General features: G+C 71.2%; 42 protein-coding genes (1 of these 42 only partly in view). 31 read left to right on the top strand and 11 right to left on the bottom strand.

The window, feature by feature from the left end; all coding sequences use genetic code 11:
- Window positions 1–514 precede the first annotated feature (514 nt).
- The gene (locus ACFYZL_RS05770; protein WP_384749162.1) at window positions 515–1,549 is read right to left on the bottom strand and encodes a LacI family DNA-binding transcriptional regulator; all 1,035 of its coding nucleotides are present in this window, start codon (window positions 1,547–1,549) and stop codon (window positions 515–517) included.
- Window positions 1,550–1,780: 231 nt separating this feature from the next.
- On the opposite strand from ACFYZL_RS05770, the gene ACFYZL_RS05765 reads away from it, so the two are divergent.
- The 8 genes from ACFYZL_RS05765 to ACFYZL_RS05730 all read left to right on the top strand — a co-directional run bounded on the left by ACFYZL_RS05765 (window position 1,781) and on the right by ACFYZL_RS05730 (window position 12,704).
- Window positions 1,781–3,076 (top strand): ABC transporter substrate-binding protein, encoded by a 1,296-nt coding sequence (locus ACFYZL_RS05765; RefSeq protein ID WP_384749165.1) that lies wholly within the window; start codon window positions 1,781–1,783, stop codon window positions 3,074–3,076.
- 273 nt (window positions 3,077–3,349) lie between these two features.
- The gene (locus ACFYZL_RS05760; RefSeq protein ID WP_388676380.1) at window positions 3,350–4,168 is read left to right on the top strand and encodes a carbohydrate ABC transporter permease; all 819 of its coding nucleotides are present in this window, start codon (window positions 3,350–3,352) and stop codon (window positions 4,166–4,168) included.
- Complete coding sequence (locus ACFYZL_RS05755) at window positions 4,165–5,082, top strand: carbohydrate ABC transporter permease (RefSeq protein ID WP_384749171.1); 918 nt, start codon at window positions 4,165–4,167, stop codon at window positions 5,080–5,082. The genes ACFYZL_RS05760 and ACFYZL_RS05755 overlap by 4 nt, the downstream gene beginning before the upstream one ends.
- 50 nt (window positions 5,083–5,132) lie before the next feature.
- Window positions 5,133–6,932, top strand: a complete 1,800-nt coding sequence (locus tag ACFYZL_RS05750; protein WP_388676926.1) for a beta-galactosidase family protein — start codon at window positions 5,133–5,135, stop codon at window positions 6,930–6,932.
- 77 nt (window positions 6,933–7,009) lie between these two features.
- A complete protein-coding gene (locus tag ACFYZL_RS05745; protein ID WP_388676376.1) occupies window positions 7,010–7,981 on the top strand; it encodes an SIS domain-containing protein in 972 nt (323 codons plus the stop codon).
- Window positions 7,974–8,951, top strand: coding sequence for an ROK family protein (locus tag ACFYZL_RS05740; RefSeq protein WP_388676373.1), 978 nt, complete (start codon window positions 7,974–7,976; stop codon window positions 8,949–8,951). Before ACFYZL_RS05745 ends, ACFYZL_RS05740 begins: the two co-directional genes overlap by 8 nt.
- A 250-nt stretch (window positions 8,952–9,201) precedes the next feature.
- Window positions 9,202–10,038 carry a ketose-bisphosphate aldolase gene (locus ACFYZL_RS05735; RefSeq protein ID WP_384749179.1) on the top strand — a complete coding sequence of 279 codons (837 nt, stop codon included), beginning with the start codon at window positions 9,202–9,204 and terminating at the stop codon, window positions 10,036–10,038.
- Window positions 10,039–10,202: 164 nt separating this feature from the next.
- Window positions 10,203–12,704, top strand: coding sequence for an RICIN domain-containing protein (locus tag ACFYZL_RS05730; protein WP_388676370.1), 2,502 nt, complete (start codon window positions 10,203–10,205; stop codon window positions 12,702–12,704).
- 122 nt (window positions 12,705–12,826) lie between these two features.
- On the opposite strand, the gene ACFYZL_RS05725 is transcribed toward ACFYZL_RS05730, so the two are convergent.
- Window positions 12,827–13,759, bottom strand: a complete 933-nt coding sequence (locus ACFYZL_RS05725; RefSeq protein WP_388676367.1) for an SMI1/KNR4 family protein — start codon at window positions 13,757–13,759, stop codon at window positions 12,827–12,829.
- Window positions 13,760–14,194: 435 nt separating this feature from the next.
- A complete protein-coding gene (locus ACFYZL_RS05720) occupies window positions 14,195–14,734 on the bottom strand; it encodes an NUDIX domain-containing protein (RefSeq protein ID WP_388676364.1) in 540 nt (179 codons plus the stop codon).
- A 227-nt stretch (window positions 14,735–14,961) separates the two neighbouring features.
- Between ACFYZL_RS05720 and ACFYZL_RS05715 the strand changes: the two genes are divergently transcribed.
- Complete coding sequence (locus tag ACFYZL_RS05715) at window positions 14,962–15,447, top strand: DUF2809 domain-containing protein (RefSeq protein WP_388676361.1); 486 nt, start codon at window positions 14,962–14,964, stop codon at window positions 15,445–15,447.
- A gap of 463 nt (window positions 15,448–15,910) precedes the next feature.
- Here the strand turns inward: ACFYZL_RS05715 and ACFYZL_RS05710 are convergent, their stop codons facing one another.
- Both ACFYZL_RS05710 and ACFYZL_RS05705 read right to left on the bottom strand, forming a co-directional pair.
- Entirely contained in the window at window positions 15,911–19,507 is a 3,597-nt protein-coding gene (locus ACFYZL_RS05710) for a WD40 repeat domain-containing serine/threonine protein kinase (RefSeq protein WP_388676358.1), read from the bottom strand.
- A gap of 326 nt (window positions 19,508–19,833) precedes the next feature.
- Window positions 19,834–21,570, bottom strand: a complete 1,737-nt coding sequence (locus ACFYZL_RS05705; RefSeq protein WP_384749197.1) for an amidase — start codon at window positions 21,568–21,570, stop codon at window positions 19,834–19,836.
- A 176-nt stretch (window positions 21,571–21,746) separates the two neighbouring features.
- Between ACFYZL_RS05705 and ACFYZL_RS05700 the strand changes: the two genes are divergently transcribed.
- From ACFYZL_RS05700 to ACFYZL_RS05675, 6 genes are all read left to right on the top strand, one after another.
- Window positions 21,747–22,400 (top strand): TetR/AcrR family transcriptional regulator, encoded by a 654-nt coding sequence (locus tag ACFYZL_RS05700; RefSeq protein ID WP_388676355.1) that lies wholly within the window; start codon window positions 21,747–21,749, stop codon window positions 22,398–22,400.
- 254 nt (window positions 22,401–22,654) lie between these two features.
- Window positions 22,655–23,740, top strand: a complete 1,086-nt coding sequence (locus ACFYZL_RS05695) for an S-(hydroxymethyl)mycothiol dehydrogenase (RefSeq protein ID WP_388676352.1) — start codon at window positions 22,655–22,657, stop codon at window positions 23,738–23,740.
- Window positions 23,740–24,372: an MBL fold metallo-hydrolase gene (locus ACFYZL_RS05690; RefSeq protein ID WP_384749205.1), complete on the top strand. Its 633-nt coding sequence runs from the start codon at window positions 23,740–23,742 to the stop codon at window positions 24,370–24,372. Before ACFYZL_RS05695 ends, ACFYZL_RS05690 begins: the two co-directional genes overlap by 1 nt.
- Window positions 24,373–24,647: 275 nt before the next feature.
- Window positions 24,648–25,010, top strand: coding sequence for a bifunctional 3-phenylpropionate/cinnamic acid dioxygenase ferredoxin subunit (locus ACFYZL_RS05685; RefSeq protein WP_388676348.1), 363 nt, complete (start codon window positions 24,648–24,650; stop codon window positions 25,008–25,010).
- On the top strand, window positions 25,007–26,209 hold the full coding sequence (locus ACFYZL_RS05680) for an NAD(P)/FAD-dependent oxidoreductase (RefSeq protein WP_388676345.1): 1,203 nt from the start codon (window positions 25,007–25,009) through the stop codon (window positions 26,207–26,209). Before ACFYZL_RS05685 ends, ACFYZL_RS05680 begins: the two co-directional genes overlap by 4 nt.
- 129 nt (window positions 26,210–26,338) lie before the next feature.
- The gene (locus ACFYZL_RS05675; protein WP_384749214.1) at window positions 26,339–27,472 is read left to right on the top strand and encodes an aromatic ring-hydroxylating dioxygenase subunit alpha; all 1,134 of its coding nucleotides are present in this window, start codon (window positions 26,339–26,341) and stop codon (window positions 27,470–27,472) included.
- A 79-nt stretch (window positions 27,473–27,551) separates the two neighbouring features.
- Here ACFYZL_RS05675 and ACFYZL_RS05670 read toward each other — a convergent pair whose 3' ends face one another.
- Entirely contained in the window at window positions 27,552–28,349 is a 798-nt protein-coding gene (locus ACFYZL_RS05670) for an IclR family transcriptional regulator (RefSeq protein WP_384757533.1), read from the bottom strand.
- 153 nt (window positions 28,350–28,502) lie between these two features.
- Between ACFYZL_RS05670 and betA the strand changes: the two genes are divergently transcribed.
- The 12 genes from betA to ACFYZL_RS05610 all read left to right on the top strand — a co-directional run bounded on the left by betA (window position 28,503) and on the right by ACFYZL_RS05610 (window position 45,751).
- Window positions 28,503–30,173: a choline dehydrogenase gene (gene betA, locus ACFYZL_RS05665; protein ID WP_384757536.1), complete on the top strand. Its 1,671-nt coding sequence runs from the start codon at window positions 28,503–28,505 to the stop codon at window positions 30,171–30,173.
- Between the two features lie 3 nt (window positions 30,174–30,176).
- Window positions 30,177–31,010 carry a 5,10-methylenetetrahydrofolate reductase gene (locus ACFYZL_RS05660; RefSeq protein ID WP_384757539.1) on the top strand — a complete coding sequence of 278 codons (834 nt, stop codon included), beginning with the start codon at window positions 30,177–30,179 and terminating at the stop codon, window positions 31,008–31,010.
- A gap of 150 nt (window positions 31,011–31,160) precedes the next feature.
- On the top strand, window positions 31,161–32,630 hold the full coding sequence (locus ACFYZL_RS05655; protein WP_384757542.1) for an aldehyde dehydrogenase family protein: 1,470 nt from the start codon (window positions 31,161–31,163) through the stop codon (window positions 32,628–32,630).
- Window positions 32,631–32,650: 20 nt separating this feature from the next.
- Entirely contained in the window at window positions 32,651–33,742 is a 1,092-nt protein-coding gene (locus tag ACFYZL_RS05650) for a glycine betaine/L-proline ABC transporter ATP-binding protein (RefSeq protein ID WP_388676339.1), read from the top strand.
- Window positions 33,742–35,715, top strand: a complete 1,974-nt coding sequence (locus ACFYZL_RS05645) for an ABC transporter permease (RefSeq protein ID WP_388676336.1) — start codon at window positions 33,742–33,744, stop codon at window positions 35,713–35,715. Before ACFYZL_RS05650 ends, ACFYZL_RS05645 begins: the two co-directional genes overlap by 1 nt.
- Window positions 35,716–35,729: 14 nt before the next feature.
- Window positions 35,730–36,707, top strand: a complete 978-nt coding sequence (locus ACFYZL_RS05640) for an ABC transporter substrate-binding protein (protein WP_388676333.1) — start codon at window positions 35,730–35,732, stop codon at window positions 36,705–36,707.
- A gap of 209 nt (window positions 36,708–36,916) precedes the next feature.
- Window positions 36,917–39,358, top strand: coding sequence for an FAD-dependent oxidoreductase (locus ACFYZL_RS05635; protein ID WP_388676330.1), 2,442 nt, complete (start codon window positions 36,917–36,919; stop codon window positions 39,356–39,358).
- Window positions 39,359–39,387: 29 nt separating this feature from the next.
- Window positions 39,388–40,620 carry a sarcosine oxidase subunit beta family protein gene (locus ACFYZL_RS05630; RefSeq protein ID WP_384742499.1) on the top strand — a complete coding sequence of 411 codons (1,233 nt, stop codon included), beginning with the start codon at window positions 39,388–39,390 and terminating at the stop codon, window positions 40,618–40,620.
- A gap of 11 nt (window positions 40,621–40,631) precedes the next feature.
- A complete protein-coding gene (locus ACFYZL_RS05625) occupies window positions 40,632–43,853 on the top strand; it encodes a sarcosine oxidase subunit delta family protein (RefSeq protein ID WP_388676327.1) in 3,222 nt (1,073 codons plus the stop codon).
- On the top strand, window positions 43,846–44,448 hold the full coding sequence (locus ACFYZL_RS05620) for a sarcosine oxidase subunit gamma (RefSeq protein ID WP_384742504.1): 603 nt from the start codon (window positions 43,846–43,848) through the stop codon (window positions 44,446–44,448). The genes ACFYZL_RS05625 and ACFYZL_RS05620 overlap by 8 nt, the downstream gene beginning before the upstream one ends.
- A 95-nt stretch (window positions 44,449–44,543) precedes the next feature.
- Window positions 44,544–44,837 carry a hypothetical protein gene (locus ACFYZL_RS05615; protein WP_388676323.1) on the top strand — a complete coding sequence of 98 codons (294 nt, stop codon included), beginning with the start codon at window positions 44,544–44,546 and terminating at the stop codon, window positions 44,835–44,837.
- 458 nt (window positions 44,838–45,295) lie between these two features.
- Window positions 45,296–45,751, top strand: coding sequence for a hypothetical protein (locus tag ACFYZL_RS05610; protein WP_384742510.1), 456 nt, complete (start codon window positions 45,296–45,298; stop codon window positions 45,749–45,751).
- Between the two features lie 25 nt (window positions 45,752–45,776).
- Here the strand turns inward: ACFYZL_RS05610 and ACFYZL_RS05605 are convergent, their stop codons facing one another.
- The gene (locus tag ACFYZL_RS05605) at window positions 45,777–46,721 is read right to left on the bottom strand and encodes a LysR family transcriptional regulator (RefSeq protein ID WP_384742513.1); all 945 of its coding nucleotides are present in this window, start codon (window positions 46,719–46,721) and stop codon (window positions 45,777–45,779) included.
- A gap of 114 nt (window positions 46,722–46,835) precedes the next feature.
- Here ACFYZL_RS05605 and ACFYZL_RS05600 point away from each other — a divergent pair, with 114 nt between their 5' ends.
- From ACFYZL_RS05600 to ACFYZL_RS05585, 4 genes are all read left to right on the top strand, one after another.
- A complete protein-coding gene (locus ACFYZL_RS05600; RefSeq protein ID WP_384742516.1) occupies window positions 46,836–47,648 on the top strand; it encodes an inositol monophosphatase family protein in 813 nt (270 codons plus the stop codon).
- Between the two features lie 57 nt (window positions 47,649–47,705).
- The gene (locus ACFYZL_RS05595; protein WP_384742518.1) at window positions 47,706–48,350 is read left to right on the top strand and encodes an NADPH-dependent F420 reductase; all 645 of its coding nucleotides are present in this window, start codon (window positions 47,706–47,708) and stop codon (window positions 48,348–48,350) included.
- Window positions 48,351–48,525: 175 nt separating this feature from the next.
- Window positions 48,526–49,209 carry a hemerythrin domain-containing protein gene (locus ACFYZL_RS05590; RefSeq protein ID WP_384742521.1) on the top strand — a complete coding sequence of 228 codons (684 nt, stop codon included), beginning with the start codon at window positions 48,526–48,528 and terminating at the stop codon, window positions 49,207–49,209.
- Window positions 49,210–49,282: 73 nt separating this feature from the next.
- Window positions 49,283–50,230 (top strand): TIGR03619 family F420-dependent LLM class oxidoreductase, encoded by a 948-nt coding sequence (locus ACFYZL_RS05585; RefSeq protein WP_384742523.1) that lies wholly within the window; start codon window positions 49,283–49,285, stop codon window positions 50,228–50,230.
- Window positions 50,231–50,276: 46 nt separating this feature from the next.
- Here ACFYZL_RS05585 and ACFYZL_RS05580 read toward each other — a convergent pair whose 3' ends face one another.
- The 4 genes from ACFYZL_RS05580 to ACFYZL_RS05565 all read right to left on the bottom strand — a co-directional run.
- The gene (locus ACFYZL_RS05580; RefSeq protein ID WP_388676313.1) at window positions 50,277–53,687 is read right to left on the bottom strand and encodes a BTAD domain-containing putative transcriptional regulator; all 3,411 of its coding nucleotides are present in this window, start codon (window positions 53,685–53,687) and stop codon (window positions 50,277–50,279) included.
- Window positions 53,688–53,788: 101 nt separating this feature from the next.
- Complete coding sequence (locus ACFYZL_RS05575; RefSeq protein WP_388676310.1) at window positions 53,789–54,847, bottom strand: pyridoxamine 5'-phosphate oxidase family protein; 1,059 nt, start codon at window positions 54,845–54,847, stop codon at window positions 53,789–53,791.
- Window positions 54,848–55,014: 167 nt separating this feature from the next.
- The gene (locus ACFYZL_RS05570; RefSeq protein ID WP_388676306.1) at window positions 55,015–56,922 is read right to left on the bottom strand and encodes an alkyl/aryl-sulfatase; all 1,908 of its coding nucleotides are present in this window, start codon (window positions 56,920–56,922) and stop codon (window positions 55,015–55,017) included.
- 324 nt (window positions 56,923–57,246) lie between these two features.
- A protein-coding gene (locus tag ACFYZL_RS05565) for an APC family permease (RefSeq protein ID WP_388676303.1) crosses the window boundary here: on the bottom strand, window positions 57,247–57,671 show its 3' portion. The gene runs 1,186 nt beyond the window's last position; 425 of the gene's 1,611 nt are visible here — the last part of the coding sequence; its start codon lies off the right edge, out of view; it ends in the stop codon at window positions 57,247–57,249.

Below are 57,671 nucleotides of genomic sequence, written 5' to 3'. Positions count from 1 at the left end.
GAGGCCGGCCTCGACGCCGCCGTCGCTCTGCTGGGCCGGAGCCGTGGGCGCAGCGACGGGGGGCGACCGCCGAGGCGCTGGAGCGGTTGCGTGCCGCCTGCTCGCGGGGGCCGGTCCTGGTCGGGCCGGTGGACATGGGCCCGCTGCTGTACCAGCCCGGCACCCCGAACGCCGACGGCGGTGACCGCTACGTCGTGGTGCTCGCCGCCGACCACGCCGTCCGAACGACGCGGCGACCTGTCTGGCAATGCCGGGACTGTCGCGCGCAGCCTCCACCGCACAGGGCCAGGCCGGGATCCTGGGCGGCCTGCAGTATCCGCTGATGCACGGCGACGACCAGGCCGCAGCGGCGCGGCTGCGGCAACTCGCACCCACCCATGCGCAGTTGCACACGGCCGTGAGTACGGCCGTCGTGTTCTCCCTCGAAGATCGCGCACCGTGCGACGCGTGCGTCGGGCCGAGTGTGCCGGCGGCGCCGGCTGAGTGCCGGGCAGACCCCCGCCGGCGCCAGGGCTCAGCGAACGGGTGCGGTCGTCGTGCTGGAACGTACGACGAGGCGCGGTTCGACCGAGCGCGGCTCGGGGACGGCGCCGGGGGCGTCGATCTGGCGGAGCAGGTGGGTCACCGCGAGGGCGCCCATGTGCTGGAACGGCTGGGCGATGGTGGTGAGGGAGGGCGAGCAGTACTCGGCGAGCTCGATGTCGTCGAATCCGACGACCGAGATGTCGTCCGGTACGCGCCGGCCCACCTCGTGCAGGGCCCTGATCACCCCGAAGGCCATCTCGTCGCTCGCGACGAAGACGGCGGTGACGTCAGGGATCCGTGCGAGCACCAGGCCGTTGCGGTAGCCCGAGGCGGGTGACCAGTCCCCGTCCAGGGGTGGCGGGACGGCGCGGCCCGCGCTTTCGAGGGCGGATCGCCAGCCGTCGCGGCGGTGGGCTGATTCCAGCCACTCCGCGGGGCCGGCGATGTGCCAGACCGTCTCGTGTCCGAGGTCCAGCAGGTGCCGGGTGGCGATGCGGGCGGCCTGGACCTGGTCGATGGCGAGGACCTCGGTGGCCTCGGTGCGCGAGCCGTCGATGGTGACGGTGGGCGTGGAGCGGGTCAGCTGTTCGATCCTGCTGCTGGTGTGGATGAGGGGCACCGAGAGGATGATCCCTTCGACGCCCTGGTCGGCGAGCCGGGAGAGCGCGTTCTCGATGGCGAAGGTGTCCAGCGAGGCGGTGGTGGCGGCGCTGACGGCGTACCCGGCCTCGTGGGCGGCCTTCTCGATGCCGGAGGTGACGGCGGCCCTGGAGTAGAAGCTCGTCTGGAGGGTCACGACGCCGATGGTCCGGCTCCGGCCCGACGAGAGCATCCGGGCGGCGTTGTTGCGGCGGTAGCCGAGCTGGTCGACCGCGGCCAGGACCTTCGCGCGCGTCTTCTCCTGCACGTTGGGGTGCCCGGCGAGCGCACGCGAGACGGTCTGCGCGGACACGCCGGCGACCCGGGCGACGTCCACCATGCCCGGGGCGCGCGCTCCGCCGTTGGCGTCACCGCTCTTCACCATGGGATCCCTCTCTCTTGTCCTACCTGGCCAATGGTATCGCTCACATGGCCGTTCACGTGCAGTTTCCCGGGTCAGTGCATCGGTTAACACCGGCTATTGGCATCGATAACATTCTCTGCCATAGTTTCGGCCATCAGCACACCGGACGGACGGCACCGCCGGTATGCACCACCGGACAGGCGGCCCCCGTGCAGGAGTCTCCGTTGCCTGCCACGGCGCTCAGGAGGAGCTGTGAAGCGTAATTTCATCCGTCTTGCGGGAGTGGCGGGTGCCCTCACCCTCGCCCTCGCGGCCACCGGCTGTTCGGGATCGGGCTCCGGCACCGCATCGGCCTCCGGAAAGGCATCGATAACATTCTGGGGATGGGCCCCGGGCTACGAGGAGGCCGTCAACGCCTTCAACGCCGGCCACCCGGACATCAAGGTCACGTACCAGACGGTGCAGCCCGGGGCGAAGGGCGGCTACCAGAAGATGCTGAACGCCGTGAAGGCGGGCAACGCGCCCTGTCTGGCCCAGGTGGGGTACGAGACGTTGCCCAGCTTCGCCGCCCAGGGCGCCCTCCAGGACGTGTCGAAGCACGCCGGCTCCGCCCAGCAGGAGTACCAGAGCGCCGCCTGGAACTCGGTGAGTCTCGGCAAGGCCGTCTACGGAGCTCCGGTGGACACCGGCCCCATGGCCCTCTTCTACAACAAGAAGCTGTTCGACTCGCTCGGTCTGAAGCCCCCGGCCACCTGGGCCGAGTACCGCGTCGTGGGGGAGAAGATCCACGCCTCCGACCCCAAGCGGTTCATCTCCTCGCCCTACCTCGACTACGACTACGCCGGCCTCGCCTGGCAGGCGGGGGCCGACTGGTTCGGCGTCGACAAGGACGCCTGGAAGGTCAGCATGGCCTCCGCCGAGAACAAGAAGGTCGCGGACTACTGGCAGGGCCTCGCGAACGACGGCCTGATCAGCAGCGCCCCCATGTACGACCAGGCGTGGTACACGGGCCTCGGCAACGGAGACATCGCCACGGTCGTCGGAGCGGTGTGGCAGGCGGGAGTCATCAAGGGCGGCGCCAAGGACGCGGACGGGCAGTGGGCCGTCGCCCCCATGCCGCAGTGGCAGGAGGGCGACAAGAAGGTCGGCAACGCCGGCGGATCGGCCACGGCCGTGCTCAAGGGCTGCGAGAACAGCGCGGCCGCGTGGGAGTTCGCCCACTGGCTGGGAACCGACAAGCAGGCGTTCGGCACGCTGGTCGAGAAGGCTTCCCTCTATCCTGCCGCGAACGATCTGCTCCACCTGCCGCAGCTGAAGGCCGACCCCTACTTCGGCGGGCAGCAGATCTACGAGGTCTTCGCCGCCGCCACGCCCGACGTCGACCCCGAGTGGACCTGGGGCCCGCTGATGACCTCCACGGTCGCGGATCTCAATGACGGTCTCGGCAAGGCTTGGACCGGAAAGGGCACCATCGCGCAGGCGCTGGGCCACACCCAGGACTCCACCGTGGCCGAAATGCGCAAGCAGGGCCTGGCGGTCGCCCCGTAGCACTGCCGCCCGGGCGGGGGCGGCAGGTCCCTCCCGGCCCCGCCCCGTCATCAGCAAGTGCAAGCAGTCGCCCCGCCGTTGACTCGCCGGTCGGCGGGGCGAACCACAGTGAGGACCCCGTTCGTGACCCAAGCCCGCCCTTCGGCACGCGCAATCGGACGGCGCCCGGCGGCCGCCGTTCCGCCCCGGCCCGCACGCGGAGCCCTCTCCGGGCGCCCGAGACGTCTGGGCCCGTGGCTCTTCTGCGCTCCGTTCTTCGCGCTGTTCCTGGCCATGTACATCGCACCGATCCTGTACGCGGCCCACGACAGCCTCTTCACCGTCCGCCGGTCGGGGCTGGGTCTGACCGCCCCGACGGAGGTCTTCGCCCCTCTGGACAACTACGTGCGCGCCGTTCACGACGGCTCGTTCACTGCCTCGCTCGGCCGCGTGGCCCTGTTCGGCGTCGTACAGGTGCCGCTGATGCTGGCAGTGGCACTCGTGCTGGCCCTGCTCATCGACTCCAAGTCGGCGCGGGGACGGGGCTTCTTCCGCCTGACGAGCTTCATCCCCTACGCGGTTCCGGGCGTCAGTGCCGCGCTCGTGTGGTCGTTCATGTACTCCTCGACGTCCAGCCCGCTGGGCCGGCTGCTCGAACCGCTCTCCGTCACCATCCCGTTCTTCGACGACGACGTGGTGCTGTGGTCGGTGGCCAACATCGTCACCTGGAGCTGGGCCGGCTACAACATGATCATCATCTACGCGGCCCTGCAGTCCATCCCCGCCGAGGTCCTCGAAGCCGCCCGCATGGACGGAGCCTCCGCCCTGCGGATCGCCTGGAGCATCAAGATCCCCGCGGTACGGGGCGCGCTGGTTCTCACCACGGTGTTCTCGATCATCGGATCGGCCCAGCTGTTCAACGAGCCGACCGTCCTACAGCCGGTCTCCGGCGGTTCGATCTCCTCCGCCTTCACGCCTCTGATGTCGGCTCAGAGCGCGGTCGCGGCGGGCAACTACCCGTACGCGGCGGCCCAGTCGGTCCTGCTGGCGGTCGCCGTGGGCGTGGTGTCGCTCATCTTCTTCAAGCTGACCCGCCGAGGAGACCAGGCATGACCACGGTGATCCCCACCCCCGCTCCCACCCCCGTTCCCGCCCCCGAGCCCTCGCTCGCGCCCACCCGGATCGGTCCCCGCCGCGGGACGCGCCCCGCCGGCCGCGTCACCGTACTCGCCCTGCTGGGCCTGTCCGCGTTCTACTTCCTCTTCCCGCTCTGGTGGCTGCTGGTGTCGGCGACCAAACCCTTCGGGGAGCAGTTCAGCGGCAGCGGCCTGTGGTTCGACGGCTTCGGTCTGTTCGACAACATCGCCCGGCTCGGCAGCCAGGACGACGGCATCTTCTGGCGCTGGATGCTCAACAGCGTTCTGTACTGCGGCAGCGGCGCGCTCGTCGGCACCGCCCTGTCCGCCCTGACCGGCTACGCCCTGGCCAAGTACGACTTCCCCGGCCGCGGGATGCTGTTCTCCCTGGTCCTGGCGGCCGTCCTCGTGCCCAAGGTGCTGTTCACGCTGCCGCTGTACCTGATGTTCTCGGGCGTTCACCTGATCGACAACCCTCTGGCGGTCCTGCTGCCGAGTGTCGTCAGCCCCTTCGGTGTCTACCTCGCGCGCGTCTTCGCCGAGCAGAGCGTGCCCGACGAGGTCCTCGAAGCCGGCCGCCTCGACGGCGCGGGGGAGTTCCGCATCTTCCGCACGATCGGGGTACGGATGATGCTCCCCGCCCTCGTCACGATCTTCCTGTTCCAGTTCGTCGAGATCTGGAACAACTACCTGCTGCCCGCCATGGTCCTGGGAGACGCCCGGCTGCAGCCGGTCACCGTCGGTCTGGTCGCCTGGAACGCCGGCCACGTCGCCGTACCCCCGCCCCTCGTCGTCATCGGATCCCTGGTCTCCATAGCACCGCTTCTGATCGCCTTCCTCGCGCTCCAGCGGTTCTGGCGCGCGGGCATGACCGCCGGAGCCGTCAAGTGACCCCTCCCGCCCTCACCACCGAGTCCCCCGGCTCCGCCCGCCCCGCCCCCGTGGCCGATGCGCTGGTCAAGCCGCCCGTGCTGAGCTGGGCCGACGGCAGCTTCCTGCGCCACGGGCGGCCCCACCGGGTCCTGTCCGGCTCCCTGCACTACTTCCGCGTCCACCCGGAGCAGTGGGCCGACCGCCTCCGGCGCGTCGCCGCACTCGGCCTGAACACCGTGGACACCTACGTGCCGTGGAACTTCCACGAGCGCACACGCGGTGACATCCGCTTCGACGGCTGGCGTGACCTGCCGCGGTTCCTCCGGCTCGCCGAGGAGACCGGCCTGGACGTCATCGTCCGCCCCGGCCCGTACATCTGCGCCGAATGGGACAACGGCGGCCTGCCCGCCTGGCTGACCGGACAGCCCGGCATGCGCCCCAGGAGCAGCCATCGCGAGTACCTCGACGAGGTCGGACGCTGGTTCGACGTACTGATCCCGCTCATCGCCGACCATCAGGCGGCGTACGACGGCCCGGTCGTGGCCGTGCAGATCGAGAACGAGTACGGCAGCTTCGGCGACGACCACGCCTACATGCGCTGGCTGCGCGACGCCCTGGCGGCACGCGGCGTCTCCGAGCTGTTGTTCACCGCGGACGGGCCCACACCGCTGATGCTCGACGGCGGCACCCTTCCCGGCGAACTGGCTGCCGCCACGTTCGGCTCACGCCCCGACCAGGCCGCCGGGCTGCTGCGCTCACGCCGCCCCGGCGAGCCCTTCCTCTGTGCCGAGTTCTGGAACGGCTGGTTCGACCACTGGGGCGAGAAGCACCACGTCCGGTCTTCTTCGAGCGCCGCCGACGACGTCGAGGGCATCCTGGCCCAAGGCGGTTCGCTGAGCCTGTACATGGCACACGGCGGCACCAACTTCGGGCTGTGGGCCGGCGCCAATCACGACGGCGAGGCCCTCCAGCCGACGGTCACCAGCTATGACTCCGACGCCCCCGTCGCCGAGCACGGCGCGCTCACCCCCAAGTTCCACGCGCTGCGCGACAAGCTCACCCCCCACAGCACACGGCCCGTCCCCGATCCGCCGGACGACCCGCCCCTCCTGGAGCCCGCCACCCTTCCGGTCCACCGCGGATCCGCGCTGCTGCCCGCGCTGAGGTCGGTGTCGACGCCCGTGCACGCCGCCAACCCACTGACCTTCGAGGAGCTCGGACAAGCCTCCGGCCTCGTGCTCTACACCGCACACCCGGTCATCCCGCCCGGCACCCACGAGGTGACGGTCACCGGTCTGCACGATCGCGCACAGGTGTTCGTCGACGGCACCCTCGTCACCGTCCTGGACCGGCCGACGGCGTCCTTCGACGTCACCGGCAAGGGCGCGGAGATCCGACTCGACCTGCTGGTGGAGAACCAGGGACGCATCAACTACGGCCCGCTCCTCGGACAGGGCAAGGGCATCCTGGGCGGGGTCCGCGTGGAGCGGCGGCTCGTCCACGGATGGTCCATGTACCCCCTGCCGCTGGACGAATGGACCGCCGAGGACCTCGACCGCGCCGGTGCGGCCACCGAGACCGCCGACGGCCGCGGCATCGCCACCGCACGTCTGCACGTCGAGGAGCCCGCCGACACCTTCCTGAGCCTGCCCGGCTTCGGCAAGGGCTTCGTCTGGGTCAACGACACCCTGCTCGGCCGCTACTGGGAGGTGGGCCCGCAGGGGACCCTGTACCTTCCCCGTCCGCTGCTGCGCGCGGGGGACAACATCCTGACGATCCTCGAACTCGACCGCTTCGGCCACCGCGTCGACCTCGTGGACGCGCCCGGTCTCGGGCCCTGCGAGGAGTACGTCGAGACCTTCGACTGATCCGCCGACGCCCCTCCACATGCCACCTCGCGCGGTCGATTCGGCGACCGCGCAACACCCCGAAGGAATCCAGCCCGATGTCCACTTCCCCGGACTCCGCGCACACCTCCCACACCTCCCACACCTCTCGCGAGATCGCCTCCCAACCGGACTGCTGGCGCAGGGCGGCCGCCTCGGTCACCGCCCACCGGGACGTCCTGCCCCAGCCCGGTGAGCGCGTGGCCGTCATCGGCTGCGGAACGTCCTGGTTCATGGCCCTGGCCTACGCCGAACTGCGCGAGCAGGCCGGTCAAGGCGAGACGGACGCCTTCGCCGCCTCCCTGTTCCCCGTGGGCCGCCGCTACGACCGCATCGTGGCACTGACCCGCTCGGGCACCACCACCGAGGTCCTGGACCTCCTGGCCAAGCTGCGGGGGCAGGCGCCGGTCACCGCCGTCACCGCCGACGCGGGCACCCCGGTGTCCGATGTCGCCGACGGCGTCGTCGAACTCGCCTACGCCGACGAGCAGTCGGTCGTGCAGACCAGGTTCGCCACGACGGCCCTCGCCCTTCTGCGGGCCCACTCGGAGAGCCAGGGCCCGCTGCCCCGGGCCGTGCGCACGATCGCGCAGGCCGCCGCGGACGCCGAGCGGGCCGTTGCCGCACCGCTGCCCGAGGAGATGTGCGCGGCGGAGCAGATCACCTTCCTGGGCGACGGCTGGGCCTACGGCCTCGCGCTGGAGGCGGGCCTGAAGATGCGGGAGGCTGCCGGCGCCTGGACGGAGGCCTACCCGTCGATGGAGTACCGCCACGGCCCCATCAGCATCGCCGGCCCCGGTCGGGGCACCTGGGTCTTCGGCCCCGCACCGTACGGCCTCGCCGCAGAGGTCGCCCGTACCGGTGTCGCCTACCTCGCCGAATCCGGCGGCGCGGTGGGAGATCTGGACCCATTGGCCGACCTCGTACGGGCCCAGCGCCTGGCCGTCCACGCGGCCGGCGCGCGGGGCCTCGACCCGGACAGGCCCCGAGCCCTGAGCCGCTCCGTGGTGCTGGCCGGCGAGCATGCCTGACCGTGCCGGCACCCGCACCTGCGTGATCGCTCTGGACGTCGGTGGCACGTCGATGAAGGGCGGGCTCCTCGACCGCACCATGCGGCCGCTGACGACCCGGCGCGGCGCGACCCCGCGACACCGGGGCCCCGAGGCCACGGTGGACGCGATCACTCGACTCCTCCACGACCTGGCGTCCGAGGCGGTCCGCTTCGGCGTGGAACCCGTCGCGGCCGGCGTAGTGGTCCCGGGCATCGTCGACGAGCCCGCACAGCGCGCCGTGCACTCGGTCAATCTCGGCTGGCGCGACCTGCCCCTGGCCGCGTTGCTCACGGACGCGACGGGACTCCCGGTCCGGATCGGCCACGACGTCCGCGCCGGCGGCATGGCGGAGAGCAGGCTCGGCGCGGCCCGTGGCTTCGACGACGCCCTGTTCGTGGCCATCGGTACGGGTATCTCCGCCGCCCTCCTGGTCGAAGGCCGTCCGTTCCGTGCCGGCGGATACGCCGGAGAACTCGGACACCTGACGGTCGCCGCCGGGACCGAGCAGTGCGCGTGCGGCAGGAGGGGCTGTCTGGAGGCAGTGGCCTCGGCCCGTGCGATCGCGGCCGCCTACAGCGCCCGGTCGGGGCACGAGGTCGAGGGGGCCGCGGAGGTCGCGGCGCTCGTGGCCCGTGCCGACCCGGTGGCGTGCGACGTGTGGGAGCGCGCGGTCGAAGCGCTGGCGGACGCGTTCGCCGCGTGTGCCGCGGTCCTCGCTCCGGAAGTGATCGTGGTCGGAGGGGGCCTGTCCCGCGCCGGTGGCCTCCTGCTCGACCCGCTGCGCGCCGCGCTCGACCGCCGTCTGAGCTGTAACCGGCGACCGGAACTGGTACGGGCGGCTCTCGGGGCGCGGGCCGGCTGCATCGGAGCGGGCCTGCTCGGTTGGGCGGCCGCCGACGCCGACCCGGCAGCCGCCAGGTCGGCCGACCGGGTGGGGGGAGTCCTGTGATCCTCACGGTCACCCTCAACGCCGCCCTGGACGTCACCCACTTCGTCGACGAACTGACCCCCCACACCTCCCACCGCGTCCGGGAAACGCGCCGCGCCCGCCGCCGGTCTCGCGGCCGGCCTGCCCTGGCCCGAGCTCCTGCGGGACGCCGTGGCGCTGTCCGCAGCCGCCGTCCCGGCACCCCTCGCGGGCGATTTCCGCCGCGACCTCTACGACCAGTTCCGTACGACCGCGAGTGTGGAGACGCCCCATGCCCTTGACGGCCACTGACGACATCATCGGTCCCGCGTACGCCCGCAACCGCGGTGTCGGAGCGTTCAACGTCGTCCAGCTCGAACACGCCGAAGCCATCGTGGACGGCGCGCACCGGGCGAACCTCCCCGTGATCCTCCAGATCAGCGAGAACACCGTCCGCTACCACGGCTCCCTCGCACCGATCGGCCGCGCCGCACTCGCCCTGGCCGAGCAGGCGACGGTGCCGGTGGCCGTCCATCTCGACCACGCCGAGTCCGAGGACCTGGTGCACGAAGCCGTCCGGCTCGGTTTCACGTCCGTGATGTTCGACGCCTCCAAGCTGCCGTACGGGCAGAACGTCGCGGCCACCCGGGCGGTCACCGAATACGGGCACCGGGCCGACGTGCTCGTCGAGGCGGAACTCGGCGAGGTGGGCGGCAAGGACGGCGCGCACGCTCCGGGCGTCCGCACCGACCCGCGGGAGGCACGGGAGTTCGCCGAGGCGACCGCGGTGGACTGCCTGGCCGTGGCGGTCGGCAGCTCCCACGCGATGGCCACCCGCGACGCCGTGCTGGACTTCGGACTGATCGCGCGCCTGCGCAGCGCCACCCGCGTGCCGCTGGTGCTCCACGGTTCGTCGGGCGTCTCGGACGGCGACCTCGCCAAGGCCGTGGCGGCGGGGATGACGAAGGTCAACATCTCCACCCACCTCAACGGCATCTTCTCCGCGACCGTCCGGCGCGAACTCCACCGTCAGCCCGCGGTCAGCGACACCCGCACCTACCTCGGCCCCGCCCGTGAGGAGGTCGCGGCGGAAGTCGCGCGCCTCCTGAACGTCCTGGCGGGCGGCTGAGGACCGCCCCCCTCACACTGCCCCGCGCCCCGGGTCGTCCTGCCCGGCGCGGGAGCACCGCACTCGGGCCGTGTCACCGCGGTCCCGAGCACAACCGCCGTCCCGAAGGACGACGGACCATCGAAGGAGCCGCCCCACTCGGCTCCTCGGATCAGGGAGTACCCGTGACCACTCCTCGAAGCAGACTGGCCGGCGCACTCGCCGCCGCCGCGCTGGTCGCCTCCGGCGGCAGCACGCTGCTGATGCCCACGGCATCCGCGGCGTCGACCGCCCCAACCTCCGCCACCGCCCCCGCCTACACCGTCACCGTCGGCGCCAAGGGCTCCTGGACGCACCCTGACGACACCCCCGCCGGCACCTACGTCGACAAGGACGGCACGTTCTACTTCCAGCAGGCCCACGCGCTCTACGGCGCCAACGACCCCCGCAAGTGGACGTTCTTCACCGGGACGAACCTCGACACCGCCACCCGGTCCGGCGCCATCAGCGACGCGGTCAACCCGGCCAACTCCAACGACCGCAACAACGACACCACTTGGCGCTGCAACAACAGCCCGACCGGGCTCGAATCGACACCCGCCCCCGCGGGGTCGGGCTACGCGCACCGGAACTACTGCGACCTCGCCGGCGTCTGGGTCGACCCGGACACCGGCGACTGGTTCGGACTCGTGCACAACGAGTTCACCCCGCAGCCGTTCGCCGACGGCCTGCACTACGACGGCATCGACTACGCCGTCTCCAAGGACCAGGGCCGCACGTGGACCATCAAGGACCACGTCATCACCTCGCACTACAGCACCGAGCGCGGCGACAACGCCGCCTTCCCGCAGCAGACCTTCCACTACGGCACGGGTGACCAGCGGCTGTTCGTCGACACCGGGTCCGGCTACTTCTACGCCTTCTACGGCTCCCGGATCGTGAACAAGGGCGGCGGCTGGGCCGCGTTCTACGGGCACGTCGCCCGCGCTCCGATCTCGGCGAAGATGGCTCCCGGCTCCTGGCAGAAGTGGTACGACGGTGCCTGGTCCGAGCCGGGCGTCGGCGGCCGCGAGAGCAACATGGTCCCCGTCGGCTCCGGCAGCACGACCGGGTACACCCCGCCGTCGAAGGAGTACGACCCGGCCAACACCGGCTCCGTGAGCCAGCAGGTCGCCGCCGGCCTGATGCCCCCCACGTCCCCGCTGTTCGTCATGGACATCACCTACAACGCCCACCTCGGCCTGTACATCGGCCAGCCCCAAGCGGTCGACCAGAGCGGCAACGCCTCCCAGGAGATCTACGCCACCGCCGACCTGACCACCCAGAAGTGGTTCCGTCTCGGCGACACGGGCAGCTACAAGAACGCCTCCTGGTACCGCTGGTTCCTCGACGCCGGCAACAAGACCGGCTCCACGATCGTCGGCAAGGACTTCCGATCGTACTGCTCCTTCGGCTGCTCCGGCGGAGCGAGCAGCGAGTACGTCAACCTCGCGATCGACACGACCGAGCCCGCGGCACCGGTCGACACCTCCAAGGCCTACCGCATCGGCAGCGCCGGCGGCCGGGTCCTGGCCCAGGTTCCCGGCAGCCCGGCCACCACCTCGAACGCCGCAGCCACCGGGTCCGGCCTCGAAGCGTGGACCTTCGCCTCGAACGGCGACGGCTCGTACCGCATCGCCAACTCGGGCACCGGTCAGCTCCTCGGAGTGGACGCCACCTCCACGGGAACCCGCGCCTGGGGCACCAAGCCCACCGTCACCGCGGCCGGCACCGGCGGGCCCACCGTCGGTCAGCAGTGGTTCGTCATCAAGGGCACCTCGCCCGCCGACGGCACCACCACCGGCTCGTACAAGATCGTCAATCGGTACAGCGGCCTCGTCATCGGCCTCTCCGCGGACTCCTCCCGCCTCGCCGAGACCACGCCCACCCGCAGCTGGACCAACACCACCGGCAACGCGGTCGGCGGCACCCGCACGGCGGCCGAGCAGACCCTGACACTGACCCCGGTCTCCCAGGCACCCGAAACGGTGACGGTCACCAATCCGGGCAACCAGGCCGGGACCACGAACAAGGCCGTCTCCCTCCGGCTTCAGGCAACCGATTCCCTCGGCAAGCCCCTGACCTTCAAGGCGACCGGCCTGCCCGCCGGATTGGGCATCAGCTCCGGCGGCCTGATCACCGGTACCCCCACCACCGCCGGCACCTCGACCGTGACGGTCACCGCGGCCTCCGGCACCGCCGTCGGCTCGGCAACGTTCACCTGGGCGGTCACCGCCGCCCTGGGCGGAGTCCACTCCCTCACCGCCGGGGGCAAGGCACTCGACAACCCCGGCCACAGCACCACCCCCGGCACCCAGCTCATCACCTGGTCCCCCAACAGCGGCGCCAACCAGAGGTGGGCCTTCACCCAGCAGACCGACGGCTCGTACCAGCTCAAGAACAGCGAGTCCGGCCTGTGCGCCGACGTCGAAGGCGGGTCCACCAGCGCCGGCGCGAAGATCATCCAGTGGACCTGCACTGCCGGCGCCAACCAGCGTTGGAACATCACGCGGCAGGCCAACGGCACCCACACGGTCGCCTCCGCCGCGAGCGGACTTCTCCTGACCACCGCCTCCTCCACGAATGGCGCACTCGTCACCCAGCAGCCCGACACCGGCACCGCACTCCAGCAGTGGACCATCAACTGAGGCCCTGACCGGCCTGCCGGGGTCCCGGCCCCCAACCCGGTACCCCGGCAGGCCTTCGCACGCCACACGGCGACCGACCGCCGCGGCCGGGTGGCGCCGACGGAGAGCTCGGAGGTGCCACGTCAGGTCGAGTGCTTCAGCATTCTCTGAATGGTTTCGCGTACCGAGTCGTCCGTCTCGTGGGCGAGGCGCCGCTCAAGGGCTTCTCGTCGCCGGGTGGGTAGCGGGCGTATCTGCGGTGTGCTCGCCGCCATGAGCACGGCAGCGAGGGATCGGACATCGGCGACCGGATCCGAGAGCGCCGTGATCAGCAGATCTCGGCCGTGTTCTCCCTGGGCGGCGAGGGCGCGAAGGATCGTTTCTCTCACGGCCGGGTGAGTCTCCGCGGCGAGCGCCCGAAGGAGCGTTTCGGGCAAGGCGGCGCTCGGGTCCGGGTAGGTGATGAACGTGTAGGCGGCGGCTCGCCGCCTTGCCGGGAGTTCGTCGTCCAGGAGCGTCGCCACGAGCTGGTCCTCGCTGCCGGCCATCTGGTGGGCGAACCAGTTGAGGTCCCGGTGTCCTGTCAGGACGCAGTCGAGCCAACGCTCGTACCAGGACAGGAAGTCGGAATCGGCGTGGAACAGGGGAGCGAAGAATCCCTCGGCGTTGACCTCCACCAAGCGCCCGCGTCCGGGTCCTGTGACGACGAGCAGCGTGAAGTCGCTGCAGCCCCGGTAGACAACGGTGATGGTGCCGGGGAAGGAGCCTGCGAGGTGGCCCCGGTCATCGGGACCCGTGGGTACGGCGTCATCGGGAGCGATGGGGAACGACTCCGCGAGATGCCCCCTGTCACCCCGCCCCACCCATCGCTCCATGGGCAGCAACCCGTAGGTGGGACCGTAGCCGCCGTGGCCGATTCGGGTGAGGAACTGGCGGAACTCCTCGGGCAGTCGAACGCCGTGGGCGTCCTCGAAGTCCGAGATCTGCGTCTCGGTGAGCACGGGGCCGAGTACGGCCTTCTCCGTGGTCGGCAGTGCGGCGAGTTTGGCTTGGATCCGGGTGATCCTGGCGTCCACCGGTACTTCTTCTCATGTCGGAAAGCGGTTCGAGCCGAGAGCATAGTCCACTCCCCGGGCACCGGGCTGTCGTCAGCCCGCGTCGAACAGGGCCGGAGGGCGCCGAAGCCGACGGGATTGCAGCGCATCCAGGTAGGACACCGCCTCGCCTGGGATGACGCACGGCGAAGGTGTGCCCGTCGGTCAGGACAGCGGTGTTGCCCTCCCGGAAGCGAAGGGAGACGGCGTCGCCGAGCAGGCTCTGGAGCTTGAGCCGGCCGGCGTCGGCCATCGCACCGCAGGCCCCGTTGCCCTCATCGGACAGGTGGAGGACGCCACAGTCGCTCAGGTGCACGATCACATGCCCGGCGCAGTGGCCCTGGCTGCGCAGCACTCGCACCGCGCCCGCGTGAGGTACGGGTCCGCCCCAGCGCGACCAGGTCCCCGGTCCGTTGATCAGACCCAGGTGTAGTTCGCATCGGTGACGGCGTCCAAGGCGGCGTCGGTGACGGTGGCATGGGGGTCGGTGAGGGCGGCGAGGGCGGAGCCGATGGGCGGGAAGATCGGCAGTTCGGCGGTCTTGCGGTAGTCGATCCATTCGATGAAGCCGACCTCGTGGCTGCCGTCGGGGAGCTCGTCCCGTTCCTGCTCGGCGAGGGTGGCGCGGATGTCGGGTGTGATGTGGAAGCGGTAGATCAGATGGAGCTTGCGCGGCGGCGGTGTGGGTCCGGGGCGGGTGACGCGCTGGTCGACCATCCACATCAGGTCCCCGCCCTCGGCCGCCGCCGTGTCGAGGCCGAGTTCTTCGGCGAGTTCGCGGGCGAGGGCGGCGATGAGGTCTTCGCCGTCTTCGACGTTGCCGCCGGGCGGGGTGTAGTGGGTGGAACCGGCGCGGTCGCGGCGGATGAGGGCGACATCGTCGCCGCAGAAGACCAGCGCCCCGGTCCGGATCTTGATCCGGGAGAACGGGGCGGGTGTGGCGGGGGTGTTCGTCATGGCCGTCAGTATCGCGGCGTGCCCCGTGCGGGCTCTTCCCCGAGCCCGTTCCGGGGCAGTCGTCCGCGCCCCCGACCAGGGTCGGCGCTGTTGCCGAAGGGCGGCCCTGACCCCCGTCCCCTGTGTCACCGGGAGCGTGGTTGAGGGGCACGGCCTCGGCCGGGCCGTCTCCCTCGGTTCTTGCCGGGCCCCGGACGGGCCGGCCCGACATCCGGCACCATGATCAGATGGCCTCCGCACCCACGAACCCCGACCGTGAGACCCCGGTCCCCGCAACGCCGGACCCCGCCCCCGGCCGGCCGGCCCGTACCCGCGCGGCGGCGGTGATGGCCGCCGCGCTGACCATCGGCGCGGGGCTGGCGATCAGGGCGATGACGGCGGGCGACGTGGCCAAGTACGGCGGCGACGCGCTGTACACCGTCCTGCTCCTGACGCTCGTCGTCGCGGCCGCCCCGCGGCTGTCGCCCGCGCGGGCCGCCGCGATCGCTCTCGCCGCCGGCTGGGCGGTCGAGTTCCTCCAGCTCACTCCGGTGCCCGCGGAGCTCTCCCGGCGCAGCACCCTCGCCCGTCTCGTACTCGGCTCCACCTTCAACGCGCCCGACCTGGCCTGGTACGCGGTCGGCGCCGCCGCCGGTTGGCTCGTCCACTCCGCGCTGCGGCGCCCCCGGTACGACACCGGCACCGGCACCGACACCGGGGCGCGCCCGGCGTAACCGGAGCCGAGCTCCAGCGCCTGCATGGTGTCCGTCTCCTGGCCGCCGTCGAGCGGCCGCTACCGGCGAGGAGTCCGGCCCCGCCGTACGGCCACGCCCTGGTCGGGCGCGGCCCGCTCGACGGCCTCCCCGGCTCAGTGGCGGCGGCGTCGCGGCTTTCGTTGCCGCCGTCAGTGAAGGGTCGTACCGTCCGTGGAACGGCGGACGGTGAACCGCAGTTCCGGACGCACCCACGTCACTCTCGGCGGGGATGCCGGGACCGTGCCCACTGGTTCGGCCCCCATGCGCCGGTAGAACTGCTCGGCGGGCGGGTTCGACACGACGCGGACCCGAGTCAGCCCCGCCTGTCCGGCTTGGTGGCGGGCTCCGGTCGGGCGCGCTCCCGTCGTCGCCGGCGGCGGCCTCGGCGGCGGGCACGGCCTTCCGTGCTGCTTCCCAGACCTCGGACCTCGTGCGGCACCCTTCAGCGGGTCATGCGGCCGAGTCGGCTGCGGATGCCGTCCGGGCGCAGCCAGCCGTATCCGGCGTGCTGGAGGAGCCGGAGCAGGTCGTCCTCGTCGCCGGCCGTCCATTGTCCTCCGTGGCGGCGGAGGAAGGTTTCCAGGTAGGCGGTCGCGCCGTCGTCCCAGCCGGCTGGTTCGCGGGCGGCGAGTTCCCAGTCCAGTTCCCATCGCCGTATGGTCCCCGCGCTGTCACCGGCGAGTACGAAGCGGCCGTCGCGGGACAGGGCGAGGGATGTCGGGCGGGCCTTTCCGGAGAACTCGAGGGAACGCAGGCACTTGCCGCTCTCGACGTCCCAGACGCCGATCCGGTTCGTGTGGGTGGCGACCGCGAAGCGGCCGTCGGCGGTGAACCGGGCCTGTGTCGCCCAGCCTCCGAGTGCTTCGAGTTCTCGTACGCATTCCCCGGTCGCGGTGTTCCACAGCCGGAGCGGCCAACTCGCCTGCCCGCTGGTGAGCGCGAATCGTCCGTCGGCGCTGAGGCACAGCGCCGATACGCTCTCCCGGACCACCGACCCGGCTGCTTCCGGCGCACGCAGGGCGTGCAGACATCGTCCGCCGGCCAGGTCCCACAGGCGGACCACGCCCCGGTCGGCCGACGCGGCGAGGTGCCCGTCGGACCCGACCCACATGGCGGTGACGCGGACGTCCTCGCCGCCGCGTGAGCCGACCCCGCCCCTGAGGGTCGTCACGTGGCGGCCGGTTTCCAGATCCCACAGCCGTACACCGCCATCGGCGCCTCCGACCACCGCCAGCCGCCCGTCGGCACCGAACCCCACGTGCGCGGCGCCCATGAGAGGTTCCCCCCGTACGCACCCGCTGGTGGCGGGCTCCGGTTCCAAGAGGTCCGGCAGCGCGTGGGTTCCGGGGAAGTCGCGGAGACGTTCACCGGTGTCGAGCCGCCACAGGCGCACGACCCCGCTCCAGTCGCCGGACAGCAGCCGCTGCCCGTCCGGACTCAGGCTCACCGAATGCACCTGGCTCGTATGCCCCTTGAGCACGCTCGTGCACGTGCCGCCCTCGACGTCCCACAGCCGGATCGTTCCGTCGCCGCCGCCGGAGACCGCGATCCGGCCGTCACCGGTGATGTCGATGGCGTTGACGGCCCGGGTGTGGCCGGTGAGCCCCCTCAACGGCCAGGCCGCCCGCAGCCCCGTCCGTACCGAACGGCTGCCCAGGGCCCGCCAGGCGGACAGGACAGCCGGTGCCCGTTCGTGGCCCGGGGTGTCGCGCGCCTGACTGAGCAGGTCGAGCGCCGCCGGCAGTCGATCGGCCCCCATGGCCCGTTCCGCCTCGGCGACCATGGTGTCCACCCGTGCTCCGAGACGGATCAGCTCGGATTGCGGGCGAGGGCGGCAGAGGACCGGCGCGGCATGGTAGCCGTGCGGCAGGTCCCACCAGCGCACCACGTTGTCGGCGCCGATGGACAGCGCGGAACGGCCGTCGGGGCTGATACGAACGGCCCGCACCCCGCCCTTGTGAGCCGTGAAGGTCCGCACGCAGCGGTCGGATTCCCAGTCCCAGAAACGCAGGTACGCCCCGTGGCCGGACAACAGGAACCGGCTGTCGGCGCTGAGGGACGCGGTGTCACCGGCGCGGGCGCCTTCCAGGGTGCGAACGCATCGGCCGTCATCGAGATCCCACAGGCGAATCGGGCCGTCGAACGTCCCGGTGATCGCGAGGCGCCCGTCGGGACCGAAACCGATGGGGTACGCCAGACCCGGACCGTGGCCGGTCAACTCGTGCCGGGGACGGCAATCCTCCAAGTCCCACACCGTGACGGTGGGCCGGGACCCGGTGTCGCCGATCAGCGCCCAGCGGCCGTCGGGGCTCACGTGCGGCGAGCGCAGCCCGCCGGAGCTCGCGAGCGTCCCCCGGATCCGGTCCTCCCGGATGTCCCACACGTGGGATCGGCCGTACCAGTCCGAGTGGATCGCGACCTGCCCGCCCAGGCCCAAGCAGGCCGCTCCGGCCTTGGCACGAACGACGCGCAGGCACCGGCCGTCGGTCAGGTCCCACAGCCGGACGGTGTCGTCCTGACCGGCGGAGATCGCGTACGTCCCGCCGAGGTCGACCGACCGCACGGGCCCGCTGTGCCCGGTCAGCTCCAAGAGGCACCGCCCGCTGCTCAGTTCCCACAGCCGCACCGTGCCGTCCGCCTCTCCGGTCAGCGCCCGCGTCGCGTCGGGGCTGAGGCGGATCGGCAGCTTGGTGCGCGGCGGCGCGTTCCGGTGCCAGGGCATCTCACGCGTGCCGACACAACGGGCGTCGGTGATCTCACCGGAGTCGAGGGCGCGCAGCGTCGCCCGCACCTCGGGCTGTTCACGCGCGGACCCGCCCAGGAGTTCGCGGGCCGAGGTGAGGTCGCCGCGTTCCATGTGCACCTGGGCGAGCAGGTGCCGGGCCTGCCGGGTGTCGCCGGTGTCGGTACGGATCGTCTCGATCTCGGCGATGAGGTCCTGGTCGGAGGTCGCGCCGCGCCGCCATCGCCGCACCCCGGCGTTGTAGATGGTTTCCAGGTGCCGCGGGTCGGCCGCCAGGGCCGCCGCGAACGCGGCGTCGGCATCGGCCTCGCGATCGAGGTCCAGTAGGGACAGGGCCCGGTTGCTCAGTTCGTCGGCGCGCAGATCGGCTGCCGCCGGGGCCGGGCGCGGGTACGTCTCGCCCGTCACCCGCCGGTAGATGTAGGCCAGTTGCTCGGCGACCTCGTCCATCGAGGCGGGTCTGTTCTCGGGCCGTTCGTCCAGGCACCGCGCCAGCAGGGTGTGCAGGTACGGCGGCATGGGCGGCAAGCCCTGGTCGGACGGCCCTTCGGCGCGGTAGAGGTCGAGTGCCTCGCCCGCCACTGCTCCGATCACCCAGGTCACCCCGCCGGTGAACATCTCCAGTACCGACACCGCGAAGCTGTAGATGTCGGTCCGTCGCCCCAAGGCGCGTCCTGCGGCCTGTTCCGGGGAGGCGTACGCGGGCGTGAGGCCGCCGCCGGACACCAGCACGCTGACGCCCGGTGAGCCGTCCGGCACGGCAGTGACGGAACGGGCCCGGGCGAGTCCGAAATCGGTGACCTTGGCCGTGCCGGCAGCATCCAGGAGCACGTTGGCCGGCTTGACGTCCTGATGTACGAGTCCCCGGTCGTGCGCGTGGGCCAGTCCCCACGCGACCTGGATCGCCGTGTCCAGAATCCGTGCCTGGGCCTCCTGCCGCCCGCCCTCGTACAGCCGGCGGTCGTCGATCCATTCGCGCAGGCTGCCGCCCTCGACGTACTCGGCGAAGATCCGCGGAACATCCCCGAGCGTCCGGACGTAGTGGCAGGCACACACATGTGGGTGCAGCCCCAGAGAGACCCATGCCTCGGCCTCGGTGACGAACCGCTCCCGGTCGGCGGCGCCCCGGAACCGCTCCGGCCGCGGGCTCTTGACCGCCAGGTCGACATCCCAGACCCGGTGCCGGACCTTGTACACCACGCCCATCCCACCGTGGCCGTGCACGGCGGTCACCTCGTAGAGTCCGGCGACGACATCCCCGACCCGCCACGACCACGGGACCTCGGACGCCCCCACGCTCATAGGTTCCCCTCACCCACGCCTCCGACGGATCTCGGATACTAACGCCCCTCTGTGGCCGAGGAGTTGTCCGACGGGTGGTCGGGTCGGGCCCGCCGGCCGGTCGTTTCACCTTCCGGCGTGCGCGCGGCCTGCTGCCCCCGTGTCCGGGCTGCGTGCTGATCGCCGGGCGACGCCTCAAGGCTGCGACACGCGGAGGGCCGAGCGGTGCAGGCCGTGGCGACACGGACATCCGGAGCAGGTCGGCAGCGGTGCCTCCGCAGCGGGTGCCGCCGCTGCGGGCTTCCGCTGCCGACTGTTGCGATCCGCCCGAAGGCGTCAGCTCACTCCGCCGACAGGCGCGGCGTGCGCTGAGGTTCCGTGCGTCGGCTACCCGTGCTTTCGAAGGCCGCGGCGAGGGCCAGCAGGGCGTTGTCGTCGTAGGCGCGGCCCGCGAAGGTCAGCCCGACGGGCATGCCGGTGTCCGCCATGGTGCCCATCGGCACGGTCACGGTCGGAATGCCGAGGTGGCGGGGGACCAGGTTGCCGTTCGCGACCCAGACGCCGTTGCGCCAGCCGAGGTCGGCGGACGCCTCGCACACGTCCATGTCGGCAGGGCCGACGTCGGCGACGGCGGGGAAGACCACCGCGTCCAGGCCCAGCCCGTCCATCCACAGTTCCAGGTCGACGCGGCGCGTCTCCTCGAGCCCGCGCAGCCCCTGCTCGAGGTGCGGCATGTCGGCGAGGGAGGCGTACGGGCGCTCGCGCACGAAGCGCGGGTAGTCGCCGATCGTGTCGTCGAAGCCCTCGTAGCGGTCCGGCAGTTCGCCGTCCTGCTTCGGCCAGATGCGGGTGCCGTCGACATCGGCCAGGGTGGAGAGCGCCGGGTCGCCGTTGGCGCGCAGGAAGTCGTCCCAGGCCCAGGCGGACAGGTCTTCGATCTCGAAGGTGAGGTATGCGCGGCTGACCAGTCCACGGGTGAGCAGCGAGGGTGCGCCGGGCCGGTCGGACTCGTAGTTGGTCACCACGGGGAAGTCGACCTCGACGACCTCGGCGCCGGCTGCCTCCAGGTCGCGGCGGGCGGCGTCCCAGAGGGTGATCACCGAGGGGCGGGTGTCGATGGGTCGGCCGGTCTGGCCGCCGATGCCTCCGTCGGGGTTCGTTCCGGCGGCGGGGTCGGCGTTGACGTACATCCGGGGCACGCCGACGCGCTTGCCTGCCAGCGCCTCGGACGCGGACGAAGGGTCGGCGGGTGCGAGCGCCGGGTACGAGGCGGGGCGTACCTGCGAGGGGGAGGGCAGCGCCACCCACGGCTGTGCGCGCCACAGGTCCCCGCGCGTGTTCGGGTCGTCGGCGACGATGACGTCGAGCAGTTCCAGCAGGTCGGCCATGGTGCGGGTGTGCGGGACGACGACGTCCATGGTCGGTACGAGGGGCCAGTTGCCGCGGACCGAGATCACGCCGCGGCTGGGGGTGTAGGCGCACAGCGCGTTGTTCGAGGCGGGGGCGCGGCCCGAGGACCAGGTCTCCTCGCCGAGGCCGAACGCGCCGAACGACGCCGCGGTCGCGGTGCCCGAGCCGTTGGAGGAGCCGGAGCCGTAGGCGCTGGTGAGCCAGTCGGCGCTGTAGGGGCTCTCGGCGCGACCGTACACACCGCGCTGCATGCCGCCGTTCGCCATCGGCGGCATGTTGGTCAGGCCGATGAGGACGGCCCCGCCCGCGCGCAGCCGCTCGATGGCGAAGGCGTCGCGTTGGGCCACGAGGTGCTCGAAGGCGGGGGAGCCGGACGCGGCGGTCAGTCCCTTCGCGAGGTAGCTGTCCTTCGCGGTGTACGGGATGCCGTCCAGCGGGCCGAGCGTCTCGCCCCGCGCGCGGCGGGCGTCGGAGGCCTCCGCTTCGGCACGGGCGTCCGGGTTCATCACGACCATGGCGTTCAGAGCGGTGGCCGTGCCGGGCCGGTCGTACGCCTCGATCCGCGCCAGGTAGGAGTCGAGCAGGCCGACCGCGGTCGTCTCGCCCTTCTCCAGCGCTGTGCGCAGGTCGGCGATACAGGTCTCCACGACATCGAATCCGCGCGTCATGAGGGTGTCTCCTGGGTGGGGTGGGTCGTACAGGCGGGCCGCGCCGGCCGTGGGGGCGGAGGCGCACAGGCAGCCCTCACTCCCATCGCCCTGACTAGATTTTCAGTCTAGACTAGGGATCTAGATTTTCGGAACCTAGACTTGTGACCTGCATCTCCGGAACCGAAAGTGAGCTCATGTCCACGTCAGAGACCGGGTCCGGGCTACCCGCGGTGCAGGCCCCGATCGACAGGAAGCGCCAGCCCAGCGGGGACGAGGCGCGGGGACGGGCGATGCGGGCGGCCATCAGCCTCATCGCGGAGAAGGGCACGGCGGCCCTGCGGATGTCGGACATCGCCGCGCGGGCCGGCATGAGCACCGGGCACATCCTCTACCACTTCGGCAAGAAGGACCGGCTCCTGCTCGAAGTCCTCGTATGGAGCCAAGCGGACCTCTGGGAGAGGTTCCGGCAGGCCGCGGACCAGGCCGCGTCCCCTGCGGAGAAGCTGGACCTCTTCATCCGGTTCTACCTGCCCCGCCACCAGGGCGACGAACGCTACGCGCTGTGGACGCAGGTACTGGCCCAGCGCCACGACGACGCGAGCCGACAGGTCCTCACCGAATTGCTGGACGGCTGGGACGAGCGACTGGAAGCCATCCTTCGTGAGGGCCGCGAGCTGGGCCACTTCGCCGACGTGGACCTCCGCGAGTTCACCATCCGGGCGGTGGCCATGCTGAGCGGTCTCTCCGAAGACGTGATGTTCGGAAGGTCTCGCTGGCGGCACGCCTCCGCGCACGCGTTCGCCCTGTCCGCCCTCGAACGCGAACTGCGTCCGCCCGGTCGGACGTGACCACGTGCGGAGCCGTTGATCCCACGCTCGTGCGACGGCTCGCGCCCGACACCGACCTCGGGTCCGATGTGACCTCGTCCGCGTCTCTGCCCGTTCCGAACGCGCCGCCGGCCTTCGAGCGGGAGTCCCGTGCGACCCGGACCCGAGCCGGGTTCCTTGACCGCTGCTTCGCCCTCCGCGATGCTGTGTTGCGGAAGGCGAGATACGTGCCGTAATAGGCAACGTCCGAAACCTCTGTCAGTCGAGGAGTGGCCATGACTCAGCAGGTCCGTGCTGTCGTCGCGCGGAGCAAGGGCGCCCCCGTCAGCCTGGAAACGATCGTCGTGCCCGATCCCGGCCCGGGGGAGGCCCTGGTCAAGATCGAGGCCTGCGGCGTCTGCCACACCGATCTGCACTACCGCGAGGGCGGCATCGGCGACGAATTCCCCTTCCTGCTGGGGCACGAGGCCGCGGGCGTGGTCGAGGCGGTCGGCGAGGGGGTCACGGACGTGGCCCCGGGTGACTTCGTGATCCTGAACTGGCGTGCCGTGTGCGGCCAGTGTCGCGCGTGCCTGCGCGGGCGGCCCTGGTACTGCTTCAGCACGCACAACGCGAAGCGGAAGATGACCCTGACCGACGGCACGGAGCTCTCGCCGGCACTGGGTATCGGCGCTTTCGCCGAGAAGACGCTCGTCGCGGCCGGGCAGTGCACCAAGGTGGACCGGGCGGCGTCGGCGGCCGCCGTCGGGCTGCTGGGATGCGGTGTGATGGCGGGCATCGGTGCAGCCGTCAACACCGGCAACGTCGGACGCGGTGACAGCGTGGCGGTCATCGGCTGCGGCGGCGTGGGAGGCGCGGCGATCGCCGGATCGAGCCTGGCGGGCGCGGCGAAGATCATCGCGGTCGACATCGACGACCGCAAGCTGGCCACCGCGAAGAAGCTGGGCGCGACCCACACGGTCAATTCCGGTGAGACGGACGCGGTCGAGGCGGTGCGCGAGCTGAGCGGCGGATTCGGCGCCGACGTGGTCATCGACGCGGTGGGTCGTCCGGAGACGTACCGACAGGCCTTCTATTCGCGCGATCTCGCCGGGACGGTCGTGCTGGTCGGCGTACCGACCCCGGAGGCGAAGCTGGAGCTGCCCCTGCTGGACGTCTTCGGCCGGGGCGGGGCGCTGAAATCGTCCTGGTACGGGGACTGCCTGCCCTCCCGTGACTTCCCGATGCTCGTCGACCTCTACCTGCGGGGCCGTCTCGACCTGGACGCCTTCGTCACCGAGACCATCGCGCTGGACGAGGTGGAGAAAGCCTTCGAGCGCATGCGCCAAGGTGATGTCCTGCGCTCGGTGGTGGTCTTCTGATGGCGGGCATCCGCATCGAGCGTCTCGTCACGTCGGGGACGTTCTCGCTGGACGGCGGCACGTGGCAGGTCGAGAACAACGTGTGGATCGTGGGCGACGACGACGAGGCGCTGGTCATTGACGCCGCCCATGATGCCGACGCCATCGCGCGGGCCCTCGGCGGACGCACCCTGCGCGCGATCGTGTGCACCCACGCGCACAACGACCACATCGACGCCGCGCCCGAACTGGCCGACCGCACCGGCGCCCCGATCCTGTTGCACGCCGAGGATCTGCCGCTGTGGAAGCAGACCCATCCCGGTCGGACGCCCGACGGCGAGCTGACCGACGGGCAGGGACTCACCGTCGCGGGCACCGAATTGACCGTGCTGCACACCCCCGGCCACGCCCCCGGCGCCGTCTGCCTGTACGCCCCGGCACTCGCCGCACTCTTCAGCGGCGACACCCTGTTCGCCGGCGGGCCGGGAGCGACGGGGCGGTCGTACAGCGACTTCCCCACCATCATCGAATCGATCGGCAAACGCCTCCTCGCGCTGCCCATGGACACCACCGTGCACACCGGCCACGGAGAGACCACCACCATCGGGGCCGAGGCGCCGCACTTCCAGGAGTGGCTCGACCGGGGTTTCTGAGCGCCCGGCGACGGCCCCGCCCCGACGTGCGCGGCAACGGCCCGGCCAGGTGACGGACCGTGTGGCCGGCACCGACGGCGGGGCTGTCGCCGCGCCCTGCGAGGGCCCTGTCCTACCTGCTCACATGCGCCTTCGAGGTCGCTCCGGCCTGCCCGGAAATCCTGCGCCGGAGCCCGCGCAACCAGGCCTCTGGACGCCTTGACAGCGGTTCGGCGGGGCCCGCAGACTTGCGTTGCGCTCACCGCAATTCGTTTCGCTATACGCACCGAGGTGTCATGATGATTCCCGCGTGCCGTCTCGCGGATCTGCCGCGAGGCGAGGCCCACCGGCTCGACATCCATCCGCCGGTCTCCGTGTTCCACACCGATGACGGCGAGCTCTTCGCCATCGACGACACCTGCACCCACCAGGACGCCTCGCTCGCCGACGGCTGGCTGGAGGGCTGCGAGGTGGAATGCCCGCTGCACGCTTCGAAGTTCGACCTGAGGACCGGAGCGGTGGACGCCCCGCCGGCCAAGCTGCCGGTGCGGACCCACGAAGTCGTGGTCGAGGAAGGCGTGATCTACGTCCGGCTGTCGCCCGGGGGCCACGGCCTGCCGCCCTGCGTCGCCTCCCGCCCGGCCGGAGGCCCCGCGTGAGGACCGTCGCCGTGGTGGGCGCCTCCCTGGCCGGACTGTCGGCCGCCCGCGCACTGCGTAAACGGGGGTACGACGGTCGGCTGGTCGTCATCGGCGACGAACCCCACCGCCCGTACGACAGACCGCCGTTGTCCAAGGAGTTCCTCGCCGGAGCCCTCGGAGAAGCGGATCTCGCCCTGGAGGGGGAGGACGAGGACCTGGGGGCGGAGTGGGTGCTCGCGAACCGCGCCACCGGGCTCGACCGCAACGAGCGTGCGATCCGGCTCGCCGACGGCCGGGAGATCCGCGCCGACGGCGTCGTCATCGCCACGGGTGCGGCCCCGCGCACGCTGCCGGGTGCCGAAGGCCTCGCCGGCGTGCACGTGCTGCGCACCCTGGAGGACGCCCGCTCCCTGCGCGACGACCTGGCCCGCGGCGGCCGGCTGGTGGTGATCGGCGGCGGATTCATCGGCGCCGAAGTCGCCTCCACCGCCTGCGGACTCGGCCTCGACGTCACGGTCGTGGAGGCCGCGCCGACACCGCTGGCCGGATCGCTCGGCGAGAGCATGGGCGCAGTCGTCTCCGCCCTCCACGCCGACCACGGCGTCCGGCTGCTGTGCGGGGTGGGGGTCAAGGGGATGAGCGGGGGCGGGCGCAATGCGTTGGGGGTTCCCCCGGACCGAGCCCGGGGGAGGGTCGACGCCGTTTTGCTGGACGACGGCCGCAGCATCCCCGCCGACATCGTCGTCGTCGGTGTCGGCGCGCGGCCCTGCGTCGAGTGGCTGGAGGGGTCCGGCGTGGCACTCGACAACGGAGTGAAGTGCGGCGCAGACGGCCGCACCAGCCTGGCCGGAGTCGTCGCCGTCGGCGACTGCGCCAACTGGTACGACCCGCGTACCGGCGGTCGCCGCCGGGTCGAGCACTGGACCGGTGCGCGCGAACGGCCCGACGCCGCCGTGGCCGCACTGCTCGCACACGGCGCGTCGCCACCGGGTGTGCCCCGGCCTGCGTACTTCTGGTCCGACCAGTACGGAGTGAAGATCCAGTTCGTCGGGGACTCGGGCGGCGCCGACAGCGTGACGGTCGAGGAAGGCTCCACGGACGAACGCAGCTTCCTGGCCGTCTACCGGCGGGCCGGCACGCCGGTCGCCGTGCTCGGGTTGAACCAGCCACGACCGTTCACCCGTTGGCGCAAGCGGCTCACCGCCGCCGAGTCGTGACACCGGGACGCGAGTTCGCCTCCTGCGTTGCAGACGGTACGTAGCGCTTCTTCATGCGCAACGGTTGCCCGAAATCGGCCTTCGCCGCGGGTGACCGATCCTTCCATGACGATTCCCGAGGAGTGCAGCGTGACCCCGACAAGCCTGCCGGACAGCCTGATCGCCACCCTCCCCGGCTCCTCCTACACGGATCCGGGCATCTTCGCCCTGGAGCAGGAACGCATCTTCGAAGCGATGTGGTTCTGCGTGGCGCGCGCCTCCGAGCTGTCCAAGCCCGGCGCCTTCCGCACCGTCGACGTGGGCCGCGAGAGCATCCTCGTCACCCGGGCCCGTGACAACTCCGTACGCGCCTACTTCAACGTCTGCCGGCATCGCGGCGCCAAGCTCTGCACGGAGGAGACCGGCGAGGTCAAGCGTGCCTTCCAGTGCCCGTACCACGCCTGGACCTACGGCCTCGACGGCAAGCTGGTCGCCGCGCCGAACCTCACCAAGATGCCCGACGTCGGGCGTACCGAGTACGGACTGGTGGGCGTGGCCGTCCGGGAATGGCTCGGCTACGTGTGGGTCTGCCTGGCGGAGAACCCGCCCTCCTTCGAGGAGGACGTCATGGGCGCGGCGGTCACCCGCCTCGGCGACGCGGAGTCGATCGACCGCTACGACATCGGCAACCTCGCGGTGGGCAAGCGGATCGTCTACGACGTCGAGGCGAACTGGAAGCTCATCGTCGAGAACTTCATGGAGTGCTATCACTGCGCCACGATCCACCCCGAACTCACCGAGGTGCTACCGGAGTTCGCCGAAGGCTACGCGGCCCAGTACTACGTCGGTCACGGGGCGGAGTTCGGCGAGGAGATCCAGGGCTTCACCGTCGACGGCTCCGAGGGCCTCGACCGCATCCCGGGAGTGTCCGAGGAGCAGGACCGCCGCTACTACGCGATCACCGTCAAGCCCCAGGTGTTCATCAACCTCGTCCCCGACCATGTGATCTTCCATCGCATGTACCCGGTGGCGGCCGACCGCACGATCGTCGAGTGCGACTGGCTCTATCTGCCCGGCGTGGTGACGAGCGGCAAGGACGTCAGCCGGTCCGTGGAGCTCTTCGACCGCGTCAACCGCCAGGACTTCGAGGCCTGCGAGCGCACCCAGCCCGGCATGAGCTCCCGGCTGTACGCCAAGGGCGGTGTGCTCGTGCCCAGTGAGCACCACATCGGCGCCTTCCACGACTGGGTGCACGAGCGCCTCGGCACCCGGCAGCCGCAGTAGTTTGGCCGGGTGCCGGGTGCCGGGTGCCCGCGCGCACGCGTAGGCGCACGGATGCTGCACGCGTAGGCGCACGGATGCTTCAGCCGAGGTATCCCATGCGATGGCTGACTTCTTCCGCGCCCTTGACCAGCACCGGAGCGAGTTCGTGCATGCGTTCCTCGGTGAACCGGTAGGAGGGTCCGGAGGCGCTGATCGCGGCGATGACCCGGCCGTCGCGGTCGCGGACCGGTGCCGCCATCGCGTGCAGTCCGATCTCGAGTTCCTCCAGGGTCCAGGCGTAGCCGCGCTCGCGGGCCTCGGAGAGGTTCTTCTCGAGTTTCGTCTTCGCGGTGATCGTGTGCGGGGTCAGCTTCTTCATGCCTGACTCCCCGAGCAGCGCGGCGCGCTCCTCGGGGGGCAGGTGGGCCAGCATGATCTTGCCGCTGGAAGTGGCGTGGAGCGGGGTCAGCTGGCCCACCCAGTTGTGCGCGGTGATGGCGGCATGACCGCGCACCTGGTAGAGGTTGATCGCGTAGTGCTCCTGCAGCACGGCGATGTTGACGGTCTCGCCGATCTCCTCGGCCAGGCGCTCGCAGACCGGGCGTCCTTGCTGGGTGATGTCTATGCGTCCGGTGACCGCGCCCGCCAGCCGGACGATGCCGAAGCCGAGCCGGTACTTGCCGCGCTCGCCCGACTGCTCCACCAGGCCGCGCGTCTCCAGAGCGCCGAGCAGTCGGAACGCGGTGGACTTGTGGACATCGATTTCGGCGGCCACCTCGCTGACGCCCGCCTCGCCGCGCTTGGCCAGGATCTCGAGCACGCTGATGGCCCGGTCGACGGACTGCACCCCGCCGGCCTGTGCGCCGTGCGTTTCGGCATCCGGACTGAAGTTGCTCATAGCGGAACTATAGGCGCTGTAAACAACGTTTCTGCAAGCAACCCGGCCGAATTGAAGGCCCGTAAGTTGCGTACTTCGCAACCTAGTGCGCATAGCGATACCCGTATTAGCATGCCCCGCGTATGGACGACGCGAGCGAGACGAGGTACCACCATGGCTCCTCTGCACTACGACTTCGTCATCGTCGGCGGTGGATCGGCCGGCAGCGCACTGGCGAACCGACTTTCTGCCGACCCCGACAAGCGGGTGCTCGTCCTGGAGGCGGGTCGGTCCGACCATCCCTGGGACGTGTTCATCCACATGCCCGCGGCCCTGACCTACCCCATCGGCAGCCGCTTCTACGACTGGAAGTACGAGTCCGAGCCCGAGCCGCACATGGGCGGCCGGCGCATCTACCACGCGCGCGGCAAGGTGCTCGGCGGCTCCAGCAGCATCAACGGCATGATCTTCCAGCGCGGCAACCCCATGGACTACGAGCGCTGGGCCGCCGACCCCGGCATGGAGACCTGGGACTACGCCCACTGCCTGCCGTACTTCCGGCGGATGGAGAACTGTCTCGCGGCCGATCCCGACGACGAGTTCCGCGGCCACGACGGTCCCCTCGTCCTGGAACGCGGCCCGGCCACCAACCCGCTCTTCACCGCCTTCCTGAAGGCGGTCCAGGAAGCCGGCCACACCCGCACCGACGACGTCAACGGCTACCGGCAGGAAGGGTTCGCCCCCTTCGACCGCAACATCCACCGCGGGCGGCGCCTGTCCGCGTCCAAGGCGTACCTCCACCCCGTGCGGAAGCGGCCCGGCCTCACCGTCAAGACCCGTGCCTTCGTCACCCGCGTCCTCTTCGAAGGCAAGCGCGCCGTCGGCGTCGAGTACCAGCGCGGGCGAGGTGCGCCGCAACAGGTCCGGGCCGGTGAGGTCATCCTGTGCGGCGGCGCCGTCAACACCCCGCAGCTGCTGCAGGTATCCGGCGTCGGCAACGCCGCCGAACTGTCCGCCCTCGGCATCGACGTCGTTCACGACCTGCCGGGCGTCGGCGAGAACATGCAGGACCACCTGGAGGTGTACGTCCAGTACGCCTGCGAGCAACCCGTCTCCATGCAGCCGTACATGGCGAAGTGGCGCGCCCCCTTCATCGGGCTGCAGTGGCTGCTGCGAAAGGGGCCCGCGGCGACCAACCACTTCGAGGCGGGAGGCTTCGCCCGCAGCAACGAGGAGGTCGACTACCCCAACCTGATGTTCCACTTCCTGCCGGTCGCGGTCCGCTACGACGGCTCCTCTCCGGCCGGCGGCCACGGCTACCAGGTGCACGTCGGGCCCATGTACTCCGACGCCATCGGCTCCGTCAAGATCAAGAGCAAGGACCCCCGCGAGCACCCGGCCCTGCGCTTCAACTACCTGTCCACGGAGCAGGACCGCCGCGAGTGGGTCGAGGCGATCCGCGTGGCCCGCGAGCTCCTCAACCAGCCCGCGCTCGCCGCCTTCAACGGCGGCGAGATCTCGCCCGGACCCTCCGTCGAGACCGACGAGGAGATCCTCGCCTGGGTGGCCAAGGAGGGGGAGACCGCCCTGCACCCCTCGTGCACCTGCAAGATGGGCACCGACGAGATGTCCGTCGTCGACCCGCTGAGCATGAGGGTCCACGGGCTGGAAGGGCTGCGCGTGGTGGACGCGTCGGTCATGCCGTACGTCACCAACGGCAACATCTACGCGCCGGTGATGATGATCGCCGAGAAGGCCGCCGACATCATCCTCGGCAAGGAGCCCCTGGCGCCCTCCAAGGCCGCGTACTACCGTCACCGCGACGCCCGGCAGCAGGCAGGGTAGGGCGTGGGCGCCGAAGCCCTGCGAGCGATGCTCGCCCGCGTCCGCTACGAGGTGCTGCCGGCGAGGGCGACCGAGGAGAAGGTCCTCGCCGTCGTCCCGCGCGACGTCGTGCTCACGGTCACGGCGTCGCCCGTCAAGGGGCTGGAGCCGACCCTCGCCCTCACCGAGCGGCTCACGGCGCACGGATACCGCGTCGTCCCGCACGTGCCCGCACGGCTGCTGCGCGACGACGCGCACCTGAAGGACGTCGCCGAGAGGCTGCGTGCCGCGGGTGTCGACGACGTCTTCGTGCCCGCGGGGGACTCCGGCCGGCCGGCCGGCCCCTACGAAGGGGCCCTTCCGGTGCTGCGCCGGCTCGGCGAACTGGGCAGGCCCTTCGCGCACATGGGGATCACCGGCTACCCGGAGAGCCATCCGTTCATCCACGACGACATCACCATCCAGGCGATGTGGGACAAGCGCGCGCACGCCACGTACATCGTCGGCAATCTGTGCTTCGATCCGCGCGTGCTCGGCGAGTGGATCGCCCGGATCCGGCGCCGGGGCGTCACGTTGCCCGTGTACGTGGGAGTCGCGGGCCCCGTGCAGCGGGCCGCGCTCCTCTCCCTGGCGACGAAGATCGGGGTGGGCGAGTCGACTCGCTTCCTCACCCGGCACCCCTCCTGGTTCCTGCGGTTCGCGACGCCCGGGGGATACGCACCCGAAAGGCTCCTTCGGCGCGGCGCGCAGGCGCTCACCGCGACGTCGGCCGGCGTTGCGGGACTTCACCTCTTCACGTTCAACCAGATCGCGGAGACCGAGAGGTGGCGCCGCGCGCTGCTCGACCGGATCGGCTGATCGCCCCGGCGGGCGATCCGAACCGGTAACGCAGATGTTCCAGATCGACAACCGCTGACCTCTTGACGGCCGTCGGCCCATTCGGCCAGGGTTTCACCACAAGCAATGCAATGCATAATGCGCAACGAATTCCCATTCGAAGGGCATGGCGTGGCAGATCTGTACGTGGACGGAGAATGGCGCGCCGCGGTGGCCGGCGGCCACCGGGAGATCCGCTGTCCGGCAGACGGCGCGCTCGTCGCGAAGGTGTCGGAGGGAACGCGCCCCGACACCGGGGCCGCGATCGCCGCGGCCCGTCGATCCTTCGACGAGGGGTCCTGGCCGCGCACCCCCGAGCGCGAGCGCGGCGCACTGCTGCTGCGCACGGCCGACATCATCGAACGCGACGCCAAGGACTTCGCCCGCGCCGAGTCGCTCGACACCGGCAAGCGGCTGGTGGAGAGCGAGTACGACATCGCCGACGTCGTCTCCTGCTTCCGCTACTACGGCGGCATCGCCGGCACCAGCGCCGGCCGGGTGGTCGACACGGGACGCGACGACGCCCTCAGCCGGGTCACCTACGAACCCGTCGGTGTCTGCGGGCTGATCACCCCGTGGAACTATCCGCTGCTCCAGGCGTCCTGGAAGGTCGCCCCGGCCCTCCTCGCGGGCAACACCATCGTGCTCAAGCCGAGCGAACTCACGCCCTCCACCTCGATCCTGCTGATGAAGGCGTTCGAGGAGGCCGGCCTCCCGGCGGGCGCGGCCAATCTCGTCCTGGGCGCCGGAGCGGAGGTGGGCGCGCCGCTGTCCGAGGACCCGGCGGTGGACATGGTGTCCTTCACCGGTGGCCTGGAGACCGGCCGCCGCATCATGGCCACCGCTGCCCGGACGGTGAAGAAGGTCGCCCTGGAACTCGGCGGCAAGAACCCGAACGTGGTCTTCGCCGACGCCGATTTCGACACCGCGGTCGACTTCGCGCTCACCGCCGTCTTCCTCCACTCCGGCCAGGTCTGTTCGGCCGGGGCCCGTCTGATCGTCGAGGACTCCTTGCACGACGCCTTCGTCGACGAGGTCGTGCGCCGGGCCCGGCTCATCCGTCTCGGCGGACCCTTCGACCCCGAGGCCGAGACCGGTCCGCTGATCTCCGCGCAGCACCGGGAGAAGGTCGAGAGGTACGTCGAGGCGGGTCTCGCCGAGGGCGCCGTACTGCGCTGCGGCGGCGAACGCCCCGTCGATCCCGCGCTGGCACGCGGCTTCTACTACCCGCCCACCGTCCTCGACGAATGCCGGCAGGACATGCGCGTGGTGCACGAGGAGTCCTTCGGACCCGTGCTCACCGTCGAGCGCTTCCGCGACGAGGACGACGCGGTCCGCATCGCCAACGACACGGAGTACGGACTCGCCGGAGCCGTCTGGACGCAGGACGCGGGCAAGGCCCAACGGGTCGCGCGCAGGTTGCGGCACGGAACCGTGTGGATCAACGACTACCACCCCTACGTGCCGCAGGCGGAATGGGGTGGCTTCGGGCACTCGGGTGTGGGCCGCGAGCTGGGACCGACCGGCCTGGACGAGTACCGAGAGCCCAAGCACGTCTGGCAGAACATCCAACCCCGGCCGCAGCGCTGGTTCCGCGGCTGAACGCCGAAATGAGGTCGATCGTGACCACAGCACAGACCGAGGTGTCGCAGCGGCGCGGCACGTCCCAGGACCCCGAGGACCGCACCCCGGTCATCTCCGTGCGCCGGCTGTGGAAGGTGTTCGGGCCGAAGGCCGACCGGGTACCGGAATCCGAGGAACTGCGCGGGCTGACCCGCCGCGAGCTCATGGAGCGCACCGGTTGCACCGCTGCCGTGCGCGACGTGGACTTCGACGTGTCGCCCGGTGAGGTCTTCGTCGTGATGGGGCTGTCGGGCTCCGGCAAGTCCACCCTGGTGCGATGTCTCACCCGGCTGATCGAGCCGACCGCGGGCGAGATCGTCTTCGAGGGCGAGGACATCCGCGGCGCCGACCCGAAGCGGCTGCGCGAGCTGCGCCGCAGCAAGTTCTCCATGGTCTTCCAACACTTCGGTCTGCTGCCCCACCGCCGGGTCGTCGACAACGTGGCCTTCGGCCTGGAGATCCGCGGCATGGGCAGGGCAGAGCGCTCCAGGAAGGCCCTCGAAGTCGTCGAACTGGTGGGCCTCGCCGGCTACGAGAACTCCTACCCAGACCAGCTTTCCGGCGGTATGCAGCAACGGGTCGGCCTCGCCCGCGCCCTCGCCGGGGACCCCGACGTCCTCTTCTTCGACGAGCCGTTCTCCGCGCTCGACCCGCTGATCCGCCGCGACATGCAGAGCGAGGTCATCCGCCTGCACCACGAGGTCGGCAAGACGATGGTGTTCATCACCCACGACCTCTCCGAGGCCCTGAAGCTGGGCGACCGCATCCTGATCATGAGGGACGGCAGGATGGTCCAGTGCGGTACCGGCGACGAACTCGTCGGTGCTCCCGCCGACGACTACGTCCGGGACTTCGTCAAGGACGTGCCGCGCGGCGACGTGCTCACACTGCGCTGGATCATGCGCCCCGCGCAGCCCGGCGACGAACTCGACGGCCCCGAGCTGGGCCCGGACGTCGTCGTGCGCGAGGCCACCCGGGCCGTGCTGGCCGCCGAGAAGCCGCTCAAGGTCGTCGAGGACGGCAAGCTGCTCGGCATCGTCGGCGACGAGGAGATCCTTTCTGTCGTCGCCGGGCAGGAAGGCGGTGCGTGATGGCCGTCGCCGCCGCCGCGACCGCGCCGGCCGCGACCGTTCGCAGGACCGGCCGCCCCATGGTGGTGGCCGGGATCCTCATCGTCTGGCTGGTGCTCTTCGCCGCCCTGCACGGCCGGCAGACGCTGTCCCTCGCGGCGGCCGATCTCACCGCTCTGCACCGACGGCTGAACGACGTCAACGACACCATCGGAGCCAACCGAAACTCCAACCCGCTCTTCCTCTACTTCTTCAATGAGATCCGCCTGGTCATCGACAACCTGGTGACCTTCATCCAGTCCCTGATCTCCCAGCCCACCGGGGGCCGTCCGGTCCCGCAGATCGGCTGGCTCGGCGTCATCGGGCTCACCGGCTACGTCTCCTGGGCCGTCGGCAACTGGCGCGTCGCCCTGCTCGCCGTGGCCGGCTTCGCCTTCCTCGGACTGCAGGGCCTGTGGTCGCAGAGCATGGACACCCTGGCGCTGACCCTCTCGGCCGTCACCGTGGCGCTGCTGATCGGCATCCCGCTCGGTGTGTGGGCCGGTCTCTCCGACCGGTTCAACCGGATCATGACGCCCTTCCTGGACTTCATGCAGACGATGCCCACCTTCGTCTACCTCGCTCCGTTGACCCTGATCTTCCTCATCGGGGGGGCCGCCGCAGTGATCACCACGGTGATCTACGCGGCACCGCCCGCCATCCGCATCACCGCGCACGCCATCCGCTCCGTGCCCCGCACCACCGTCGAGGCGGCGGACTCACTCGGCGCGACGCGTTCGCAGCAACTGCTCAAAGTGCTGCTGCCGATGTCCAAGCGCACCGTGGTGATGGGCGTGAACCAGACCATCATGGCCGCCCTGGCCATGGTGACCATCGCCGCCCTGATCGACGCGCCGGGCCTCGGCAAGACGGTCGTGCAGGCGCTGCAGTCACTCCACGTGGGCACCGCCTTCAACGCCGGCCTCTCCATCGTCATCATGGCCATCGTGCTCGACCGGGTCACCACGGCGGCGGCCGGACGCGCCGAGGCGGCCCGCCGCTCCGGCGGCCACCTCCTCACGTGGCGCCGGCCGCTGCTCGCGGCGGGCGGGATCGTGGTGGCGGCGCTGGTCTACCTGTCCCACACCTACGTCTGGGCGGCCGAGTTCCCGGGCGACGGCAGCGTCGGCGGTCACATCGTGAGCGCGGCCGACACCACGACCACCTGGCTGCAGGACCATCTGTCGGGCCTGACGAACGCCCTCAGGGACGTCACCACCCACGTGCTGCTCAACCCGTTCCAGGCCCTGCTCACCGAGTCGCCGTGGTGGCTGGTCGGCGTCGTCCTGGTCGCGCTCGGAGCGGTGATCGGCGGATGGCGCGCCGGGGCGACGGCCGCGGTGTGCGTCGGACTGCTGGTCGGGACGGGACTGTGGTCGGACGGCATGACGACACTCGCCTCGACCGCCGTGGCCACGGTGCTGGTGATGCTGTTCGGTGTCGTCTTCGGCGTGTGGATGGGACGCAGTCCGCTCGTGGACCGGCTGGTGCGGCCCAGCCTGGACGCGGCACAGGTCATGCCGCCGTTCGTCTATCTGGTGCCGTTCCTGGCCCTCTTCGGCGCCACCCGGTTCACCGCCATCGTCGCGGCCGTCGTGTACGCGGCGCCCGTGGCCATCAAGATCATCGCGGACGGCGTGCGGAACGTGCCCGCGACCACCGTGGAGGCGGCCACCTCCGCCGGGTGCAACACCTGGCAGATCATCACCAAGGTCCAGCTGCCGATGGCACGCGGCGCCCTGACCCTCGCGACCAACCAGGGCCTGATCTACGTGCTGTCGATGGTTGTGGTGGGCGGCCTGGTAGGCGCGGGCGCCCTCGGCTACGACGTCGTGGCCGGCTTCTCGCAGGGACAGCTGTACGGGAAGGGGCTCGCCGCGGGGCTGGCCATCGTCCTTCTCGGAGTCATGTTCGACCGGATCACTCAGGCAGCGGCGCGGCGTACCGGTGCGTAAAGGAGCTACTGACCATGGCAAGGCAAGCGAAACTGTGGAGGGCCGGCGCGGTCGGCATGACGGTCCTCGGCCTCACCCTCACCGCCTGCGGCGGTGCGAAGATCGGTGACGGCTCCTCGGCATCCGGCGGCTCGGGCGGCCCGGGAAAGTGCGGCACCTTCAACCTCGCGGTCAACCCGTGGGTGGGTTACGAGGCGAACGCGGCGGTCGTCGCGTACGTCGCGGAGCACGAACTCGGCTGCAAGGTGGTCAAGAAGGACCTGAAGGAAGAGATCGCCTGGCAGGGCTTCGGGACCGGCGAGGTCGACGCGGTCCTCGAGAACTGGGGGCACGACGATCTGAAGAAGAAGTACGTCACCGACCAGAAGACCGCCGTCGAGGCCGGGCGGACGGGCAACAAGGGTCTCATCGGCTGGTACGTGCCGCCGTGGCTGGCCAAGGAGCACCCGGACATCACCGACTGGCAGAACCTCGGCAAGTACGCGGACCGGTTCAAGACGTCCGAGTCGGGAGGCAAGGGGCAGCTCCTCGACGGTGACCCGTCGTTCGTCACCAACGACGAGGCCCTGGTGAAGAACCTGGGCCTGGACTACAAGGTCGTGTACGCGGGCAGCGAGACCGCCCTCATCCAGACCTTCCGCAAGGCGGAGAAGGACAAGGAGTGGGTGATCGGCTACTTCTACGAGCCGCAGTGGTTCATGTCCGAGGTGCCGCTCGTGAAGGTCAAGCTGCCCGAGTACAAGGAGGGCTGCGACGCCGACGCGGAGAAGGTCGCGTGTGACTACCCCGTGTACGAGCTCGACAAGATCGTCAGTACGAAGTTCGCCGCATCGGGCAGCCCGGCCTACGGACTGGTGAAGAACTTCAACTGGACGAACGAAGACCAGAACGCCGTGGCGAAGTCCATCGCGGTGGACAAGATGTCCCCGGAGGCGGCGGCCAAGAAGTGGGTCGACGCGAACCACGACAAGGTGAAGGCCTGGCTGAAGTAGCACGCGGTCGACGGAGGCCGGTCGGTGATGCCCGGCGGACGGCGCGCGCACGCGGCGCGCCGTCCGCCGGGCATTGCCGTGTTCCGGCTGTTCCGCGACGTCATGCTCCCTTGACACCCCTCGTCGGCGGCGGGCACATTGAGTTGCGCAACCTGATTCAAGTTGCGCACAAAGCAACGTTGCCGGTTTCCGAGTTCGGAGGTTGGACGATGGCGGGACCCCGGGTGGTCATCATCGGAGCAGGCGTTGTGGGGGCGGCCCTCGCGGACGAGGTCTCCGCCCGCGGCTGGACCGAAGTGACCGTGGTCGACCAGGGCCCCCTCCCGGCCACCGGGGGTTCCTCCTCGCACGCACCCGGTCTGGTCTTCCAGACGAACCCCTCCAAGACCATGACGGAACTGGCCCGCTACACCATCCAGAAGTTCGGCTCCCTCGATGTGGACGGCAAGCCCTGCTTCCTCCAGGTAGGCGGCCTGGAAGTCGCCACGACCCCCGAGCGCCTCGCCGAACTCCACCGCCGCCACGGCTGGGTCACCGCCTGGGGCATCGAGGCCCGCCTGCTGAGCCCCGAGGAGTGCGTCCGGCAACACCCGCTGGTCGACCGCGACAGGATCCTCGGCGGTCTCCTCGTCCCGACGGACGGCATCGCGAAGGCGGTCCTCGCCGTCGAGGCCCAGATCCGCCGGGCCACCGAGCGCGGCGTGTCCTTCCTGCCCCGCCACGAAGTCCTCGACGTGACGCAGTACGAGGGTCGGGTGACCGGCGTGCTGACCGACCGGGGCGAGATCCCCGCCGACGTCGTCGTCTGCTGCGCCGGCATCTGGGGCCCGAGGATCGCCCGCATGGTCGGGATGAACCTGCCGCTCACCCCGCTCGCCCACCAGCTCGCCTGGACCGGCCCGATTCCCGCCCTCGCGGGCCAGACGGAGGAGGCGCTGCGCCCGATCCTGCGCCACCAGGACGCCGACCTCTACTACCGCGACCGCTTCGACGGCATCGGCATCGGCTACTACGGCCACCGCCCGATGCCCGTCTCCGCCGACGACATCCCGTCCGTGGACGAGGCCGAGACGATGCCGTCGGTCCTGAAGTTCACCGAGGAGGACTTCGAGGACGCCTGGACCGAGACCCGGTCCCTGCTCCCGGCGACGAAGGAGGCGAAGGTCGAGGAGGGCATCAACGGCCTGTTCTCCTTCACCACCGACGGCTACCCGCTGCTCGGCGAGTCCCCGCACGTCGAGGGCTTCTGGGTCGCCGAGGCCGTCTGGGTCACCCACTCCGCCGGCGTGGGGCGCGCCATGGCCGAATGGCTGGTCGACGGCTACTGCTCCTCCTTCGACCTGCACGAGTGCGACGTCAACCGCTTCGAGCCGCACCAGCTGTCCCCGGAGTACGTCCTGGCCCGAGACTGCCGGAACTTCGCCGAGGTCTACGACATCCTCCACCCCCTCCAGCCCTCGGGCGAGCCGCGGCCGATCCGTACGAGCCCCTTCCACACCCGCCAGCGGGAACACGGCGCGTTCTTCCTGGAGGCCAACGGCTGGGAGCGCCCCCAGTGGTACGAGGCCAACGCGTCGCTCACCGACGGCCGCTCCATCCCCACCCCCAACGACTGGGCCGCACGCTACTGGTCGCCCATCGTCGGCGCCGAGGCCCAGGTCACCCGGGAGACCGTCGCCCTCTACGACATGACGGCCCTCAAACGCCTGGAGGTGAGCGGCCCGGGTGCCGCCGCGTTCCTGGAGCGGCTGTGCACCGGCAAGGTCGACAAGTCCGTCGGCTCGGTGACGTACACCCTGCTCCTGGACCACGACGGCGGCATCCGCAGCGACATCACCGTCGCGCGCCTCGCCCGCGACCTCTTCCAGGTCGGAGCCAACGGCAACCTCGACCTCGACTGGTTCACCCGGCACCTTCCCGTCGGGGGAGGCCCGGTCCAGGTCCGCGACATCACGGCCGGCACCTGCTGCGTCGGCCTGTGGGGACCGCTCGCCCGCCAGGTCCTGCAGCCCCTCACCGACGAGGACTTCTCGGACGACGGCCTGAAGTACTTCCGGGCCAAGCGCGCCCACATCGGCAGTGTCCCGGTCACCGCGATGCGCCTGTCGTACGTCGGCGAGCTCGGCTGGGAGCTGTACACCACCGCAGACCTGGGCCAGAAGCTGTGGGACACCCTGTGGGCCGCGGCCGAACCGCTCGGTGGCATCGTCGCCGGCCGTGGCGCCTTCAACAGCCTGCGCCTGGAGAAGGGCTACCGTTCCTTCGGCACCGACATGACCTTCGAGCACGACCCCTACGAGGCCGGCGTCGGCTTCGCCGTCAAGCTCGACAAGGGCGACTTCATAGGCAGGGCGGCACTGGAGCACCGCAGGGCCGACGTACGGCGGAAGCTGACGTGCCTCACGATCGACGACCCGCACGCCGTCGTGATGGGCAAGGAGCCGGTCTACGACGGCGACCGCGCGGTCGGCTACGTCACGAGCGCCGCCTACGGCCACACGATCGGCAAGGGCATCGCCTACGCCTGGCTCCCGACCGAACTCGCCACCCCCGGCACCACCCTGCGCATCGGCTACTTCGACCAGCGCGTCGAGGCGGTCGCCGCCCGGGAGCCCCTGTTCGACCCGACCATGTCCCGCCTCCGCGGCTGACAGCGCAGAAGAGGAAGGCGGAGACGTCCATGAGCCCGAGCACCCCCGGCGCCGGCCTGCCCGACCACCCCGACCGGCTCTGGCGCAATCCCGAGCCGAAGCGGTCGTACGACGTGGTGATCGTGGGTGGCGGCGGACACGGCCTCGCCACCGCCCACTACCTGGCGAAGAACCACGGCATCACCAACGTCGCCGTCCTGGAGAAGGGCTGGCTGGCCGGCGGCAACACGGCCCGCAACACCACGATCATCCGCTCGAACTACCTGTGGGACGAGAGCGCCGGCATCTACGAGCACGCGCTGAAACTGTGGGAGGGGCTGGAGGAGGAGCTCGACTACCCGATCCTCTTCTCCCAGCGCGGAGTGCTGAACCTCGCCCACAGCCTGCAGGACGTCCGCGACAGCGTGCGCCGTGTCGAGGCCAACCGGCTGAGCGGCGTCGATGCGGAGTGGCTCGACGCCGAGCAGGTCAAAGAGGTCTGCCCGATCGTCAACACCTCTCCCGACGTGCGCCATCCCGTCCTCGGCGGCACCTACCAGCCGCGCGCCGGCATCGCCAAGCACGACTACGTGGCCTGGGGCTTCGCCCGCTCCGCGGACACGGCGGGCATCGACATCATCCAGAACTGCGAGGTCACGGGGCTGGACGTGGCAGGCGGTCGGGTGGTCGGCGTCCGGACCACGCGGGGCCCGATCGCCGCGGGCAAGGTCGCCCTGTGCTCGGCCGGTCACACCTCCGTCCTCGCCGCCATGGCGGGCATCGAACTCCCGCTCCAGAGCCACCCGTTGCAGGCGCTGGTCTCCGAACTCCTGGAACCGGTCCACCCCACGGTCGTCATGTCCAACGCCGTCCACGTCTACGTCAGTCAGGCACACAAGGGCGAGTTGGTGATGGGCGCGGGCATCGACGCGTACAACTCCTACACCCAGCGCGGCGCCTTCCACATCATCGAAGAGCAGATGTCCGCCGCCCTGGAACTCTTCCCCGTCTTCGCCCGCGCCCACGTGCTGCGCACCTGGGGCGGCATCGTCGACGTCTCCCCGGACGCCTCGCCCGTCATCGGCCTCACCCCGGTGGACAACCTCTACCTCAACTGCGGCTGGGGGACCGGTGGTTTCAAGGCCACCCCCGGTGTCGGCTGGGTCTACGCCCACACCATCGCCCACGACGCCCCCCACGCCCTGAACGCCCCCTTCTCGCTCGACCGCTTCACCACCGGCGCGCTCGTCGACGAGCACGGCGCGGCCGCGGTGGCCCACTAGGGAGCCGAACCATGCTGCTCATCCCCTGCCCGTGGTGCGGGCCCCGTGACGAGGCCGAGTTCCACTACGGCGGCCAGGCGCACGTGCCCTACCCCGAGGACCCCGCCGCCCTCACCGACGCGGAGTGGGCGCGGTACCTGTTCTTCCGCGACAACCCCAAGGGCCCCTTCGCCGAGCGCTGGAGCCACGCGGCGGGCTGCCGCAGATGGTTCAACGCCGTGCGGGACACCTCGACGAACGAGATCCTGGCCGCGTACCAGGTGGGGGAGGAGCGTCCGGCCCCCGTGGAGCCGAGGCCGGCCCCTCCGGAGCCACCCGCACCTGCTGGGTCGGAGGACGAACCCGAACGGCGACGTACGACCACCGGCCCGCGGCCGCCGACGGCGCCGCCGTTCCCCCCGCCGGGCGACCCCGGTCAGGCACTCCGACTGTCGGGAGGCGGCCGGGTCAACCGCGGCGAGCGACTCGGCTTCACCTTCGACGGCGTGCGGTACGAGGGTTACCGGGGCGACACCCTCGCCTCCGCGCTCCTTGCCAACGGCGTCGTCCAGACGGCCACCAGCATCACACTGGGCCGCCCGAGGGGCATCTTCACGGCCGGCGTGGAGGAACCCAACGCGGTCGTCCAGATCGAGGCCCCCTTCCCCGAACCCATGCTCCCCGCCACGACCGTCGAGCTGTACGACGGCCTGGTCGCAGGCAGTCTCCCGGGCCGGGGACGCCTCGCCACCGAACCCGACCCCGCCCGCTACGACGCCGTCCACGCCCACTGCGACGTACTCGTCGTCGGCGCGGGCCCTGCCGGCCTGGCAGCTGCGGCCGTGGCGGCCGAGAGCGGTGCACGCGTCATCCTCGCCGACGACCAGCCGGAACCCGGCGGCAGCCTGCTCGGCACCGGCGAACACCTGGACTGGGTCGAAGCGACGCGCGCCCGGCTCGAAGCGGCCGCCCCCGAGGTCCGTGTCCTGCGCCGCACCACGGTCTTCGGCCATTACGACGACAACCACGTCCTCGCCGTCGAGCGCCGTACCAACCACCTCGGCGCCCAGGCCCCGGAGCACGTGTCCCGTGAGCGCGTCTGGAGGATCCGTGCCCGGCGCGTGGTCCTCGCGACCGGCGCGCACGAGCGTTCGCTCGCGTTCGGCGACAACGACCGCCCCGGCGTGATGCTTGCCGCCTCGGCCCGGACGTACCTCCACCGGTACGCCGTGCTGCCAGGCCGGCACGCGGTCGTGTTCACCACCAACGACAGCGCCTACGGCGCCGCACTCGACCTCGCGGCGGCGGGAGTGGACATCGCGGTGATCGTCGACACCCGGCCCGAGCCGGGGGAGTGGGCCGAGCGTGCCCGGTCCGCCGGGATCGAGGTGCTCGCCGGGCACGCGGTCACCGGTACGCAAGGCCACGCCCGCCTCACCGCGGTGACCGTCGCTCCGTACGGGCAGTCCGTGGAGCAGCGGGAGTACGCAGCCGATCTCCTCCTGGTCTCCGGGGGCTGGAACCCGGTCGCGCACCTGTACAGCCAGGCGGGCGGCAAGCTCCGCCACGACGAGGTGCTCGGCACGTTCGTTCCCGCCGGCTGCCGACAGGCGGTCGAGGCCGCGGGCAGCGCCAACGGGGCCTTCGACCTCGCCACGGCCCTCGCGCAGGGCGCGGCCGCAGGCGCCCGCGCGGTCGAGGCGGAGGGATACACCGCCGGGGCGCCCGCCCTCCCGGGGGTGGCCCCCCAACCACACACCCCGCCCATGCAGGTCTTCACCGTCCCCGCCCCCACCGGCACCCCTCGGTTCGTCGACCTCCAGCGCGACGTCACGGTCGACGACCTGGCACGGGCCACAGGAGCGGGCCTGCGCTCGGTGGAGCACACCAAGCGCTACACCACGGCGGGGACCGCCAACGACCAGGGCAAGACGGCCGGCGTCCTGGCGAGCGGGGTCGTGGCCGAACTCCTCGGCGTGGACATCTCGGCGCTCGGCCTTCCCACGTTCCGGCCGCCGTACGCCCCCGTCTCCTTCGCCACCCTCGCCGGCCGTCACCGCGGCGCGCTGCACGACCCGGTCCGCACGACCGCCCTGCACCCATGGCATGCCGAGCACGGCGCACTCTTCGAGAACGTCGGCCAGTGGAAGCGGCCCTGGTACTACCCCCAGGACGGCGAGGACATGGAAACCGCCGTGCTGCGCGAGTGCCGAGCCGCCCGCGAGAGCGTGGCCTTCATGGACGCCTCCACCCTCGGAAAGATCGATGTGCAGGGTCCGGACTCCGGGCTGTTCCTCGACAGGCTCTACACCAACATGATGAGCACCCTGAAGGTCGGCATGATCCGCTACGGCGTCATGTGCCGGCTCGACGGGATGGTCTTCGACGACGGCACGGTGATCCGGCTCGCGCGGGACCGGTTCCTGATCACCACCACGACCGGAAATGCCGCGGCGGTCCTGGACTGGATGGAGGAGTGGCTGCAGACCGAGTGGCCCGAACTGCGGGTCCACTGCACCTCGGTCACCGAGCAGTGGGCCACCGTGGCCCTGGTCGGCCCGCGTTCCCGCGAGCTCCTCGGCTCGATGGCGCCCCAACTGGCCGTGACGAACGACGACTTCCCGTTCATGTCCTGGCGGGACACGGAAGTCGCCGGGATCGAGGCGCGCGTGTGCCGGATCAGCTTCTCCGGCGAACTCGCCTACGAGATCAACGTGTCGCCCTGGGACGCCCTCGCCCTGTGGGAAGAGCTGTACGAGGCCGGCGCCCCGTACGGCATCACTCCGTACGGCACCGAGACCATGCACGTCCTGCGCGCCGAGAAGGGCTACCCGATCATCGGGCAGGACACGGACGGCACGGTCACCCCGCACGACCTCGGCATGGGCTGGGCGGTGTCGAAGAAGAAGCCCGACTTCATCGGCAAGCGCTCCCACGCCCGTACCGACACGGTCCGTCCCGACCGCAAGCACCTCGTCTGTCTCCTCCCCGAAGACCCGGGCTTCTTCCTCCCCGAGGGCACCCACCTGGTCGCCGACGCGGAACTGCCCGCCCCGCCCGTCCCGATGCTCGGTCACGTCACCTCCAGCTACCGCAGCGCCGCGCTCGGCCGGACCTTCGCGCTCGCCCTGATCAAGGGGGGCCGGGACCGCATCGGCGAACGTCTCTACGCACCCGTCCGCGACCGGTTGATCCCGGTGACGGTCGCGAACCCCGTCCTCTACGACCCCGAGGGAGCCCGCCGCGATGGCTGACACCGCCCTGACCGCACGGCAACGCAGCCCCCTTGCCCTTGCCGCCGACCGCCTGGCCGCCACGGGGCGCGCCTCTCGGGGCGCGGTCCGTCTGGCCGAAGTCCCCTTCCTGGCCCAGATGAACGTCCGCCTCGACGCCAAGGGCCCGGCGGCGGACGCCGTCGGAGTCGCCCTGGGACTCCAACTACCCCTGGAACCCGGCACCGCCGTGCGCGCGGGAGACTCGACCGCGGTGTGGCTCGGCCCCGACGAATGGCTGGTGGTGGGCCGCCCCGGCACCCAGCGGGACCTGGAGAGCCGGATCCGCTCGGCTGTGGGGGACGAGCCCGTCTCCGTGACCGACGTCTCCGCCCAGCGCACCACCCTCCTGGTCAGTGGACCGCGCGCCCGCGACCTGCTGTCCCACGGCTGCCCGTTGGACCTGCACCCGCGCGCCTTCGGCCCCGGCCGCTGCGCCCAGACGACGCTGGCCCGCACCCAGGTCATCCTGGTGGCCCGCGATGAACCCAGGGCCGGCTTCTGGGTGCTGGTGCGGTCCTCGTTCGCCGGGTACCTGACGGACTGGCTGCTGGACGCAGCCGTGGAATACGGGTGAACGTGAACGCCGGTGCACTCTGCGAGAGCGTGGCGGGTGTCGTGACATCGATCCCGCGGGACGTGGACCGAGGGTGTGGTTGATGAAATGCCGGTGTGGACCTTGACGCTGGAGTGGCCGTCGAGGCGGAAGTCCTGGTAGCGGTTGCGGTTGCGGTTGCGGTCGCGGTCGGTGAGGGTGAATCCGCGCAGGTTGACGCTGTGGCGGCCGGTGTTCTTCACCTCGACCCACTCACGGTTCAGGGCGCGCTGGCCGCGCTCGTGCTCGGCGTTCTCGACGCCGCCGATGACGATGGAGGAGGCCGCGCTCTGGCCCCGAAGTCACTCTCAAAATCGCCACAAACTGTCTGTTTTGCCAAATGCGGACATGGTCGTAACTCTCCCTTGTAGGGGGCATGAGTCAATGCGGCATCAACCCTCCGACGCCGCAGGGCCGGCCCCTGCCCAGGAAGCCCATCCGCCCGAGGACTGCACGGGACGCACGCGCAGCCATCGGTGCCCACGCGACGCTGCTCTTCCCGGTCGTGGTGGTGCGGCCGGTCGATGTCCGAGGTGGGGGCTGCCGAGTCGTTGACACCACGGTCCGCTTCGTGCGAAAAAGGCCATCTGACACTCCGCTCGCCCGAGGCCAGCCGGCCGGAGCGCGGGACTGTCCCTGCTCCCACCGCGCCGCCTCCGGCGCGTGGCGAACCCTTCGCCTCACGCCGACTTCTGCAACCGCAGCAGCGCGTGAGAGCCATCGGAACAACGACGACGGGAATCTCGACTTGACCCTCATGCCCGGATCGCGCGTGCCCGGACGGACCTGGACCGTCCGGCTCTCCGGCCATGCCGATCACACCGTCTCCGTGACCTGCAGTACCGAGGCCTGCCGCATGCCGGCACGGTCCAAGGACACCATGGCCCTGCGGCGCTTCGCCGCCGAACACATCAGGGCCCACGCCCGGCTCGCCGCCGTCCGCCCCAACGCCGCCTGTTCCTGCCACGCCGCACAGTGCGTCTACCACGAGACCGGCGTCCAGTGCGGCGGACCCACGCTCCTCGTCCTCGTCCACAACCCGGCCGTGGGACAGGTCTGGACCCTGGCCGAGACGTGCCAGACCTGCGCCTCGCAGATCCCCCACATCTCCATCCTCGCGCGAGCACAGAGTCCGGCCCGAGCAGGTGCGGCACCGGCCTCCGCGGCCGTGCCGCCGGCAGCCCGGTCGGCAGTCCCGGGCGGGTTCTCGTCCCCGCAGGCCGCCCCCGAGGAGCCCGTGGGCCGGCGCCGTCCCCGCCGTTCCGGGTCACGCCGCGTGGGGTGAAGGGCGCCCGCGCCCGGCAGGTCCCTCAGTGCCCGGTCTGGCTGGTGGGGGACTGTCGGGAGGTGGTCGGTGGTGCGAAGAGTGCCTGGACGGTTTCGGTGGCCAGGTCTCGTAGCCAGGTGTGGGCGCGGTCGTCGTCGTAGCGCTGGTGCCACAGCAGGTACAGGGGGACCTCGGGTAGCGGAAGTGGCAGTGGAAGCGTGACCAGGCCGAGTTGTTCCCGGGCCGCGCGGGTGACCGCGTCGGGGACGGTCGCGACCAGGTCGGTGTCGAGGGCGAGTCGCAGCGCGAAGGCGGTGGTGGGCCCGGCGGCGGCGACGCGTCGCTCCAGGCCGTGGGTGGTCAGGGCGTCGTCGATCGGGCCGCGCAGGCTTCCGCGCCGCGAAACGGTGAGGTGTTCGGCGGCTGCGTAGCGTTCGATGCTCAGCGGGCCTTCGGCGAGGGGGTGCCCCGGGCGGACGGCCACGACCAGCCGGTCGCTTCCGACGCGGCGGTGGCGGATGTCGGGGAGCGTCGGGGTCCCGGAGCTGGACTCGAGGTCGACCTCACCCCGGCGCAGCTCGGCGTCGTCCGTCCCGGGTTCGGCCGGCAGTCGCAGCCTGACGCCGGGAGCCTGACGGTGGACGGCGGTGATCAGGGCGGTGCCGCACGCGGCGGTCAGGGCGTCGTGCCAGCGCACGGTGAACACCCGGTCCAGAGCTGCCAGGTCGAGTTCCTGCTGCGTGGTCAGGAGGTGGTGGGCCTGCTGCACGAGGGCGTGGACCTGGGCGCGCATGGCCAGTGCGCGGGTGGTGGGGACCATGCTGCGGCCGGTGCGGACCAGGATCTGGTCGCCGGTGGCCTTGCGGATCCGCCCCAGGGAGCGGCTCATCGCCGGTGAGGTGACATGGAGGCGTGCTGCGGCACCGGCCACGCTGCCCTCTTCGAGCAGCGCGTCCAGGGCCGTGAGCAGGTTCAGGTCCAGTTGCATGCCGGTAAATCTACAACTGCACAGCATGCACTTGTTGTTAATGATCGGGAGACCTACCTTCGAAGTGCGGGGCGGGACAAGCCGCCCGCACACATCGAACCCAGGGAGTCCGCCATGAGCACAGCCATGCCCTTCGCCGCCGACACGACGCTCCTGTCCGAGGTGACCGCCGCGGTCAAGACCGCGGGCCTGACCCTGCGCGCCCGCCACACCTCGCACGCCCGCGGCGTGAGTCTGGACGAGGTCGTCGCCGAGATCCACGCCAACGACGAAGCGGTACTGGACGTGCTGCGCGAGCCGCTGCTGCGGGCCCGGCGGGGATCGCGGTGGGCCGAGGACGAACTGGCCGGCGGTGCGCTCCCGTCGGGGGAGTGGTGGGTCGTCGACCCCGCCGAGGGCAACATCAACCACGTTCACGGCATGGAGGACTGGGCCGTCACCGCCACCCTGGTCCGCGACAACCAGCCGGTGCTCACCGTCGTCCACCTGCCGCTGACCGGCGACACCTACACCGCCGTCGCCGGCGGCGGCGCCCACCTGGACGGCCGACCCCTGAAGGTGTCCGCCAAGACAGACCTGGGCGCCGCGCTCGTCGGCACCGGTCAGGCCAGGCCCGGCGAGGACGAGCGCACCTTGCGACGGATCGGCGACTCGGTCACCGCCATGCTCGTCAACGGCCTGGTCGTGCGCGTGTCCGTTCCCGCCACGATGCAGCTCATCCACGTCGCCGCCGGACGCACCGACGCCTTCTGGCAGTTCTCCGACGTTCGCTCCGGTCTGGTCGCCGGTGCGCTGCTGGTCTCCGAGGCCGGAGGCACCGTCACAGACCTGGCGGGTGAGCCCTGGAACACGGGCAGCCGCGACTTCCTGGCCGCCGCCCCCGGAATCCACACCGCCGGCCTCGAAGTCCTGTCGCCGATGGCCTGACCGGGCACCCCCGACCCCATCACCCACACCACACCACACCACAAGGAACGACACCTCATGACCAGCATCGGCATTCTCGGCGCCGGCCGCGTCGGGACCAACCTCGCCGGCAAACTCTCCGCAGCCGGACACCATGTCACCCTCGGTGTCCGGAACCCGGAACAGACCACGGGCCTTGCCGACGGCACCGCCCCGCACATTGCCTTCGCCGACCAGCGCACCACCGCACGCACCGCGGACATCGTGATCAACGCGACGCCCGGCAACACATCCCTGGCCCGCCTGGCCGCACTGCGCTCCGAGCTCTCCGGAAAACTCCTCGTCGACGTCTCCAACGCCACCCACGACGCTCATGACGGCCTGCCCGGCGACCTGTGCTACCCCGGCAGCAGCCTCGCCGAGCAACTCCAGACCACCCTCCCCGACACCCATGTGGTCAAGACCCTCAACACCATGCTCTTCACGGTCATGACTGCTCCCGAAACCCTGACCACCCCACCGACCGCCTACCTCTCGGGCGATGACCACAACGCGAAGAAGACCGTCACCCGCCTGCTCGGCGACCTGGGCTGGCAGCCCGCATGGATGGAAGACCTCGGCGGCATCACCACGGCCCGCGCCACCGAGGCCATGATCCTCATGGTTCCCCACATCCTGCGCAGACACGGCTTCAAGCCCTTCGCCGTCTCCCTCGCCCGCTGAACCGTCAATACCGGGTGCGGACCACATCAGTAGCGGGAGCGTGCGAGGCGGACGGGCGTGGGCACGGACAACGCCGGGGCGGTCAGGCAGTCGGTCTCCGGCTCCGGGACCAGGGGGCAGGAAGCGGCAAGTCGGTTGCAAGTGCCCTGCAATCGGCCTCCGAAGACTGGGACACATGACCACGAACAAGGTTTCAGACTCCCCTGCCCACGCCTACACCCGCGAGATGGCGATGATCCACCAGGTGTTCCGCCGCGAGTCGCGGCTGCTGGCCGAACTCGTCCAGGAGGTCCAGCCCGCCGACACGGCACGCGCCCGGATCCTTGCCGAGCACTGGCGGCTCTACACCATCGGGCTGCACGCCCACCACACCGGTGAGGACGAGATGCTCTGGCCCGCGCTCCTGCCCCACCTGGATCTCGATGCCGAGCAGGTGCTGGCGATGGAGGCGCAGCATCGCGAACTCACCGACGGGATCCGTGAGGTCCGGGTGTTGATGGACCGGTGGCAGGCACGGGCTCTGGCCGAGGACCGGGACGAGCTGGCCGAGGCCTTGCGCAGGCACCACCGGCAGCTGTGCGCCCATCTCGACGAGGAGGAGCGGGAGGTCATGCCGCTGGTCTCGCTCCACGTGACCGAGGAGCAGTGGCGCGCGGTCGGGGAGCGGGGGCTCGCCGAAACGCCCCGTGACCGGCTGATGATCGCCCTGGGCGCCATCCTGGAGGACAGCTCGCCCGAGGAGCGCCGGGAGTTCCTCACCCGGCTTCCGGTCCCCGCGCGGGTGCTGTGGAAGCTGCTCGGGCAACGCCAGTACCGCCGTGAGACCCGGCGGATCCGCGGCCGGCGCGCCGGCGCATGAAGTGCGGCCCGGCCGCCCGGGCAGGCGCCCCGGCTGCCTCGCCCGTCCCGTACCGATCGAGGAGTCCTCACCGATGCGCATCGGATTCTCCGTCCCTCAGTTCGGCCCGTTCGCCGACCCTCATCGCTCGGCCGAGATGTGTTCGGCCATGGAAGTACTCGGCTGCGACAGCCTCTGGGTGGCCGACCGGCTCCTGGCGCCGGTCGTCCCGCCCGACGGGTACGCGGGCGGGAAGCCGATGCCCGTGCGGTACGGCACCCATCTCGACCCGCTGCTCGCGCTGGCCATGGCGGCTTCGGCGACCGAGCGGGTACGCCTGGGCAGCAGCACGCTCAACGCCCTGTGGCAGCCGCCCCTCGTGCTCGCCCGGGCCCTGACGACCCTCGATCTGATCAGCCGCGGACGTCTGGACGTGGGCCTCGGCCTCGGCTGGATGCACGAGGAGTACGAGGCCACCGGGGTGCCGTGGCGGGGGCGCGGTGCCCGGCTGGAGGAGACCCTCGACGTCCTGGAGGCCGCGTGGAGGCCCGGGACGGTCGTGCACACCGGCGCCCTGTGGAGGATCGCCGAATCGACCGTGCTGCCCAAACCGCGTCAGAGGCCGAGGCCGCCCATCCTGCTGGGCGGTTTCACCGCGGCCGCTCTGGAGCGGGTCGGCCGGCGTGGCGACGGATGGCTCGGGGCGTCCATGCCGCTGCCCTTCTTCCACGGTCTGTGGGCGGTGGCCGTCGAGGCCGCCGAGCGGGCGGGCCGCGACCCGGCGGCTTTGCGCCGGGTGTTCCGCGTGAATCCCGAGGTCACCGCGACGGAGGCCGCGTCCGGGGAGACCCATCAGCGCGGGACGGTGCGCCAGATCTGCGACCACCTCAGGGCGATGTGCACAGCGGAGACCGACGAGGTGCTCGTGGACCTCCAGCTGACGACCGACTCGCCCGAGCACTTCCTCGACCTGGCCGCGCAGTTCCTCGCCGAGCTGGGCGAGCCCGCTCCGTCACGGCCTTCGGACCAGCCCCGGCCCTAAGACCTGTCGTCGAACTCCCCTCTGCCCCGCGGGGACGCGTTCCGCGCTACGACGGGAGTTCGACGACGGGCCCCAGCCCGTCGAGGGCGCTGCGGGCGGCCTCCGCCCAGAGGGGGGACTCCCAGGCGGCCGCCACCTCCGCGGCTTCGAGGTAGTGGCGCCGGGCGTCTTCGGGGCGCCCGAGGAACCGGGCGAGGTCTCCCAGGGTCTGCGCGACGGGCCGGAAGACGAGGCTGAGGCTGCTCGCGCCGCCCGCCAGCCCCCGCAGGGGCAGCAGGTCCCGGTACACCTCGTCGGCCGCTTCCCGGTCGCCGAAGGCGATGGCCGCAGCGCCCCGCAGGCCGGCCAGGATGCCGTAGGCGAAGTCGGGCAGGAGCGGGGCGCGCTGGTCGAAGACCTCACGCGCTTCCTCGGGGCGGCCGGCGGCGAGCAGCGCGAGCGCGGTGAGCGCTTCGTTGTGCGGCCGGTACTGCTCCCACACCGCGAGCAGGACCGGAAGGACCTCGGCGAGCCGGCCCTGCTGCAGTCGGATGCAGCCCACGGCCAGGCCGGCCAGCCCGCTCAGGTCCACCGCTCCGCGGGCCCGCAGTTCCGCCACCGCCGAACCCAGTTCCTCCTCGGCCTCGGCGAAGTGCCCCCGGGCCAAGGCGAGCAAGGGGCGGCGCAGCCTGGCCACCGCGAACATGCCCTGGAGTCCGTAGGTACGGGCGATGTCGTCGGCCCGTACGAGGCACTGCTCCATCCTCGACGGGTCGTTACGGGCGGCAGCGAGGCGGGCGGCGGTGTAGGCACTCATCCAGGAGTACTCGGGGCCGTCCTGGGAGGCCGCCACCTCGGTCAGTTCCTCGTGGAGCTCCAGGTAGGCGTCGGGGGCGAGTTCGCAGTCGATCCGGCGCAGCAGCGAGGTGAGCGTCAGGCCCCGCAGACGCGGCTCGCCCATCGCGCGGGCGAGCCGCACGGCCTGCCGTGCAACGGCCACGGCACGGGGGTCCGCGTCGTCGAGTGCGTCGGCGAGCTGGTCGAGCAGCAGACACCTCTGGCGGTCGGCCAGACCTCCGCTCTCCAGCAGCCTTCCGAGCTCCTCGACGGCTTCGATGTCGGACGCCGCGTACGCGCGGACGCGCCAGGGCGTCGGTTCGGTCCATGTCGTCCAGGCGGCGATCAGCAGGTCGGCCCGACCCGACGACCGGGCCACCTTCACGGCCTGCTGCTGCGCTTCGCGGGCCTGTACGACGGCGCCCATGCGGATCCGGCAGTCGACCAGCTGGCCCAGCAGCAACACCTGCAACAGGGCGGGTTCGTGTTCGGCGAAGGCCGCGGGATGGTCCACCAGGAGGCCGAGGGCCGCGTGCAGGAGGTCTTCCGCGTTCTGCGGCGCGTAGCGGCGTACGGCCTGTTCGCAGGCGAGCCGGGCGTGCTGGACGGCGGGCCCCGCGTCGGAGGTCACGACCGTGGCCGCCCGCAGCAGGTGGTGGGCGGTGGCGGCGACGTCGTCGGAGCCGAGGGCGATCAGGCTTCGGCCGAGCCGGGAATGCATCCGGGCCAGCCGCAGCCGGGTGAGGTCGGCTTCCAGGGCGTCCCGTACGAGGGCGTGGCTGAAGCGGACCGTGCCCGGGCGCGGCTCGGTGAGCAGTCCGGCGGTGACACCGGCCTCCAGGGCGTCGAGGAGCTGATCGGCATCGCTGTCCGCGGCATGGACCAGGAGGGCGACCGGTGCCTCGCGTCCGGCCACGGCGGCCAGGCGCAATCCGGCCGTCACGGTCGGCGCGAGCAGGGCCAGCCGTCGCCGCAGGACGTCCTGGACCCCCTGCGGGACGCGGTCCAGCGCCTGCTGTTCGCCCTCACTGGCCAGGAGCAGCGAACTCTCGCGCAGGTAGAACGGGTTGCCCCCGGCACGTTCGGCCAGGGTCGTCGCGGCCCGATCGGTCATGCCGGTCGCGACGCGGCGCAGCAATGCCTTCGCCTGGGTGTCCGAGAGTCCGCCCAGGGCCAGGCGCACGGGAGAGCAGGGCGCCAGGCGTGCCAGTGCCTCGGTCAGATCCCCTTCGCCGGTGCGGTACGAGCCGACCAGCAGCAGCGGTACGTCGCGCAGCTGCTCGGCGCAGAGCAGGAACAGCTCGATGCTTTCCCGGTCGCCCCGGTGCAGGTCGTCCAGGACGACCGCCAATGGCTGCCGCCGGGCGGTGTCCCGGAGCCAGCCGAGGAGGGCCCGGTGCAGGCGGAAGCGCCGTGCCGGGCTGCCGTCCGCCTGTCGCGGGGTGCCCGTGGTACCGGGGGCCAGGAGCGGGGCGAGTTCGTCGGCGTACGTTCCCGGCGGGGCGGTGCGTGCGAGATCCGGAAGCATGTCGAACCAGGCCCGGCCGGGCGGCGCGCCCTCGGTCTCCGGGCACTGCCCCTGGCCGACCAGCCAGCCCTGTCGCGGCAGTTGGAACAGGGCGGCCTCCAGCAGGCTGGACTTGCCGATACCGGCCTCACCGGAGACCAGGACCACCTGGGCCCGGCCGGTGCGTGCCCGGTCCGCCGCGGCGGCGAGCAGGGCCAGTTCCGCGTCGCGGCCCAGCAGCCGGTCGGCCGTGAGCACCGTGGGCGCGGCCGGGGTTCGGGGCCCGGCGGCCGTGACCGGATGCTCCACCGGCCGCAGGGCGGGAATCGTGTCCGTGGATACGGGGGCCGAGGCAGGGGCTGTGGTCGACCGGTGGAGCAGGTCGACACGCTGGTGCAGGAGGGCCTGTTCGAGTTCGAGAAGGGCGTGCCCGGGCTCGACGCCGAGTTCCTCGCCGAGGACGTGCCGGGCCTTGCGCAGCGCGGCCAGGGCGTCGCCCTGGCGGTCACGGGCCCACAGCGCCAGGGCCAGCAGCCGCCAGCCCTCTTCGTGCAGGGGTTGCTCCGTGGTCAGGGCACCGGCGTCGGCGACCGCCTGTGCGGCCTTTCCGCAGGCGAGGCGCGCGGCGGCCAGCCGTTCGCGAGCGCTGCGGTGCAGCTCCTCCAGGCGGGTGCGTTCGCCGGCGGTCCACGGCTCGTCCGCGAATTCCGCGTACGGCTGTCCGCCCCACAGGGCGAGCGCCCGGGTCAGGTGCTCTTCGGCGAGGTGCGGCGGCGTCCCCGCCGTCGCGCAGGCCGCCAGCCGCTCCTCGAACACCCACGCGTCCACCGCCGCCGGATCCAGGGCCAGGGCGTAGCCGTAGGGGGCGCTGACCAGGATCCGTGCGGGGCTCCGCGGCGCCCGTCCCGGTTCGAGGGTGCGCCGCAGTCGTGCGACGTACGCGTGGAGGGAGGCCTGCGCGCTCGGCGGGACGTTCGTCGGCCAGAGCCTCCCGATGATGCGTTCCGTGGGCACGACGGCGCCGCGGGCGAGCAGCAGTTGGACCAGGAGCATCCGTGCGAGGCGGCCACCCGCATCGGCCGGACGGCCTTCGACCTCGACCCGGAACGAGCCGAGCACTTTCAATGTGATCATGACAAGAACATCGTAATCGGCAGGCAGTGGTCGCACCGAGGCCGGACGGACGGACACCGTCCCGCCCGTCCGGCCTCCGTACCGGATCGACTTCTCGGCGCTCAGTGGTGCGGCGACCCCGTCACCACCGGAAGGCGGGGAGGGTCGGTCGGCGTCGGCGTCGGTGCCGCGTCCGCGAGGGCGCGGAACTGGTCCCATCGCACCTTCGGGCGGCGCAGGCCACGCCGTTCGAGATACCGGTCGGTGGACCGCTTCGTCCGGCGCAGGACGCGCAGGGCGTCGCTCGCCCGGCCGGAGCCCATGGGTTCGACCACGGTGGACGGCACCATCACCCAGCCGGCGTCCGTCCGGCGCAGGTCGCCGCGTACGAGCGCGTTGTACATGTGGTCGAGCCGTTCGTCGTGCCGGTGCACCAGGAGGCTTGCCGGGCCCCGCTCCACGCGGCAGTCCTCCGGCACCTCGACCAGGTAGCCCGCCGGTGTCGGCCGCGGCCGGGTCCGGGCGAGTACCGGAGCGCCCGAGGCGTCGCGCGCGGCCAGGACGGCAGTGGGCAGGCTCGCCAGCTGGGCGGCTCCGGGCAGGTTCACCGCTCCGGCCGCGGGTGTCGGCACTCCCGGTGGTGTCAGTTCCGCGAGGGGAGGCCGCACGGTCACCAGTTCGGGTTCGACGGTGATGAGCAGGCGCAGGTAGTACCAGGACATCACCGGCCTCATGGGACGCAGGAGGTACGAGCGGCTGTGCGGCTGCCGCTCGAAGAGCCTGCGCCAGTACTCCTCGGCCCCTCGCGGACCGGCCATGACCGTGTCGGGGCACTGGGCGCGGCCGCCGACGAAGATCTGCGGGGCGTGGTCGAGACCGCTTCCGGTCGGGTCCGAGAAGAGCAGTCCGACCCGTCCGTCACGACGGATGTTCAACGCCTTCTGGGCGAACGCGAGTGAGGTGGTCAGCAGGAGCGTCCCGTCGTCACGGCGTGCGACGGCCGTCGGCCAGGCCAGCGGGGTCCCGTCCTTGCCCAGGGTGACGAACTCGCAGGTCCGGTAGGCGTCCAGGACCTCCTGCGGAGCGGAGTCGAGAACGGCCCTCGGGCTGTTTCGGCCCCGAGGGTGGACCACATCCCTCGCGCGGGTGTGAAGGCTTTCGGAGGCACTGTTGGGGGACATGCTCGGACACTCCTGGGTCGCTTGTCGACAACGGATACCGAACGGTGCCCTCGACCCCTTGGCACCGACTTGCCATCGACTTGCAACCGTGCGCCGGCGCAGCAGGGCCACGACGTCACGCGGTACAGGCATCACGCGGTAAAGGCATCACGCGGCATCACGCGGCATCACGCCGTCACGATGGCGAAGTCCGGATCGACGGGGCCGAGCAGGTCCACGAGTCGGCCGAGGTCCGCAGGGTCGCCCTCGACGCTCACGGTGCCCTCCGCGAGGGCGGTCGGCAGGTCCCGGCCGCCCACGATGAGGGAGATGAGCGCCGCCCGTGTGAGCGTGAACGTCGTCGAGCCGGGCACGGGGCCGGCGGCGGTGCGCCGGTTCAGCGCGCCGTTGCGGACCTCGACCACGTGGGTGGTCCCCTCGTCCGTGATGACCCAGGACAGCACGATGTGCTCGTCCCAGGCGCGCGGGCCGTCGATGCGGACACCGATGCCGGCGAAGACCTGTTCGACCGTCAGCGCCGCCATGATGTCGGGCGTGGCCGCGGTGGTGGGCGTACCGAACTTCCCGTGCCGCAGTTCGTGGGCGCCGGAGAGGAACGTGTTGCGCCAGGTGCCGTTCTCGGCCCCGTAGCCGAGCTGCTCGAACGCGTCGGCCTGCAGCGTGCGCGCACGGCCGTGGTGCTCGTCGGTGAACAGGACGTGGTTGAGGACCTCGACCGCCCAGCGGTAGTCGCCCTCGTCGAAGGCCCGCTGCGCGACGCCGACCGCCGCGTCCGGACCGCCCATCGCCGCGACGTACCGCTGCGCTGCCGCGACCGGCGGGTGCTCCCACAGGTGGGCGGGGTTGCCGTCGTACCAGCCCATGTAACGCTGGTAGACGGCCTTCACGTTGTGGCTGACCGAACCGTAGTAACCGCGGGTGGACCAGGCGGCCTCCAGGGCCGGGGGCATCCGGAGCATCTCGGCGATCTCGGGTCCGACATGACCCTGGTTCAGCAGCCGCAGGGTCTGGTCGTGGACGTAGGCGTACAGGTCGCGCTGCAGGCTCAGGAACTCCACCCCGTTCGACCGCCCCCACGTCGGCCAGTGGTGCGAGGCGAACACGACGTCGAGCTCGTCGCCCCACAGCCCGATGGTCTGCGTGAGGTAGTCGGCCCAGGCGCGGGCGTCGCGTACTTGCGCACCACGGATGGTGAGGATGTTGTGGAGCGTGTGGGAGGTGTTCTCCGCGGTGCACAGGGCGCGCTGGTCGGGAAGGTAGAAGTTCATCTCGGCGGGCGCTTCCGTGCCCGGCGTGACCTGGAAGACGAGCCGGACCCCGTCGACGGTGAGCGTCTGACCGGTCTTCTTGATGTGGACGGTGGGAGGGATGAGCGTCGCTTCGCCGTCCGAGACGGTCAGCCCCAGGCCCGCACCGATCTGGCCGGACGGCCCTTTGTCCAGTGCGGCTCCGTACATGTAGCCGGCCCGCCGGGCCATGGCCGTGCCGGCGAACACGTTCTCCGACACCGCGTGTTCCATGAAACCGTCCGGCGCGATGATCTGTGTGCGCCCCGAGGTGACGTCGTCCTCGCCGACGACGCCCTTCACGCCCCCGAAGTGGTCGATGTGGGAATGGGTGTAGATGACCGCGGCGACCGGACGCGCGCCCCGGTGCTCGGTGTAGAGGGCGAAGGCCGCGGCCGCGGTCTCCTTGGTGACCAGCGGATCCACGACGATGACGCCGCTGTCGCCCTCGATGACGCTCATGACCGACAGGTCGAAGCCCCGGAGCTGGTAGATCCCGGGAACGACCTCGAACAGGCCGTCCTGGATCAGCAGCCGCCCCTGGCGCCACAGGCTCGGATTGACCGTATCCGGGGCGCCCTCGCCCCCGCCCTCGCCCCCGTCCATGAACCGGTAGGCGTCCAGGTCCCAGACGATCCGCCCGTCCGCCGCGGTGATCTGCCGGACGGCGCTGCGCCCGACGAACCCCCGGGCGACGTCTGCGAAATCCTGCTCATCGGCCATCGGCAACGCCTCGACCGCGCCCGCCAGGGAACGGCGCGTCGCCTCGGTTGCTCGGCTCTGACTCATGGGGCGACTCCTTCGAGCGGCGCGGATTCCTGGCGTCCTCGCCACGGAGGATCCGGCGCATGGCGCGAACGGAGCACCGGCTCGGACGGGGCGGTCCACGCCACCACCAGGCGGACGGATCACACGGTACCGCCACATTTCGGGCTTATGGGGTCAAATGGATCCGGGCCATCCGTGTCGCCAGGTGCCGGGACCGTCCTCTCGTCCGACATCGCGAGCGTGCCGCCGGTGACGCGGGCGGTGCGGCAGAGTCTGCTGGGATCCTCCCGATCCTCCCGATCCTCCCGACCGGACCTCGGCCGGGAGGCCCGCACCCGTGGTGGCCTACGGCGCCTCGGGAGCCACGCCGGGACGTTCGCGCCAGAAGGCTCCGGACGCGGCGCGGCGCACCAGCATGAGCACCACCCCGGCGCCGGCCAGGAAGAGCGCGATGACCAGCGGGGCGCCCAGCCCGAACCAGGCGGTCGAACTGGAGGCGTTGGCCGGATCGGCCATGTCGACGACGGACTCGACCAGCAGCCAGATCAGCATGGCCGAGCCGAGCAGCGGTCCCGCGCCGAGCAGGAGGAAGGGGACCGGCCCCCGCATCAGCCGACGCCGGTACCAGACGGCGCACGCGATGCCGGTGAGGGCGTAGTAGAAGGCGATGAGCAGCGACAGGGCGGTCAGGGAGTCCGCGAGGGCGTTCTCGCTGATCCGGTGGATGACGACGTACCAGACGATCGCCGTGCCGGTGACCCACCAGGTGC

Source organism: Streptomyces sp. NPDC001717, from assembly GCF_042892775.1.
In the GTDB taxonomy this organism is placed as follows: Bacteria; Actinomycetota; Actinomycetes; order Streptomycetales; family Streptomycetaceae; genus Streptomyces.
Note: the sequence above shows the minus strand (reverse complement) of the source record. Positions and strands in the feature narration are given on the sequence as shown.

Excerpts from the sequence above, each read along its gene's own strand:
- betA (WP_384757536.1), top strand. The coding sequence starts at position 28,503 with ATGGCTCCTCTGCACTACGACTTCGTCATCGTCGGCGGTGGATCGGCC.
- ACFYZL_RS05745 (WP_388676376.1), top strand. The coding sequence starts at position 7,010 with ATGTCCACTTCCCCGGACTCCGCGCACACCTCCCACACCTCCCACACC.
- ACFYZL_RS05695 (WP_388676352.1), top strand. The coding sequence starts at position 22,655 with ATGACTCAGCAGGTCCGTGCTGTCGTCGCGCGGAGCAAGGGCGCCCCC.
- ACFYZL_RS05760 (WP_388676380.1), top strand. The coding sequence starts at position 3,350 with ATGTACATCGCACCGATCCTGTACGCGGCCCACGACAGCCTCTTCACC.
- ACFYZL_RS05605 (WP_384742513.1), bottom strand. The coding sequence starts at position 46,721 with ATGCAACTGGACCTGAACCTGCTCACGGCCCTGGACGCGCTGCTCGAA.
- ACFYZL_RS05595 (WP_384742518.1), top strand. The coding sequence starts at position 47,706 with ATGACCAGCATCGGCATTCTCGGCGCCGGCCGCGTCGGGACCAACCTC.
- ACFYZL_RS05735 (WP_384749179.1), top strand. The coding sequence starts at position 9,202 with ATGCCCTTGACGGCCACTGACGACATCATCGGTCCCGCGTACGCCCGC.
- ACFYZL_RS05620 (WP_384742504.1), top strand. The coding sequence starts at position 43,846 with ATGGCTGACACCGCCCTGACCGCACGGCAACGCAGCCCCCTTGCCCTT.
- ACFYZL_RS05575 (WP_388676310.1), bottom strand. The coding sequence starts at position 54,847 with ATGTCCCCCAACAGTGCCTCCGAAAGCCTTCACACCCGCGCGAGGGAT.
- ACFYZL_RS05770 (WP_384749162.1), bottom strand. The coding sequence starts at position 1,549 with ATGGTGAAGAGCGGTGACGCCAACGGCGGAGCGCGCGCCCCGGGCATG.
- ACFYZL_RS05635 (WP_388676330.1), top strand. The coding sequence starts at position 36,917 with ATGGCGGGACCCCGGGTGGTCATCATCGGAGCAGGCGTTGTGGGGGCG.
- ACFYZL_RS05630 (WP_384742499.1), top strand. The coding sequence starts at position 39,388 with ATGAGCCCGAGCACCCCCGGCGCCGGCCTGCCCGACCACCCCGACCGG.
- ACFYZL_RS05755 (WP_384749171.1), top strand. The coding sequence starts at position 4,165 with ATGACCACGGTGATCCCCACCCCCGCTCCCACCCCCGTTCCCGCCCCC.
- ACFYZL_RS05590 (WP_384742521.1), top strand. The coding sequence starts at position 48,526 with ATGACCACGAACAAGGTTTCAGACTCCCCTGCCCACGCCTACACCCGC.
- ACFYZL_RS05580 (WP_388676313.1), bottom strand. The coding sequence starts at position 53,687 with ATGATCACATTGAAAGTGCTCGGCTCGTTCCGGGTCGAGGTCGAAGGC.
- ACFYZL_RS05705 (WP_384749197.1), bottom strand. The coding sequence starts at position 21,570 with ATGACGCGCGGATTCGATGTCGTGGAGACCTGTATCGCCGACCTGCGC.
- ACFYZL_RS05640 (WP_388676333.1), top strand. The coding sequence starts at position 35,730 with ATGGCAAGGCAAGCGAAACTGTGGAGGGCCGGCGCGGTCGGCATGACG.
- ACFYZL_RS05685 (WP_388676348.1), top strand. The coding sequence starts at position 24,648 with ATGATGATTCCCGCGTGCCGTCTCGCGGATCTGCCGCGAGGCGAGGCC.
- ACFYZL_RS05690 (WP_384749205.1), top strand. The coding sequence starts at position 23,740 with ATGGCGGGCATCCGCATCGAGCGTCTCGTCACGTCGGGGACGTTCTCG.
- ACFYZL_RS05670 (WP_384757533.1), bottom strand. The coding sequence starts at position 28,349 with ATGAGCAACTTCAGTCCGGATGCCGAAACGCACGGCGCACAGGCCGGC.
- ACFYZL_RS05570 (WP_388676306.1), bottom strand. The coding sequence starts at position 56,922 with ATGAGTCAGAGCCGAGCAACCGAGGCGACGCGCCGTTCCCTGGCGGGC.
- ACFYZL_RS05715 (WP_388676361.1), top strand. The coding sequence starts at position 14,962 with ATGGCCTCCGCACCCACGAACCCCGACCGTGAGACCCCGGTCCCCGCA.
- ACFYZL_RS05700 (WP_388676355.1), top strand. The coding sequence starts at position 21,747 with ATGTCCACGTCAGAGACCGGGTCCGGGCTACCCGCGGTGCAGGCCCCG.
- ACFYZL_RS05585 (WP_384742523.1), top strand. The coding sequence starts at position 49,283 with ATGCGCATCGGATTCTCCGTCCCTCAGTTCGGCCCGTTCGCCGACCCT.
- ACFYZL_RS05600 (WP_384742516.1), top strand. The coding sequence starts at position 46,836 with ATGAGCACAGCCATGCCCTTCGCCGCCGACACGACGCTCCTGTCCGAG.
- ACFYZL_RS05720 (WP_388676364.1), bottom strand. The coding sequence starts at position 14,734 with ATGACGAACACCCCCGCCACACCCGCCCCGTTCTCCCGGATCAAGATC.
- ACFYZL_RS05645 (WP_388676336.1), top strand. The coding sequence starts at position 33,742 with ATGGCCGTCGCCGCCGCCGCGACCGCGCCGGCCGCGACCGTTCGCAGG.
- ACFYZL_RS05740 (WP_388676373.1), top strand. The coding sequence starts at position 7,974 with ATGCCTGACCGTGCCGGCACCCGCACCTGCGTGATCGCTCTGGACGTC.
- ACFYZL_RS05625 (WP_388676327.1), top strand. The coding sequence starts at position 40,632 with ATGCTGCTCATCCCCTGCCCGTGGTGCGGGCCCCGTGACGAGGCCGAG.